The sequence below is a fragment of the Hominimerdicola alba genome (assembly GCF_900109655.1).
GTDB lineage: Bacteria > Bacillota > Clostridia > Oscillospirales > Ruminococcaceae > Hominimerdicola > Hominimerdicola alba_B.
The window spans coordinates 214,657-272,327 of record NZ_FOAT01000002.1 but is presented as its reverse complement, the minus strand read 5'-3'; the positions used below and the strand labels follow the sequence as shown (position 1 = coordinate 272,327).

Annotated in this window: 53 protein-coding genes, 2 tRNA genes and 3 pseudogenes (1 of these 58 running past the window's edge); 32 read left to right on the top strand and 26 right to left on the bottom strand. The window is 44.1% G+C overall.

The genetic code is table 11. The features are described from left to right. The 3 genes and pseudogenes from BMY75_RS03420 to BMY75_RS18700 all read right to left on the bottom strand — a co-directional run. Positions 1–383 carry the start of a hypothetical protein gene (locus tag BMY75_RS03420; RefSeq protein WP_074829714.1) on the bottom strand. It extends 490 nt beyond the left edge of the window, so the window shows 383 of its 873 coding nt (coding positions 1–383); its start codon is at positions 381–383; the stop codon falls past the left edge of the window. Between the two features lie 83 nt (positions 384–466). Further along, positions 467–967 (bottom strand): peptidylprolyl isomerase, encoded by a 501-nt coding sequence (locus BMY75_RS18705; protein ID WP_242940160.1) that lies wholly within the window; start codon positions 965–967, stop codon positions 467–469. Between the two features lie 117 nt (positions 968–1,084). After that, positions 1,085–1,492, bottom strand: a pseudogene (locus tag BMY75_RS18700) (peptidylprolyl isomerase); the annotation flags it as partial. Between the two features lie 463 nt (positions 1,493–1,955). Here BMY75_RS18700 and BMY75_RS03410 point away from each other — a divergent pair. The 5 genes from BMY75_RS03410 (at position 1,956) to BMY75_RS03390 (ending at position 8,181) form a co-directional block, all read left to right on the top strand. Further along, on the top strand, positions 1,956–4,616 hold the full coding sequence (locus tag BMY75_RS03410; protein WP_074829710.1) for a YfhO family protein: 2,661 nt from the start codon (positions 1,956–1,958) through the stop codon (positions 4,614–4,616). A 16-nt stretch (positions 4,617–4,632) separates the two neighbouring features. Next, positions 4,633–5,577 (top strand): LysR family transcriptional regulator, encoded by a 945-nt coding sequence (locus tag BMY75_RS03405; RefSeq protein WP_074829706.1) that lies wholly within the window; start codon positions 4,633–4,635, stop codon positions 5,575–5,577. Positions 5,578–5,675: 98 nt separating this feature from the next. Beyond that, positions 5,676–6,875 (top strand): trans-sulfuration enzyme family protein, encoded by a 1,200-nt coding sequence (locus BMY75_RS03400; RefSeq protein ID WP_074829701.1) that lies wholly within the window; start codon positions 5,676–5,678, stop codon positions 6,873–6,875. A 73-nt stretch (positions 6,876–6,948) separates the two neighbouring features. After that, complete coding sequence (locus BMY75_RS03395) at positions 6,949–7,455, top strand: kinase (RefSeq protein WP_170844238.1); 507 nt, start codon at positions 6,949–6,951, stop codon at positions 7,453–7,455. A 45-nt stretch (positions 7,456–7,500) separates the two neighbouring features. Continuing rightward, positions 7,501–8,181 carry a JAB domain-containing protein gene (locus BMY75_RS03390; protein WP_074829693.1) on the top strand — a complete coding sequence of 227 codons (681 nt, stop codon included), beginning with the start codon at positions 7,501–7,503 and terminating at the stop codon, positions 8,179–8,181. 517 nt (positions 8,182–8,698) lie between these two features. Here the strand turns inward: BMY75_RS03390 and spoVAC are convergent. Beyond that, positions 8,699–9,157 carry a stage V sporulation protein AC gene (gene spoVAC, locus BMY75_RS03385; protein ID WP_081350433.1) on the bottom strand — a complete coding sequence of 153 codons (459 nt, stop codon included), beginning with the start codon at positions 9,155–9,157 and terminating at the stop codon, positions 8,699–8,701. A gap of 1,630 nt (positions 9,158–10,787) precedes the next feature. Here spoVAC and BMY75_RS03380 point away from each other — a divergent pair. The 11 genes from BMY75_RS03380 to BMY75_RS03330 all read left to right on the top strand — a co-directional run bounded on the left by BMY75_RS03380 (position 10,788) and on the right by BMY75_RS03330 (position 19,143). Next, complete coding sequence (locus BMY75_RS03380) at positions 10,788–11,120, top strand: PadR family transcriptional regulator (protein WP_024858421.1); 333 nt, start codon at positions 10,788–10,790, stop codon at positions 11,118–11,120. Next, positions 11,107–11,982, top strand: coding sequence for a DUF1700 domain-containing protein (locus BMY75_RS03375; protein ID WP_074829689.1), 876 nt, complete (start codon positions 11,107–11,109; stop codon positions 11,980–11,982). The genes BMY75_RS03380 and BMY75_RS03375 overlap by 14 nt, the downstream gene beginning before the upstream one ends. Further along, positions 11,975–12,769: a DUF4097 family beta strand repeat-containing protein gene (locus tag BMY75_RS03370; RefSeq protein ID WP_074829686.1), complete on the top strand. Its 795-nt coding sequence runs from the start codon at positions 11,975–11,977 to the stop codon at positions 12,767–12,769. Before BMY75_RS03375 ends, BMY75_RS03370 begins: the two co-directional genes overlap by 8 nt. Before the next feature lie 53 nt (positions 12,770–12,822). Further along, positions 12,823–13,554 (top strand): CPBP family intramembrane glutamic endopeptidase, encoded by a 732-nt coding sequence (locus tag BMY75_RS03365; protein ID WP_074829684.1) that lies wholly within the window; start codon positions 12,823–12,825, stop codon positions 13,552–13,554. A gap of 57 nt (positions 13,555–13,611) precedes the next feature. Further along, positions 13,612–13,863 carry a hypothetical protein gene (locus BMY75_RS03360; RefSeq protein ID WP_074829681.1) on the top strand — a complete coding sequence of 84 codons (252 nt, stop codon included), beginning with the start codon at positions 13,612–13,614 and terminating at the stop codon, positions 13,861–13,863. 29 nt (positions 13,864–13,892) lie between these two features. Continuing rightward, positions 13,893–14,585 carry a flavodoxin family protein gene (locus tag BMY75_RS03355; protein WP_074829677.1) on the top strand — a complete coding sequence of 231 codons (693 nt, stop codon included), beginning with the start codon at positions 13,893–13,895 and terminating at the stop codon, positions 14,583–14,585. 106 nt (positions 14,586–14,691) lie between these two features. Beyond that, complete coding sequence (locus tag BMY75_RS03350; protein WP_074829674.1) at positions 14,692–14,982, top strand: PspC domain-containing protein; 291 nt, start codon at positions 14,692–14,694, stop codon at positions 14,980–14,982. 242 nt (positions 14,983–15,224) lie between these two features. Further along, positions 15,225–15,407, top strand: coding sequence for a PspC domain-containing protein (locus BMY75_RS03345; RefSeq protein WP_074829670.1), 183 nt, complete (start codon positions 15,225–15,227; stop codon positions 15,405–15,407). Positions 15,408–15,640: 233 nt separating this feature from the next. Next, positions 15,641–17,074 carry a LicD family protein gene (locus BMY75_RS03340; protein WP_074829668.1) on the top strand — a complete coding sequence of 478 codons (1,434 nt, stop codon included), beginning with the start codon at positions 15,641–15,643 and terminating at the stop codon, positions 17,072–17,074. Between the two features lie 25 nt (positions 17,075–17,099). Then, a complete protein-coding gene (locus BMY75_RS03335; protein WP_074829664.1) occupies positions 17,100–18,374 on the top strand; it encodes a CDP-glycerol glycerophosphotransferase family protein in 1,275 nt (424 codons plus the stop codon). Positions 18,375–18,390: 16 nt separating this feature from the next. Next, the gene (locus tag BMY75_RS03330; protein WP_024858431.1) at positions 18,391–19,143 is read left to right on the top strand and encodes an IspD/TarI family cytidylyltransferase; all 753 of its coding nucleotides are present in this window, start codon (positions 18,391–18,393) and stop codon (positions 19,141–19,143) included. Positions 19,144–19,382: 239 nt separating this feature from the next. On the opposite strand, the gene BMY75_RS03325 is transcribed toward BMY75_RS03330, so the two are convergent. The 3 genes from BMY75_RS03325 to BMY75_RS03315 are packed head-to-tail and all read right to left on the bottom strand — an operon-like array spanning position 19,383 to position 23,586. Next, entirely contained in the window at positions 19,383–20,594 is a 1,212-nt protein-coding gene (locus BMY75_RS03325; RefSeq protein WP_074829662.1) for a DHHW family protein, read from the bottom strand. Between the two features lie 2 nt (positions 20,595–20,596). Beyond that, positions 20,597–21,142, bottom strand: a complete 546-nt coding sequence (locus BMY75_RS03320; RefSeq protein ID WP_074829659.1) for an NUDIX domain-containing protein — start codon at positions 21,140–21,142, stop codon at positions 20,597–20,599. A 14-nt stretch (positions 21,143–21,156) separates the two neighbouring features. Further along, positions 21,157–23,586, bottom strand: coding sequence for a YfhO family protein (locus tag BMY75_RS03315; protein WP_074829654.1), 2,430 nt, complete (start codon positions 23,584–23,586; stop codon positions 21,157–21,159). A gap of 298 nt (positions 23,587–23,884) precedes the next feature. Between BMY75_RS03315 and BMY75_RS03310 the strand changes: the two genes are divergently transcribed. From BMY75_RS03310 to BMY75_RS03300, 3 genes are all read left to right on the top strand, one after another. Further along, positions 23,885–24,559 (top strand): hypothetical protein, encoded by a 675-nt coding sequence (locus tag BMY75_RS03310; RefSeq protein ID WP_207646255.1) that lies wholly within the window; start codon positions 23,885–23,887, stop codon positions 24,557–24,559. Positions 24,560–24,840: 281 nt separating this feature from the next. Continuing rightward, positions 24,841–25,416 carry a sigma-70 family RNA polymerase sigma factor gene (locus BMY75_RS03305; protein WP_074829647.1) on the top strand — a complete coding sequence of 192 codons (576 nt, stop codon included), beginning with the start codon at positions 24,841–24,843 and terminating at the stop codon, positions 25,414–25,416. 94 nt (positions 25,417–25,510) lie between these two features. After that, positions 25,511–25,792: a zinc-ribbon domain containing protein gene (locus BMY75_RS03300; protein ID WP_074829644.1), complete on the top strand. Its 282-nt coding sequence runs from the start codon at positions 25,511–25,513 to the stop codon at positions 25,790–25,792. A gap of 113 nt (positions 25,793–25,905) precedes the next feature. Here BMY75_RS03300 and alr read toward each other — a convergent pair whose 3' ends face one another. Both alr and mscL read right to left on the bottom strand, forming a co-directional pair. Further along, positions 25,906–27,027 carry an alanine racemase gene (gene alr, locus BMY75_RS03295; RefSeq protein WP_074829641.1) on the bottom strand — a complete coding sequence of 374 codons (1,122 nt, stop codon included), beginning with the start codon at positions 27,025–27,027 and terminating at the stop codon, positions 25,906–25,908. Positions 27,028–27,129: 102 nt separating this feature from the next. Further along, positions 27,130–27,606 (bottom strand): large conductance mechanosensitive channel protein MscL, encoded by a 477-nt coding sequence (gene mscL, locus BMY75_RS03290; RefSeq protein ID WP_074829638.1) that lies wholly within the window; start codon positions 27,604–27,606, stop codon positions 27,130–27,132. Between the two features lie 285 nt (positions 27,607–27,891). On the opposite strand from mscL, the gene BMY75_RS03285 reads away from it, so the two are divergent. The 6 genes from BMY75_RS03285 to tsaA all read left to right on the top strand — a co-directional run bounded on the left by BMY75_RS03285 (position 27,892) and on the right by tsaA (position 32,169). Beyond that, positions 27,892–27,963, top strand: a tRNA-Gln gene (locus BMY75_RS03285). Positions 27,964–27,969: 6 nt separating this feature from the next. Then, positions 27,970–28,042: transfer RNA gene (locus tag BMY75_RS03280), tRNA-Gln, on the top strand. Between the two features lie 519 nt (positions 28,043–28,561). After that, positions 28,562–29,377 carry a hypothetical protein gene (locus tag BMY75_RS03275; protein ID WP_242940152.1) on the top strand — a complete coding sequence of 272 codons (816 nt, stop codon included), beginning with the start codon at positions 28,562–28,564 and terminating at the stop codon, positions 29,375–29,377. Between the two features lie 117 nt (positions 29,378–29,494). Further along, positions 29,495–30,028 (top strand): hypothetical protein, encoded by a 534-nt coding sequence (locus tag BMY75_RS03270; protein ID WP_074829634.1) that lies wholly within the window; start codon positions 29,495–29,497, stop codon positions 30,026–30,028. Positions 30,029–30,401: 373 nt separating this feature from the next. Then, entirely contained in the window at positions 30,402–31,424 is a 1,023-nt protein-coding gene (gene aroF / locus BMY75_RS03265; RefSeq protein ID WP_074829630.1) for a 3-deoxy-7-phosphoheptulonate synthase, read from the top strand. 73 nt (positions 31,425–31,497) lie between these two features. Continuing rightward, positions 31,498–32,169 carry a tRNA (N6-threonylcarbamoyladenosine(37)-N6)-methyltransferase TrmO gene (gene tsaA, locus BMY75_RS03260; RefSeq protein WP_074829627.1) on the top strand — a complete coding sequence of 224 codons (672 nt, stop codon included), beginning with the start codon at positions 31,498–31,500 and terminating at the stop codon, positions 32,167–32,169. A gap of 144 nt (positions 32,170–32,313) precedes the next feature. On the opposite strand, the gene BMY75_RS03255 is transcribed toward tsaA, so the two are convergent. The 6 genes from BMY75_RS03255 to BMY75_RS03230 all read right to left on the bottom strand — a co-directional run bounded on the left by BMY75_RS03255 (position 32,314) and on the right by BMY75_RS03230 (position 41,631). Further along, entirely contained in the window at positions 32,314–34,500 is a 2,187-nt protein-coding gene (locus tag BMY75_RS03255; protein ID WP_074829624.1) for a stage V sporulation T C-terminal domain-containing protein, read from the bottom strand. A 303-nt stretch (positions 34,501–34,803) separates the two neighbouring features. Then, positions 34,804–35,019, bottom strand: a complete 216-nt coding sequence (locus BMY75_RS03250) for a hypothetical protein (RefSeq protein ID WP_074829620.1) — start codon at positions 35,017–35,019, stop codon at positions 34,804–34,806. Between the two features lie 273 nt (positions 35,020–35,292). Next, positions 35,293–35,868: a hypothetical protein gene (locus BMY75_RS03245; protein ID WP_074829618.1), complete on the bottom strand. Its 576-nt coding sequence runs from the start codon at positions 35,866–35,868 to the stop codon at positions 35,293–35,295. Positions 35,869–35,981: 113 nt separating this feature from the next. After that, positions 35,982–37,736 carry a relaxase/mobilization nuclease domain-containing protein gene (locus BMY75_RS03240; protein WP_074829615.1) on the bottom strand — a complete coding sequence of 585 codons (1,755 nt, stop codon included), beginning with the start codon at positions 37,734–37,736 and terminating at the stop codon, positions 35,982–35,984. Then, entirely contained in the window at positions 37,685–38,050 is a 366-nt protein-coding gene (locus BMY75_RS03235; RefSeq protein ID WP_074829610.1) for a plasmid mobilization protein, read from the bottom strand. Before BMY75_RS03235 ends, BMY75_RS03240 begins: the two co-directional genes overlap by 52 nt. A gap of 755 nt (positions 38,051–38,805) precedes the next feature. Then, positions 38,806–41,631 carry a lipase/acyltransferase domain-containing protein gene (locus BMY75_RS03230; protein ID WP_074829605.1) on the bottom strand — a complete coding sequence of 942 codons (2,826 nt, stop codon included), beginning with the start codon at positions 41,629–41,631 and terminating at the stop codon, positions 38,806–38,808. Between the two features lie 362 nt (positions 41,632–41,993). On the opposite strand from BMY75_RS03230, the gene BMY75_RS03225 reads away from it, so the two are divergent. Continuing rightward, entirely contained in the window at positions 41,994–42,257 is a 264-nt protein-coding gene (locus BMY75_RS03225; RefSeq protein ID WP_074829602.1) for a hypothetical protein, read from the top strand. Positions 42,258–42,494: 237 nt separating this feature from the next. Here the strand turns inward: BMY75_RS03225 and BMY75_RS03220 are convergent, their stop codons facing one another. The 6 genes and pseudogenes from BMY75_RS03220 to BMY75_RS17625 all read right to left on the bottom strand — a co-directional run. Then, complete coding sequence (locus BMY75_RS03220) at positions 42,495–43,460, bottom strand: CHAP domain-containing protein (protein ID WP_074829599.1); 966 nt, start codon at positions 43,458–43,460, stop codon at positions 42,495–42,497. A gap of 409 nt (positions 43,461–43,869) precedes the next feature. Continuing rightward, positions 43,870–44,466, bottom strand: coding sequence for a TetR/AcrR family transcriptional regulator (locus BMY75_RS03215; RefSeq protein ID WP_074829595.1), 597 nt, complete (start codon positions 44,464–44,466; stop codon positions 43,870–43,872). Between the two features lie 411 nt (positions 44,467–44,877). Further along, positions 44,878–46,080, bottom strand: coding sequence for a Fic family protein (locus BMY75_RS03210; protein WP_074829591.1), 1,203 nt, complete (start codon positions 46,078–46,080; stop codon positions 44,878–44,880). A 286-nt stretch (positions 46,081–46,366) separates the two neighbouring features. Continuing rightward, on the bottom strand, positions 46,367–46,864 hold the full coding sequence (locus BMY75_RS03205) for an RNA polymerase sigma factor (protein WP_074829589.1): 498 nt from the start codon (positions 46,862–46,864) through the stop codon (positions 46,367–46,369). Positions 46,865–46,986: 122 nt separating this feature from the next. Beyond that, positions 46,987–47,268 (bottom strand): DUF6431 domain-containing protein, encoded by a 282-nt coding sequence (locus tag BMY75_RS03200; protein WP_074829585.1) that lies wholly within the window; start codon positions 47,266–47,268, stop codon positions 46,987–46,989. A 513-nt stretch (positions 47,269–47,781) separates the two neighbouring features. After that, positions 47,782–47,880, bottom strand: a pseudogene (locus tag BMY75_RS17625) (AbrB/MazE/SpoVT family DNA-binding domain-containing protein); the annotation flags it as partial. A gap of 309 nt (positions 47,881–48,189) precedes the next feature. On the opposite strand from BMY75_RS17625, the gene BMY75_RS03190 reads away from it, so the two are divergent. The 4 genes from BMY75_RS03190 (at position 48,190) to BMY75_RS03175 (ending at position 52,262) form a co-directional block, all read left to right on the top strand. Further along, a complete protein-coding gene (locus BMY75_RS03190) occupies positions 48,190–48,741 on the top strand; it encodes an RNA polymerase sigma factor (protein ID WP_074829578.1) in 552 nt (183 codons plus the stop codon). Further along, a complete protein-coding gene (locus BMY75_RS03185; RefSeq protein ID WP_074829575.1) occupies positions 48,738–49,880 on the top strand; it encodes a hypothetical protein in 1,143 nt (380 codons plus the stop codon). Before BMY75_RS03190 ends, BMY75_RS03185 begins: the two co-directional genes overlap by 4 nt. 425 nt (positions 49,881–50,305) lie before the next feature. Next, entirely contained in the window at positions 50,306–50,611 is a 306-nt protein-coding gene (locus BMY75_RS03180; RefSeq protein ID WP_074829572.1) for a hypothetical protein, read from the top strand. A gap of 454 nt (positions 50,612–51,065) precedes the next feature. Then, complete coding sequence (locus BMY75_RS03175) at positions 51,066–52,262, top strand: hypothetical protein (protein ID WP_074829569.1); 1,197 nt, start codon at positions 51,066–51,068, stop codon at positions 52,260–52,262. A gap of 75 nt (positions 52,263–52,337) precedes the next feature. On the opposite strand, the gene BMY75_RS03170 is transcribed toward BMY75_RS03175, so the two are convergent. The 5 genes from BMY75_RS03170 to BMY75_RS03150 form a co-directional block, all read right to left on the bottom strand. Beyond that, positions 52,338–52,796: a low molecular weight protein-tyrosine-phosphatase gene (locus tag BMY75_RS03170; RefSeq protein WP_074829566.1), complete on the bottom strand. Its 459-nt coding sequence runs from the start codon at positions 52,794–52,796 to the stop codon at positions 52,338–52,340. Between the two features lie 150 nt (positions 52,797–52,946). Next, positions 52,947–54,155 (bottom strand): site-specific integrase, encoded by a 1,209-nt coding sequence (locus BMY75_RS03165; protein ID WP_074829563.1) that lies wholly within the window; start codon positions 54,153–54,155, stop codon positions 52,947–52,949. 80 nt (positions 54,156–54,235) lie between these two features. Next, entirely contained in the window at positions 54,236–54,475 is a 240-nt protein-coding gene (locus BMY75_RS03160; RefSeq protein WP_074829561.1) for an excisionase, read from the bottom strand. Positions 54,476–54,574: 99 nt separating this feature from the next. Continuing rightward, entirely contained in the window at positions 54,575–54,673 is a 99-nt protein-coding gene (locus BMY75_RS18775) for a CHC2 zinc finger domain-containing protein (RefSeq protein ID WP_431602513.1), read from the bottom strand. Positions 54,674–54,898: 225 nt separating this feature from the next. Further along, the gene (locus BMY75_RS03150) at positions 54,899–55,207 is read right to left on the bottom strand and encodes a CHC2 zinc finger domain-containing protein (RefSeq protein ID WP_074829557.1); all 309 of its coding nucleotides are present in this window, start codon (positions 55,205–55,207) and stop codon (positions 54,899–54,901) included. Positions 55,208–56,335: 1,128 nt separating this feature from the next. Here BMY75_RS03150 and BMY75_RS18695 point away from each other — a divergent pair. After that, positions 56,336–56,599: pseudogene (locus tag BMY75_RS18695) on the top strand (BspA family leucine-rich repeat surface protein); the annotation flags it as partial. Positions 56,600–56,662: 63 nt separating this feature from the next. Continuing rightward, positions 56,663–57,229: a BspA family leucine-rich repeat surface protein gene (locus BMY75_RS17435; protein WP_347499924.1), complete on the top strand. Its 567-nt coding sequence runs from the start codon at positions 56,663–56,665 to the stop codon at positions 57,227–57,229. Positions 57,230–57,671: the final 442 nt, after the last annotated feature.

Below are 57,671 nucleotides of genomic sequence, written 5' to 3'. Positions count from 1 at the left end.
TCCTTTTTCATCCAGTACCCGATATATCCCATCGGAAGACACAGAAGAGTCCATATGAACCAGTAGGGATAATACCCGAAAAGCTCCCACCCAAGGGGGCTGAATGGCACTTGTATCAGGTATACCAGCGGCTGACTTATCAGAAAGAACACAAAGCATTTAAGCGCCGAATCAAGATTTGACCTGCTGTTCATGATAATGAATATCCCAAAGAATATCCACACTTCAAAAGTTACTGCCATGGCATGGAACGAGGTGTGTTCCAGCACAGGCACTATGGCAAAGACCGCCGTCAGCGCCCCGGCGATAACAGCCATTATGATAAGTTTCAGCCAGCTGAGCTCAACTCCCCCGAACAGTTTCTTTACCGCATTTTTTATCATTGTTTCCACCTTTATCTTCTAATAAAAATGCCATAGCATCTCTGAATATTAATCCTGAGATGCTATGGCTGATCGGGTCAAGATCAGTATTTTACAGTGAACTGTACTCTGTCATTGCCGTTCTCATCGGGGTCTATCATCTCAGCCTTTACTATGGTGATAGGTGTGCCGGGAACAGAAAGCTCTGCATAACCGCCGTCAGTGTAGCCGCGGGATACAGTTGTGAAACCGTCAACGACGTCCATACCCTCGGTAACTTCACCGAATGCTGCATAGTTGCCGTCAAGGTAGCTGCAATCGGTATAGCAGATGAAGAACTGGCTGGAAGCGCTGTCAGGATCGTTTGATCTTGCCATGGAAACAGTACCGCGGACGTGCTTCAGATCGTTATCAACGCCGTTCTCGCTGAACTCGCCCTTGATGGTCTCTGAAGAACCGCCCATGCCTGTACCCTCGGGGTCACCGCCCTGTGCCATAAAGTCATCAACAACGCGGTGGAATGTCAGACCGTCATAGAAGCCCTCGCCTACCAGCTTTTTGAAGTTCTCGCAGGTGATAGGAGCCTTGTCTGCATGGAGTGTCATTGTGAATGTGCCTTCCTTGAATTCTCTCTCAGTAAAGTCAACAGTGAACTTTGCTCTGTTATGACCGTCAGCATCAGCGGATATCATCTTAGCCGATGTGATGGTTATGGGATTTACGGGAGAAGCAAGCTCATTGTTCTGGTTCATCGTTCTGTCGCAGTTGAGGAACCTGTCAACAACTTCCATGCCCTCAGATACCTCACCGAACGCCGCATAGTTGCCGTCAAGGAAATCGCAGTCTCTGTAGCAGATGAAGAACTGGCTGGAAGCACTGTCGTTCTCCTGTGATCTTGCCATGGATACTGTGCCTCTTACGTGCTTGAGGTCGTTCTCAACACCGTTGTTGCTGAACTCGCCCTTGATGTTCTCGCCGGAACCGCCTGCGCCTGTGCCCTCAGGGTCGCCACCCTGTGCCATGAAGTTTGCCACTACTCTGTGGAATGTTACACCGTCATAGAATCCGCTGTTTACCAGCTTTTCAAAATTCTCGCAGGTGATGGGCGCCTTGTCCTCACGCAGTGTGATAACGAAGCAGTTGCCCGAGAGATCCTCGTCACCCGAAGTAACAGCATCTCCGCCATTGTTCTGTGCCGCAGTATTCTTATCATCGGAAGCCTTTGAGTTATCTTCCTTTTCGTGTGCGTTTCCGCATGAAGCGAACGCACCGCAGGTCAGTGTCATAGCCACTGTCAGCGCCATAACTTTCAGCGCCTTGGTTATTCTGTTTCTTTTCAAGTTTTTTCAAATCCTTTCATTGATTACCGCCGCCGAGAGCGGCCACTATATTATTGTCGCTTCTCAATTATAGCACCTATCTTCTCAAAAATCAACCGAAAGCTGTATATTTCACCGAAATTTCATCATTCCACCTTACTGCGGTTGACTTTTCAAACCATCCGCATTATAATATATAGTATCTGCGCAAAGTGCTAAAGCCAAAAAGTGCTCAGAAATTTCAATACAAATCCATTACTAATAAGGGGTCACTATGGAAAAGACAAAAAAGCAAGAACTTCCTGCGGCGCTGCTGACGGTATTATCGGCACCGCTGCTTATCATGGCGGTCATATTATACGCCTATAAACTGGACGGCGCATTTCCTTTCGGCAAGGGAACGGTAGCATGGGGCGATATGATACAGCAGGTAGTCCCGCTGCTTATTGATTTCAAAGATATGCTTGCGGGCAAGGACGGAGTATTCCTGAACTTCAATAATGCCTCGGGCATGAATATGTGGGCGGTTATATTCTTCTTTCTTGCAAGCCCTTTCTCGTTCCTTGTGGTCTTCATAAAAAAGACGGATATGCTGTACTTTGCAAATATCCTCGTCATGCTGAAACTGATGGTCTGCGGCGGCACTGCTTCGCTCTACCTTTATAAGACCCGCAAAAAGCTCTACCCCGTGTGGATAGCCGCTCTTGGTACGCTTTACGGTCTCTGCGGCTACGGTCTGCTTTACTATCAGAACGTTATATGGCTGGATATGATGTACCTTTTCCCGCTGATGCTGCTGACTCTGGAGATGCTCTGCGAAAAAAAGCGCGTCCTGCCCTATACCCTTGTCCTCGCCGCCATGATGGTGGTAAACTACTATATCGGATATATGGTAGTAATATTCATCATGCTGTTTATTGGCATTGCCCTCTGCAATATCCGCCGCGAAAGTTCTGGCGGAGAGACCGCTGTTAGATTTGCAGTTGGCTCCGTAATGGCAGCCCTGCTGACAGCCGTTGTATGGCTGCCCAGCCTTTTACAGTATACCCAAAGCGGCAGAGTTAAGGAAGAGTTTTTCAGTTCGGTGAAAAACTGCGGATTTCTCACCACCTACGAGACCGTACTGCCAACCATTCTGTGCTCGGCATTCGTGCTGACAGCAGTATTTTTCTTCTCCTGCGACGGCAAGTCACGCAGCCGCAAGCTAAACAATTATCTCACACTCTCAATTCTCACCCTTATCCCGATAATCGTTGAGCCCATAAACCTCATGTGGCACACAGGCAGTTATATGTCATTCCCCTCACGATTCGGCTTCATCACCGTATTCATGCTGACTGTCTGCACTGCCATGTACCTTGAAGAACGCGATACCATCCCACGCGAGAACAAACTCACTGACCATATCGCAGTGATAATACCCGCGCTGGTGGCCACATACCTGTTCATTGACCTCATCACCGATTTTATCGAGAAAAACCGCGAGACCGCAGGCAAATATACACGTTCACTCTGGGGTGACAGAAACTCACTTCAGATATGCGTTGCAATGTTCCTGCTGATGTCAGCAATGTCCGTCCTGATGCTCCTGTTGTACCGCAGGGGTCTCCTCAGCACCAGAACACTTTCCATAATCTGTACCGCACTTATCCTCTGCGAATCATTCGCAAACACAAGGATATACCTCACCAACCCCGTGCTGAACGACCCCGAGCGTGCTGAAAATCAGAACAAGGTCTATGACCTCGCTGACAGGATAGATGACGATGAACTGTTCCGCGTAAAGACCGACGGAAAGCTGTTTTACGTCAACTTGGTGGGCACCCTCGGCTACGGTTCAATAAGTCACTATACTTCCCTGAACAGTCAGGATTATATGTTCATGATGAAGCGTATGGGCGTGTCTTCAAACTGGATGGACGTAGGCAGTTACGGCGGCACCGAGCTCACCGATATGCTCATGAGCATAAAGTATAAGATAGTACGCGGAGAAGCCGAAAATGCGGTTTATTCCAATGAGGAATACTCCATAACCGAAAACAGCGCGTTCCTCCCCTCGGGTATTATCCTTGGCGATATCTCCGCTATTGAGGGCGAACTCCCTGATATGTCCCGCAGCGAGATACAGCAGTTCATCTGCGATAACGTACTTACCGATAACGCAGTAAAAACCTATTCCTTTGATGGCACAGAAAACGGCAGTGGCTATACCGTAGCATGTGGCGAAACCCGCGAGCTCACTCTCGATATAAGCGGCAGACAGTCCATCTACTTCGATGCTTTCGACCGTCCCAAGGTAGCCCTCGGCAGTGAAATCGACGGCAGTTTCGATATCATGGTGAACGGCAGCATGATAAAGACAGGCTATCCCAGCGGCGAATTCAACGGCTTGCTGAAACTCGGCGAATTTGAAAATGAGACTGTAACCATCACAGCGAAAGTCAAAAAGGATACCGACCTGCGTTCCCTTGGTGTGACTGCCATAGATACCGATAAACTTTATTCCGCCGCCGAAGCCGCAAAGACAGTGGGCTTCACCCGCAAGGGCGGAAAGCTCACAGGCAGCATAAACGCCAATGCAGGACAGTACTGCCTGATAAATGTACCTTACACCGACGGACTCAGAGTACGCATCAACGGAAAGTCCACCCCATGTATAAGAGTGCTTGGCGACCTCACCGCAGTTGAGCTCACCGACGGCGAGAACGATATCACCGTCACCGCTATGCCAAAGGGCTTCATCGCGGGACTGATAATGAGCATAGCAGGCGCAGCCCTCTGCATACTTTGGCACTTCGTTATCAGCAAAAAGCTGAAAGTTCCCGAAAAGGCTTCAAAGGCGCTGATGTGGACTGTCATGGCAGCAAGTCTGGCTGTATTTATGGCAGTATATATAGTACCCGTGTTAGTTCACCTCACCGCAGAGGATAATTAAAGGAGGCGTAAAGGCAATGACCTTACAGCAGCTGAAATATGTAATAACCATCGTGAGCTGCGGCTCTCTCAGCGAAGCCGCAAAACAGCTGTATATCTCACAGCCCAGCCTTTCAAATGCTGTGAAGGAGCTTGAAAAAGAGCTTGGCATCGAGATATTCCGCCGCACCCCCCGCGGCATGACCCTCTCCTCCGAGGGCACCGAGTTCCTCAGCTATGCAAGACAGGTAGTCGAGCAGGCTGAGCTTCTTGAAGCCCACTATTCAGGGGGCAAAAAGATAAAAAGGATATGCTCCATATCCACCCAGCACTACGCCTTTGCCGTTGAAGCTTTCGTGATAATGCTCTCCGAACTGGATCACGAATCCTATGAATATACCCTCCGCGAGACCCGCACAGGCGAGATAATCGACGATGTCCGCGACCTCAACAGTGAAGTCGGAATACTGTTTATAAATGATTTCAACCGCAAAGTCATACTCAAACTGCTGAAAGAGAACAATCTGGTCTTCCACCCCCTATTCCGTGCCGACCCCCATGTGTTCATAAGCAAGGCACATCCCCTTGCCAAGGAAAAGCAGGTCACCTACGAACAGCTTGAAGACTACCCATTTGTATGCTTCGAGCAGGGTCAGCTGAATTCCTTCTATTTCTCCGAAGAGATATGCAGTACCCGCACATTCAAAAAGCAGATACACGTAAGCGACCGCGCAACGCTGTTCAATCTCTTAGGCGGACTCAACGGCTATACCATATCAAGCGGCGTGCTGGGAAGTGATATCAACAGCGGCACCATCACAGCCGTACCTCTCGTTACCGATGAAGATATGCTGTTGGGCTGGATAGAGAACAGCCGCACAGGACTTTCCAACGCCGCAAAACGCTATGTGGATACCCTGAAAAAGGTCATCGACAGCTATGGCTTCATCCTTCTCGACGAAAGCTCTGATATTCCGCAGTAAAAATTCACATTAAATTTACAAATTTCGTCGTCTGATATGATATAATAAACTTTGGTATTTTATTACGATAAAGCATTATTCTGAAAGGAAGTAAAATAATGAGTGACAAGAATCTTGAAGAAATGAGTTTTACCACCCGCGCTATCCATGTCGGCGCTGAGCCAGACCCCGCAAGCGGCGCTATCGAGCCCTCTATCTATATGGCAAACAGCTTCCTGCTGCCCTATGACCCTTCTACTATGAACTGGTCTGCATCAGAAGCTAATATATATACCAGAAACGGCGGCGTCAATCAGGGTATGCTGGAAAAGAAAGTCGCAAATCTCCACGGCGGTGAGGACTGCGTAGTTCTCGCAAGCGGTGTTGCGGCACTTTCCGCTCTGTTCTTCACCAAGCTCAAAAAGGGCGACCACGTAATATTCTCCACCGTTACATATATCGCTACATACCGTATCTTCAACGAACTCTGGTGCGAAAAGTGGGGCATCGAAACAAGCATAGTTGACTGTACCGATATCGAAAAGATAAAGGCTGCTATACGTCCCAATACCAAGCTTATCCACTTTGAGACCCCCGGCAATCCTACCTGCTGCATCTGCGATATCGAAGCTATCGTTAAGCTGGCTCATGAGAACAATATCCAGGTATCCGTGGATAATACATTCTCTTCGCCTTACAATACAAGACCTCTGGAATACGGCGTTGACTTCGTAGTTGAGAGCCTTACAAAGTACATCAACGGTCACGGCGATTCCATGGGCGGTGCTATCATCACCGACCACGAGACCTGCGAAGCTATCCGCTACCAGGCTCAGGTCAACATCGGCGGCTGCATCAGCCCTTTCAACGCATGGCTTATACAGAGAGGCGCTGCAACATTCCCTCTGCGTATGCAGGTGCATAACGACAACGCACTGGCAGTAGCAGAATGGCTTGAAAAACAGCCCTGCGTAAGCTTCGTAGCTTATCCCGGTCTGAAGAGCTTCAAGAACCACGAGCTGGCAGTAAAGCAAATGAAGAACGGCTTCGGCGGTGTACTCAGCTTCGGTCTCAAGGGCGAGCACGACCTCTACAACAGAGTTGTTACTCACCTGAATGTGTTCACATCAGCTGTATCCCTGGGCAACACAGGTAGCCTGATAGTATTCCTCGGCGAGGACGACGAGAGAATGTACCTCTACCCCGAGGAGTTCCACGGCGGATTCTACCGCGTGGCTATCGGTATCGAGGACAAGAACGACCTCATCAACGACCTCAGACAGGCATTCAAGGCTGAGGGTCTTGAAACTGTAGACTGATACATACATCAACATAATATCAAACGCGGCATTTCCTTTAAAGAAATGCCGCTGTTTTTAAAGGAGAAATATCATGCCCAAGCTCATAATCCTAAGAGGAAATTCAGGCAGCGGAAAGACCACAGTTGCCCAAAAGCTACAGCATATCATCGGCAGAAATACCATGCTGATACCACAGGACTACGTCCGCCGTGAGTTGCTCTACGCCCGCGACGGCGATGACAGTCCTGCCATTCCCCTGATGACATCCCTATTGGAATACGGTCACGGGCATTTTGAAACCACCATCATCGAGGGAATAACAAAATCTGATTGGTACAGCCCGCTTTTCAAACGGGCAAAAGAACTCTACAAAGATGAGGTGTACGCCTACTATTTTGATATCCCATTTGAGGAAACTCTCCGCCGACACGCCACCCGCGATAAGTGCGGAGATTTCGGCGAGAAAGAAATGCGGGAATGGTGGAACGATAAGGACTATCTGCCATATCTACCCGAAAAGACCATAACAGAGGATATGTCCGCCGAAGATATCGTTAATATGATACTTAACGATATCGGATATGAACAGCGATCATAATGCTACACCGAAACGAACCCAGATTATCAACAAAGGAGAATCGCTATGGTTGAAAACTCAGGGCACCGCGAACGTATGCGGCAACGATTCAGAAATAATACCGACCTCAGCAATTTCACCGAGCAGGAAGTTCTGGAAATGCTTCTGTTCAATGTCATTCCCCGCGCCGATACCCGTGAGACCGCACATGATCTGCTTAATAAATTCGGCAATCTGCACACCGTCCTCTCCGCCGATATAGATTCTCTTTGTCAAGTAAAAGGCGTGGGCATAAAATGCGCCGAACATCTTGTATTTCTGGGACAGGTCTTCCGCCGCGCCGAAAAAGAGAGCCTTATCACCGTTCAGGCAGACGATTTTGAATCTCTCAGCAGGTACCTCACAAATTTCTTCAAAGGCGACACCACAGAAAGACTCTGTGCTTTCAGTATCAATAAATCGGGAAAACTCACCGCTTGCACAGTCCTCTCCGTTGGTATCACCAATCAGATCGCCTTTGATATCGAAGATCTAAAAAAATTCCTGCACCAAAACAGCGCAGAAATGCTTCTGCTAGCCCATAACTGCCCTGACGGCTCTGCTGATCTCACCGAGGAAGATATCCTGCTCACCCGAAAGATACGCAATCTGCTGGAAGATGAGGTTTATCTTCTTGACCATGTTATAGTTGGTGCAGATGGTATGATCTCTATGCGGTCAATGGGCGGGTTCAGAGCGTTTGAGTGAGCCTAGCATCTGCGTGGAAACTGCCAATGAGTCAATCCGCGCGGTTTATACGAATGCGTCGGCATATGCCTCGAGCTAGCAGGCTTGCGGGAGGTTTGCACAGTCAGCAAAGCTGACTGTTAGAGGCAGAGCCTCTCGGTCAAGGCGCAAAAGCAACGCGGCAACAAAGTAATAAATAGCAAAGCAAACTTCCGCCCCAATATGGCGCGGCACGCGGTCGACGCAGTCACCGCTACAAAAATACGAGCGTGGACAAAACAACTGTCCACGCTCTTTTTACGTCCGTAAGTTATTGCCGCGCCGTCATCGGACAGCGATAGCGAATCCGATGACTCGCCTCATCAGGGGCGACAAACGTCACCACACAAACTCAAGAAACGAGGGGCGAATCGTCCATCGCAGTGCGGATATTGCTGAGCTCAAATGTTCCACGCGGAACATTTGTTTGAGATCAAAGCGAATACAAGTTCAGCAAATATCCGACTATCCCACCATCCCGATCACCATCAGCACCCACTCACTTGGAAAGATAATAAATCACCCCATAAGCAATACTAGCCAAAGTCCCGTAAAGTATCACAGGTCCGCAAATAATGAATATTTTCGCCCCTACACCCGTGATATAACCCTCAGTGCGAAACTCCAGAGCAGGTGCGCATACCGAGTTCGCAAACCCGGTTATCGGCACAAGAGTGCCCGCACCCGCGTGTTTTGCGATCTTTTCGTAATGCCCCAGACCAGTCAGCAAAGCCGAAATAAATATCAGCGTGATGGACACCGCCGTCGCACTCGCCTTTTCGCCCAGACCCCAAGCACCGTATCCCGCCGACAGCAACTGCCCCGCGACGCATATCAAGCCCCCTGTAATAAAGGCTTTCGGCACATTTTTGTACCACTTGCTGCCACGCTCTGCGGCGGCACACATCTCCTTGTAACGCTCCTTTGTGATGCCCGTTTTATCTGTAAAATCCTGCATGATATGACCTCCCGAAAATCATTAACGAAAATTCGCACAAACAGCCCTCGCAATTTTTGCCTGAATATGATTATATAAAAACAATATTTAGCTGCTCTGATTATTGTTACCGGGCAGCTTTTATTTATACAATTTTTCGCCCAGTTATTAATGAATCTTTACCATATGGAAATATTATCCAGTAGATTTTAAGCGTTGTTGCTAATTCGCCTCTTTATAAAACGTTTTTCTTGTGGTATTGTACAACGTGAGTTAAATGGTTTAAAAAATTTAATACCGCCCACTTCACAGTCTGATCCACCCGAAATCGCAATATTTGAATCACGCTAACCGAAAAGATCACACGAAAATTTTCGCTCATCGAATTTGCGAAATAGCCCGCGCATCAATTTATATACAAAAAATGTCTTCAATATCAACAGTCCATGTCAGTGCCCGCAGAATTTGTACTTAATTTTTTGCAATTATTAAGAAAATGCAACTTAATGCCATATATTTCCAATAGATTTTAAGCATAGTTGCTAAATCGCGTGTTTAGAAAACGTTTTTATTGTTACATTGTACAAATAACGTTAAATGATTTAATAAATCTTAAAATGCAAATTTGCACTCTTCAGAGTCGCTCTGTAATTATGTACAATTATTGTATAGCCTTCTTCTTAATTATTACGCGAAAGGGCTTAATTTATACAGATTCGTTCCTAACTATTAAGGAAATTTTACCTAAATCCAGTATTTTCCATTAGATTTTAAGCATTATTGCTAATTCATCTGTTAGAATAACGTTTTTGATAGCAGATTATACAATTCAAATTATGAACGACATTTCACAATTTCAAACTCAACTTAATTAACCGGTCTGCACTCATCGCCCACCAAATTTTGTGTATAAAAATTGTACAATTCCGTTCTAAACTATTGCGCAAAAGAGCTTAATTTATACAGATTTCTTCCTAATTATTAAGGGAATTTTGCCTAAATCCAGTATCTTCCAATAGATTTTAAGCATTGTTGCTAATTAAACGATTCACACGATGCTTTTATTGACATTATCCACAATTTAAATTATGAACACCATTTCACAATTTGATTCTCCGACTTAATTAACCGCTCGCACCCCGAATAACGGCTCTTTCTGCTCATGTACTCTCAACACTTTATATAGTAACCGTTCTTCCGAGGACTATTCACCTATTATATAGTCCCTCAACCTATATATAATAGAAAGCCCGCATCTGATCTCAGCTCAATCCACCCTTGCCACACTCCAATACTTCACCGGAAGTCCCGCCATTCTTCTGCTAAACCACCCCAAAACATCACACCGAGCCATCACCTTGTACAGAATGTTATATTTAACTGTGGTGTGCAGCTTAGTTATTGTTCAAATATACAAAGTCTTTTTATTCTCACAATATTATATTGACAAATGATATTATACGTCGTATAATATCATCAGAACAAAGATATTACAGAACTCAAAATACTGTAAGAGAAAAAATATTACACAGTATAAAATGCACTGCAGAGCAAAAGAGACGAGATGACATCAAACAAAAGACAAAAGAGAACGCCCAAAAGGCAAGGAGAATGACTTATGCACAGAGTTATCAAAGAAAGGAGCAGGAATATGGGATTTCCGGTCAACGCAGGACTGCTTGATGCAATGGTGCTTTCGGTGGTCCAGAACGACGATACCTACGGTTATGAGATAACACAGTTCCTCAGAAAAGCCGTTGATATCTCAGAATCAACCCTCTACCCCGTACTTAGAAGGCTCCAGAAAAACGACTATCTGGAGACCTACGACAAAGAGTTCATGGGAAGAAACCGAAGATATTACAGAGTCACCCCAAAGGGTAACGAGGCACTGGAAGAATATCGTCAGGAATGGCAGACACACAAAGAAAAGGTAGACAGTATATTGATGAACAAGGGGGCGGACGATAATGAACAGACTTGAATTTCTTACAAGCCTCAGATATAACCTTGAAAAAGGCGGGCTGCCCCGCGAGGATATCGAGGACGCGCTCAGCTATTATGAGGAGATATTCCTCGATGCAGGTTACGGCAGTGACGAACAGACAGCACAAACGCTGGGAGACCCGGAGACACTCGCTAAGGAGATACTCATAGAAAACGGTATCCACCCCGAAGGCGACGCTTCATTTGAAGTCGGTGCTGCAAAAAGAGCGCCCTTTGAAGACGTTCAGGACGTTGCTTTTGAAGAAGTGGGCAAGGAAAATACCGAGAAGAACGGCTCCTATAATTACGGCTACGGTTATACAGGCACCGAGAATACATCATCATACGCAAACAATTCTCAGTACGCTTCTTCACAGACATCGGGAATATTCTTCGATGCAGCTACAAAAGCAAATCAGGTACTGGGCGGAGCTATCAACGAAGCAAAAGATGCTTTCAACAGAAGCTTCAACGACCCCACGATGACAGAAGCACAGAGGACCACCCGCAATAATACTCTTCTCAAGATAATCCTCCTTATCGTGACCTTCCCACTGTGGATAGGCGTTGTTGCAGCTGTCGGCGGAGTACTCTTCGGATTGGTGGCAGCACTTTTCGGTATTGTTATCGCACTGGTGGCAGGCGGATTTTCAATGGTGATCTCAGGTATCGTAAACCTGTTTGGATACACTCCCGAAGGCATCATGATGATAGGCATCGGCATGATAATGCTCGGCATTTTCGGTCTTGTAGCAAGACCCGGCTTTGCAGGTATCAGAAGACTTGCAGGCGCTTGCGTAAACAGTATGCGCAGCATTTTCGGAAAGATATTCGGAAAAGGAGGACAGCGTTATGAATAATATAGATCTTGAAGAAAAGACATATACCACACACAGAAAGAGAGTTTTCCCCTTCTTCTCGGTAGGGCTGATAATAGTCGGCACAGCGATGCTTGTAGGCGGCGGTATATTCTATGATCAAGCTGAAGCTTCAGAACATAACATAGGCAAAGTGATTTCCGTTTCCGATAATTTTGAACTTGGCAAAGCAAGTTCTGTCAAGATAGATGCGGGCGCAGGCAAACTCGATATCCGCCCCAGTTCCGATGACCGAATCCACATTGAAGGCAATGTTCCCGAGGACTATGTCATTAAAGAAAACGACGGAATTCTTCTGGTTGATCTTACACAAAACTGGAACTTCCACTTCAACTTCAACGCCTTCGATATAGGCAGTTCCACCGTTGACGCAATTCTCTATCTCCCCGAGATCGAATACGAAGAACTGTATCTTGAAGTCGGCGCAGGTGAGATAACCGTAACAGATATCAAGTGCCGTGAAGCTTCCATTGATTCAGGCGCAGGTGAGATAACTGTCAACGGTCTGACCGCTAAAGGCTTAGTCAGAACAGATATAGGTGCAGGCGAGATCACTATCACCAAAGCAGTTACAGGCGGTCTTGATGTAGATATCGGCGCAGGTGAATTCACTTATACCGGCGAAGTCAACGGCGATATCGATGTTGACTGCGGCGCAGGCGACTGCAATATCGCCCTCACCAACGATCAGGATGAATTCTATAAGAAATACTCTGTAGATACAGATTCAGGTGTGGGCGATATCAAGGTCACCTTCAATAATAAATAAAGAAATCAGAAAACATAAACCAAACGTCAGCTAGAATAAACGGAGATAATGATATGAGCAATGAATTGAAAAGAGAGCGCGTCTGGAAAAGAGGACGCACAACAAGCTCGGCACGTTTGGCAAAACAGCGCGAAAACGATCTGATAAGCCTTACGCTGGGCTTTATGGGAAGTCTTGTGGGCGTGTGGATGGTGAGATACTTCACCGCTAATTTTATAAACGGTATGCCCATTGCACTTCGGGCAACACTGCTTTTCGTCCTTTACTGGGCGGCCGCAGTGATACCGATAATATTTATCCGTCAGGATAAAATGAGTGCCGCCGACCTGGGATTTGAAAAGAAAAGTCTGGCAAAGCAGATACTTATTGGCATAGGTCTTGGGCTTGGCACATCACTGGTGCTGACTGGCATACCCGTACTTGCAGGCTTCGGAGAATATGTGAACAACGGCAAAGACTATACCGAATCATGGCAGTTCATCTACGATTTCGCCTACTGCATACTTGCCGTGGGCGCCGCAGAGGAACTTGTGTTCCGCGGCTTCGTTTTCAGCAAACTGAAAAACCTTTTCGGCAAAGAGATATACGCCGTCATAGGTTCGTCCCTGCTGTTCGGGATATTCCATATCTTTACAGGCAATATCATACAGATGTTAATAACAGCAGTTATAGGCTTCATCTTCTGCCTGTACAGAACAAAGATAAAGGACTGCACGCTGCTATCGCTGATACTTTGCCACGGCATATATGACGCTATGATAACCGTATGGGCACTGCACGGATAAAAAAACAGAAAAACCGTCAACCCTCAATGTGAAGAAAAGAGAAAAGGAAACAACAAAATGAAAAGAACATTTAAAATAACAGGATCAATATTACTCGTTCTGATGATGCCGGTCATCATCGTAACAGCGATGATAGCAGGAGATACCGGCACAGACCTTTCAGAGAATGACAGCATCACCGCTGATATCGAAAGCGTGAACGACAACGAACACCCGCTGATATCCGTTTCGGGCTTCGGAACTTCATTACAGGCATCGGTATCACGCAGCCGACTGACCATAACCACACATATCCCCGCAGAAAAATAACTTTATTTAATGACCATAAGGGGTGCATCATGAAAACAGTCATCATACACGGACAAAGCCATAAAGGTTCTACCTACAATATAGCACATATGCTGGGCGAAAAAATAGGCGGCGAACTCACCGAGTTTTTCCTGCCTAGGGATTTCAGCGAATTCTGCACAGGCTGTACCCGCTGTTTTCTCGAACACGAAAGCAAATGCCCCCACTATTCCAAACTCGCACCCATAACCAAAGCCATTGATGAAGCCGATGTGGTGATACTGGCAAGCCCTGTATACGTCTACCACGCAACAGGCGCCATGAAAGCATTTCTAGACCACTACGGCTACCGCTGGATGGTACATTCCCCCGACGGCAGAATGTTCACCAAACAGGGCGTGTGCATATCCACCGCCGCAGGGGCAGGCATGGGGCGTACAAACAAGGATATGGGCGACAGCCTGTTCTTCTGGGGGATAGGTAAGATATACAAATACGGCGTTGGCGTAATGGCTACCGACTGGGACAGCGTATCCCCCAAAAAGCGCGCCGCCATCGCCCGAAAGACCACCACTATGGCAAATTCCATAAGATCACGTGCGGGTCATGTGACACCATCACTAAAAACAAAAGCCGTGTTCTTCGGTATGCATCTTCTCCAGAGAAAAGGCATAAACGAACGCGATAAAAAACACTGGCAGGAACAGGGCTGGACAGGAAGCAAACGCCCATGGAAGACCTGAACCGAAATTTAAAGACTATTTAATAATTTTAAAGGTATAATAAGTATACAGATAAATGACACAAAACGAAAAAACTATTTGCAGACGACCGAAAGGAGATAACATTATGAACGGAAAAAAGCTTTACAGAGTAAGAAACGATTCCATGATAGCAGGAATATGCACAGGTCTTGGTGCATATCTCGACCTTGACCCCAATATCATCAGGATAATATGCGTAGCAGGCTGCTGCATAGGCGGACTTCCCATAATACTGTATATACTGGCAGCCATATTCCTCCCCGAGGTACCCGATGCCGCTATGGCAAGGGGACAGGCACCGAGTCAGAACTACTCTCCCGTAGTTGATATCCCACCTGAGAATATCAATAATACAAATGATAAAGATATCATCTGACGGTATTGACAAACCGCGTAAACAATAGTATAATTTCAGTGAAATATAATATACTTATTCTCATGACACACCTGACTTAACATCGTTTAAAGGAATATAATGAGAGTTTGGCGGTTATCTTTCCCCCGCCGTTGGCGGGGGAAAGATAACGTCAGCATAATATATCCCTGTCGAACCGACATTTTAAGTGGTGCGGTAAAGAGATAATCAGAAAACATAATACACCGAAAGGAGTATCTACTATGGAAAAGAAACTTTACAGGATAAGAAACGGTTCCATGCTGGCTGGCGTATGCACAGGTATTGCAGCATATTTCAATGTTGATGTTAACATCGTAAGACTGGGCGCAGTTATCCTTGCGTGCATGGGCGGTGTAGGTATCATACCTTATATCGTGGCCGCTATAATCCTTCCCGAAGGCTAAAAAGATCACCTTTTACCATAATGCAGTATCGGACGTTCCTGCCCCGCGCAGAGAACGTCCGTGCTTTTTACATGAGGAATCAGCATAAATTTGTTCCGATTAAGCATGTATAGTTGTTAATATCGCTAAAACTTTGCTTTGCGGGACTTTACTCGCTTTACAACTCAGGTGAATGGTGCTATAATATATGGGTATATTTTAGGCAATACCGCCTTGATACTGGAGGTGCAGCTATGCTGTCCGAAAACGTGCTTAATGATTATACCGATGACTGGGTGCAGCGCTGTGCAAAATCAGACTGTATCCGCTTTGATATACTCCAACGCCGCGGCATAATGCTTTTCTGTGATGATAAACAGATAAAACAGACCTTTGAAAATATATTTGAAAAAAAGGACGTGTACTGCACGGATGTCCCTCTTTCGGGGAACGAAGAAGTGCTGTGCTGTCGCTTTTCTTTTTGTCGGGGAGTAGTTCCCAAAGGCGAATACTCTCCCCATATAATGATCACCGATATCCCCGAAGAAGCCGAAAAATACAGGGATACCTGTGCTGTCCTCTATACGGGCAGGATTTTCGGTGCAGGCTTTGAACACAGCCGCGCCCCGCGTGAAAACAGCGCAACTGTGATACACGATATCTTCGCTGCCGCACTGTTCATGGCATCACGGAAAAATCTCCGCAACGGTGTTTACTACTGCGGATTCGGCGGCTGTAATATCAAGGCAAAGTCCCTTGTCTCAGGCGGATATAACCCCCTGCTTACCTACGAGGACAGCCTGTTCATGCTGGAATACTCAAAAAAATACGAGGATAAGATCTTCTGTTTTGATAATACCTACGGCGGAAAACTCTCTCTCCTGCATGAATCGCTTTTCCTGTGCCTTGAAGAATTCGACAGGATATGCCGCAAAAACGGTATAAAATATTATCTGGGCGGAGGTACTCTCTTAGGTGCAGTACGCCATAGTGGTATGATACCCTGGGACGATGATATGGACGTTATGATGCTGAGAGATGACTACAAACGCTTCCTCGCAGTGGTGGAAAGCGAGATAAACAGCGATGAATTCTTCTTCCAGTCCTCAGAAACCGACAGCGAATACCACAGCATATTCACCAAGATAAGGCTTAACGGCACCGAGTTCAAAACAAGGTTCTCGTCCCGCTTCGGCAGTATGCATCAGGGTATTTTCATAGATATCTTCGTACACGATAAAACAGCGGATATAAAAGCTTTGCAAAAGCTTCATGTCTTCCTCACCCTTTTCGTGAGGTCAATGGTCTTCCATAAATGGGAGGGCACACCCATGCACTTCTACGGAAAACTGAAGCTGCTGTGCAGGCTGACTACCATGTTCATCAAGCATACCGATATCCGCACCCTTGAAAAAATACAGGAACGCACAGTCACATTTTTCGACAGATTCCCCACTCATAGTCTCTATGACGGCACAGGTGAGCATCTGCGCCACGGGGCATTCCCCGCAAAATGGCTGGGCAGACCTAAACATCTCCGATTCGGAGACCGCGAATATCCTGTACCGTCAAACTATGACAAGTATCTGGAATATTCCTACGGTGACTATATGAAGCTTATACCCGCCAGCCTGCGCAAAGTAGGTCATGACGTGGTCAGTGTAAATTTTGGAAAATACGGGGAATGACCCCGCACAAACGGAGGAAATTTGAATGAGTGAGTATAAAGTAAAAGGCAAGCTGGGTCAGATACAGCGCCGTGCCGCAGAAAAATCTTTCTTCAAGTTCACTTTCATGCGCGCAAGACAGAAGACCGACCTGCTAATATCCTATCTGATGAAAAAATATATATCCTACAGCACAAGGGATAAGGTGGAGAAGAATAAGATAGTGTTCATGCACTATAATAATGTATATGAATGCAACCCCAAGTATATCTGCGATGAGATAATCAGACAGGGTCTGAAATACGATATCGTGTTCGTTACCACCAAAAAGATAATGGACAGCCTGCCCCTGCCTTTCCCCCCCGAGGTAAGAGTAGTGAGAAGAAATTCTCTCGAACATCTCTACGAGATGGCTACCGCAAGGGTATGGGTTGATAACGCAGTAAACTTTCCCTGGAACTATGTTCCCAAAAAGGGCAACCAGATTTATATAAATACATGGCACGGTTCTATGGGTCTCAAAAAGATAGACCCCGATGCAGTATCCGATAACCACTGGAGAAAATGTGCCGAGACAGCGGGTCATATAACCAATTTCATGATATCCAATTCTTCCTTTGAAACAATGGTATACCGTACCACTTACTGGAAGAGCAAAAGGGTCAGGGTACTTGAATACGGTCACCCCAGAAACGATGTACTTTTCTGTTCCGATGAAGAAAAGAAAGCTATCAAGGCTAAGGTATGCGATTTCTTCGATATCGAGGAAGACTGCAACCTCATTCTCTACGCGCCCACTTTCCGTGATGCAAGAAACCTCGATTGCTACGATATCGACTATAACAGGATACTCAATGCCGCAACAAAACGCTTCGGCGGCAACTGGAAGATAATCAACAGATACCACTTCAAGGTGGCAAACAAGCTGGCAAATGTCAAGGCTGTAAGGAACAATCCCGATATACTCCAGGGCAACCTCTACCCCGATATCCAGGAACTTATGGCTGCCTGCGATATGGGTATCACCGATTACTCCAGCTGGATATGCGATTTCGTACTCACAGGCAGACCCGGCTTCATCTATGCCAACGACCTCAAATCATACGATAAGGAAAGAGGATTCTACTATCCCCTGGATTCCACACCTTTCCCCATCGCCGAGAACAATGACCAGATGGAAGCTAATATACTGGCATTTGATGATAAGAAATACGATGCTGACGTTAAGCAGTTCCTTGCCGACAGAGGAAGCAAGGAAGACGGCAAGGCAGCCGAGCGCGTAGTCGGACTTATCAAAAAGTATATGACCGAAAGCAAGTAACGGGAGGAATAATATAATGAACATAGCAGTAATTTTCGCAGGCGGAAGCGGAGTAAGAATGGGCGCAGGCATACCCAAGCAGTTCCTTGAGATAAACGGCAAGCCCATCATCGTCCACACACTGGAACTCTTCGAGAACCATAACGATATCGACAAGATATATATCGTAATGCTCAAAGACTATATCCCCTACATGAACAAGCTGGTGAAGAAATTCGCCATAAGCAAGGTGTGCGGCATAGTCGAGGGCGGCGAGACAGGTCAGGATTCTATCTATAACGGTCTGAAAAAAGCCCAGAGCGAGAACCCCGATGATTCCATCGTTCTTATCCACGACGGTGTACGTCCCTGGGTAAGCTACGATACCATCTGCAACAATATCGAGGGTGTAAAGCAGAACGGCAACGCCATCACCTGCACCCCCTGCTTTGAGACTATCCTCATGAGCACCACAGGCAAGACAGTAGAAACTGTCCCCTACCGTAAGGATACCTACGCAGCGCAGGCTCCTCAGAGCTTCTATCTTGGTGAGATAATCGCTGACCACGACAAGGTAAGAGCCACCGAGAACCGCTATGATAATCTTGTTGACTCCTGCACCCTTATCAAGAGCATAGGCAAGGAAGCCCACATGGTAGAGGGCAACCGTGGAAACATCAAGGTAACGACCCCCGAAGATGTCTATATGTACCGCGCACTTATCCAGTACCGCGAGAACGAGCAGGCATTCGGCATAGGTTCTACACCTGATATACTGAAGCAGAAATAATAGAAGCCATCTGCGTAAGGTGCAAAACCAAAATGCATAGCGAATAATAAGAGGACAGCGAACTCCCGACCAAATATGCGCGGCAATAACAAAAAATACGAGCGTGGACAATTGAACAGTCCACGCTCTTGATTTTTTATTGCCGCGCCATTTTGATAGTACGGATTTGTTCGCTTTTTTATTTATAGCACTCTTGCCGCGTGCTTTCTTCCTTGGCAATTTCCACTTATTTGCTTCTTCTATTCCAGATACCCGAAATTGCTATCAGTATTTACAAAGTCAATATTATATACGCATATCACTCGGTCGATATCATGACTTTTTACGTACTCGGATACTGTCTCTTCCTCGAAATGATAGTATCTCAGGTCGATCATGCTTATGTGATCAAACTGGTTACAAAGTTCGGGCAGAACAGCATTTGCGTAGCTGTCTTTCAGCAGGAGCACTTTTTCATCCGAGGGGGCGCTTGTTTCTATCTCGCAAAGAGCGAAATTACCGCCCATTATAGATGCGTATTTATCCTTAGTGGATTCGGGGGCTTTTACGAAAAGTCCCTGTTTGGTTGGTACGCCGTCAACTTCTGTACATTCCGCTGGTACAGCGTGGTCGCCGCCACGAGACACATACTTCACGGTAATATCGTTGCCCTCATATGTCACCTGTTCGATAGTATCGCTTTTTGCCCAGGAAGACGGTGCTTTTGAGTAGAGAGTACCGTAGAATCCCGTGAGTTCGCGGGTGTTTTTTTCAAAACTGTTTACTGCGGGCAGACCCATGGTCTGTCTCAGTACGGAATATCCCAGTTCTGCGCCAAGAGCAGTCCAGTGATGGTCGGTGCGGTAGTAACAATTCCCACCCTCAGATCTCAGTGCTTCCTCGGGGTAAGCCAAGGTTATGCGGTCTGAGAGTGTCTCGCGGATATGCTCGGCTGTGGCGTGCTGGTCTTCGCACTTATTCACCGATGGCAGCTTATCTTTCAGCACGCAGGAAGCGTTGGGCACCAGCAGGAATGTCACGGGGATATCGCTGTCAAGGCTTTCTGCGAATGAATTCAGGGACGAAATATTCATATCTACCCTTGCGGTATCCTCATGATAATCCTGTATATAGTAGCCATCCTCGGCGAGATACACGCCGTTGAGGAAACTTTTGCCAAGAACGGTATCTGCTGATGTCTTCAGGGTGACAAGCTCGTCTTTCAGGAAGATCTGGTCGGACATATAGTTTTCGATATCCTTGGTGAAGTCCCCTTTTTTCAGCCTTTCGGCGGTGAATTCTGGCACCTGCTGAAGAGAGCGGTTCTCCATCTCGGAGAATTTCCTGTCGGGGCTGATTATACCCGCTGAAGTCATACCAAAGACCAGTATCAGGAACACCGCCGCCGTTATGATATGACCGTTGTGGGGAAGAGTTTTGTTTTTAGCCTTTTTCTTAGTTTTCTTACTCATTATCAGACCTCACTGCCGTGGAGTTTCATATAAGCTTTAAGTACCGCCATCTGTGTTTTGGCATCAGGGAGCCGGTTCTCCATCACCATGCGGAAAGCTTCTTTCAGCGGTACTTTTTTGATATCGAGGAACTCGCCGTCGTCAAGGTGCTGTTCGCCGAAGTGGAGACCTCTCGCCAGGAACATATAGATTATCTCTGTATCATAAGCAACTGTGGGATAGATACAGCCCAGATATTCAAAGCTGTCAGCGGTGGCGCCAACTTCTTCTTTGAGCTCGCGCCTGCCGCATTCTTCGGGATCTTCCCCGAATTCCAGCTTGCCTGCGGGAACTTCTGTCAGAACTTTTCCGAAGGGATAGCGGAACTGCTCAACCATATAAAGCTGTTCGTTTTCATCGATGGCAGCCACACATACTCCGCCGGGGTGCTTTACGAACTCACGTACTCCCCTGCTGCCGTCTTCAAACTCTATCTCATCACGGAAAAGCTTGACAACAACGCCGTCAAATATCTGTTCCGAGGAAAGTTCTTTTTCCTTCTGATACATAAGTACCTCCCAAATCACTCAGCGCTAACTTCTGCTGTTTTCTTTTCTACCTTATCGTCCTTGTCGAAGAACTTGCGGTAAACGAGATATCCTGCAAGTGCCACGAAGCCGAATATTGTCAGGGCGATGCCCTTTTTCTGACCGTCTGCGGAATAGCTGAACACTATCTCGCTGTCGCCTGCGGGTACAAGTACCGCCATCATGCCGTAGTTTACTTTCTCTACCTTGACATCTTCGCCGTTTACCTTAGCAGACCAGCCCTTCTCGTAGGGTACGCTGAAATATACCAGCTTAGGCTCTTCCAGCTTTATCTTGCCTGTGAAACCGTTGGTATCGTGGCGGAAATAGTAGCAGCTCTCCGCTTTTCTTTCAGCGCAGTTATTGATATAGTTGTGGTATGTGAGTTCGTCATCAGTGAACTCGTAAGGCTTGATATAATCGGAATATACCGCAGCCTGATTGCCTTCAAGGACAAGGGCTTTGGTGAGCATTATAGTCTTTTCAAGCTTATTCTGATCCTTTATGGCTTCATCGTCGGTATAGTAATCAAAGGCAAAGCCCATGGGGATATAGTTCTCGTTCTCATAGATATTGAAACCGTTCATGGTATCGATATATTTGAAGCCCAGAAGCTTTGGAACGGTCTCGGACTTGGGATTCTCATTCTCACCGCTTCTCTGCTTATCGGTGAGTTCATCGAAGTAATATCTTACGGAATTCAGTGATCTGAGGGGGTAGTACTCTGGTTCCATACGGGTAGCAACGTCTCTCTGCTGACCGATCTCAGCATAGAAATCCATGATAGCGGGATCAACACAGCTGTGGAAGCATCTCATGGAAGAAAGATCCCAGAACATACACCAGTTATCAACACTGTCGGAAGTATCAATACGGTAGAAATCGCTGTCCTCGCCGCCGTATGCAAATTCGGAATCCAGCTTTGCGGTGTCGATATTCTTTCCGCCGTTTATGGCTCTTTCGATATAATCGGCATTATCGTTGCCCTGCTTTACACCGTACCATACTTCGGAGGAATTGCATACCACGCAGGCAACGGCTGTCATGCCCACTGCCACTGTTGTGAATCTCTTTCCGCGGGGGATAAAGTATATCAGCGCACATAGCGCAAATATCATACCAATGGTAACTCCTACCTGGATATAGTAGAGTTCGGGGTACTGTGCCAGCTGACCGTAAACTATCTCCTTGCCTTTGTACTTGGGGAGAAGTCCCACTGACAGGAAGCCTATGCCTGCGATAGCTGTGGGCAGGAATCCCTTTTTCAGCTGGTCGGGGTCTTCTTCCAGCACCTTTGCGGTCATAAGCGCGAATAACAGTATGGGGTGATAGTACCATCTTGCATAGTAAGATGAATTGAACAGCATGAAAGCGGAGTTGAGTATTGGCACGCAAGCCATGATGACGAAAACTATCACAGACCAGCCCAGCCAGTCGCGCTTTTTGCGGGTACGCATATAGGCGATTACACCGCACATTGAGAACAGGGGCAGATATCCTGCCAGTGATGCCCATCTTGCGCTGTCAACATCGAAGATGTTAACGCGGGCGGGCATATCTGAGAGTGTGAAAAATGCCTGGAATATTCTGGCGATACGTGCCTTATCGTTATAAAGGATAAAGTCAAGACCTACCATGCGCTCGTTTACACGGTAGTTGTTCATAACCATCAGTACCGAGGGCAGAAGTATGATGCAGGACATCGCAAGTCCGATAACGGCTTCAACACCGAGGTAGATGAACTTTTTGAAATCTATCTTGAAGTCCTTTTCGATACATCTGAGGAAGAAATATATGACCGTGAATACCACCGCGCTGACAAAGAAGAAGTAGCTGATAGTAGCGGTGATGGCTACCGCGATGGCGAATGCGCCCTTTTTGTTTTCCTGCACCAGAAGCTCAAAGGCCAGTAACAGCAGTGGGAAAAATGCAGTCGCATCGTGGAAGTGGTTGAAGAATATATTGTATGTCTGGAAGCCCGAAAAAGCGTAGAGCAGTCCGCCGATAACAGCGCAGTCCTTATTGGTGATGAATCTGCGGAGGTAGGCATAGGCACACATACCCGCAACGCCTGTTTTTATGGCGAGTAACCAGGGCATAAGATATACCGTCGCGCCCACGGGGAACAGGGTAGTCAACCAGAAAAACGGCGAGCCCAGCAGGTAGAACGAATAGGTGCTGACAAATCCCGAACCGAGGTCGGTGCCCCAGTCCCAGCCGAGGTTGCCCTCCTTGACCATCTGCTGTGCGTGCTTGTAGAACATCAGCTGCTGCGAGTTGAAATCGCCGTAGTACATAAATATGCCGTGATTGCGTATCATGGCAGGCAGGAAGCCTATCATCATGCCCACAAAGGCTAGTATGAAGAGCAGAAGATATTTTTCTCTCCCCTTGCCCTCGGGCGGACTTAGTTTGCTTTTGAACATCTGAGAATTTTCCTTTCCTTTATATATTTAATATAATTAACGTATCGCATACAGATTTTATTATATCACAACCGTGGTCTGTTTGCAATAGTTTTTTTACCAAAACTTAGGGGCGGAAAGGGGCGTATATAGGCAAAAAATGCACCCGTGCCATAATTGCCGAAATTTATTATGCGGCTGCTTTTTTTAAGTATATAATCACGAATCGTTTCGGGAATGATTGACATTGATAATAGGGCATGATATAATAAGTCAGTTTGTAAGATATATACAAATTATGCTGTACAAATTTGACATAATGAGCAGAAAGGAAATCAATATGAAACTCAGATATATGGCTGTTACACTTACAGCTCTCATGATGATGTGCGCATCAGCTTGCGCAAATTCGGAAAAGACTGACAAACCCGAAAAAGCAGAAAAGGCAGAAAGCACAGCATCTTCTACCGCCGAAATGCAAAGCACCGCAAGTACGGTATCCATGCCTGACCCTGTGCCTGTACCCGAGGGCGGGTGGACAGACGAAACCATCAAAGATGTTATTTACATCAACGGCAAAAATCTGGAACTGCCATGCACAGAAGATGATCTTGGTGATGGGTTTGAGATTGTGCCTGATGAAGAGTCTGACAAAAGATTAAAAGAAAAAGGCAGTACAACATATGAACTCAACTACTGCGGTTATAATGTCGGGCAAGTCGCTAAAGAGGAATCCAACAAGATTAGTTCCATTTATTTTGAAGCTTGTGAATCCGAAACCTCACATAATGTTAGGGAAGATTACCCTGATATCCCATTCAGTATCAATGGAGTAACTATAGGTACACCATTTTCTGATGTCAAAGAGATAATGGGTGAAGATTTCTCGGATAAAGGAGAGTCTGGTTTAATTAGTTTTCGTACTGAGCATTTCTGGATAGTTATGCATAATATAGATGATAAGATATCTACTATCAAAGTATTTTATCATTAAAAATATGTTCTCAACACTTGTACAGCAAGCGCGCATGACCCGCTAAAATCCAACAGCAAACCAAAAAGTCTGCCGAAAAAGCAGACTTTTTTTGATAATTGTCATTTTTTCTGTGGTGTATATTGCCAATATTTTTGTGTGAAATATGTACGTTGTTACAAAAAATTCAAAAACAAAAAATAATTTAATTCATTCTCTTGACTTATTGTGTAGAAAATGTTATGATATGTTTACGTTGGAATGTACCACAGTATAAGGCGGTTCGCAGGTGTATAGCAGTCATGTTTAAGGATTACGAAAAGTTTAGCGATGAAGAGCTTGCAAAGCTCTCGGGCAGTGACAAGGCTGCGCTGAGTGCGCTTTTATACAGGTATATGGGCACAGCCGAGCGTATCGCTGTGGGTCTTGCACCACGGGCAGGCCGTGAACAGATCATCAAAGATCTGGTGCAGGAGGGCATGATGTCGCTGCTGCGCGCGGTGAACAGCTATCGCCCTGACAGAGGGGCTGGGTTTGCTGCGTATGCGGGGGTCTGCATAAGGCACAGTATGCTTTCATATATTATGAAAGACAGCAGATACAGCGGCGAGGAAAGAATATCCACCGAGGAGATCGAAGAGGATATCAGCGGCAGTGACGAAGATATCCCCGAAAACGCTGTTATCGCCAAAGCCGAGCATGACGTGCTCTATGATCGCATAGCAGATGAGCTTTCCGAGCGCGAATGGCAGGTGCTGCAGCTTTTTCTGGCGGGACATTCTTACAGACAGATAGCTGACAAGCTAAGTATCAGCGAGAAATCTGTCAACAACACCATGCAGAGGGTCAGAAAAAAACTGCGTGGGATATTCAGATAACGCTGCGCTGCTCACGGTGAGCGGACACGATCGTGACGGTGCGAATCCGTCGGCAGCGGGACAATTACTATTTTTAAGATCGAGGTAAGAGAAAATGTACGAGGACAAGACATTAGTTTGCAAAGATTGCGGCAAAGAGTTCATCTTTACTGCCGGTGAGCAGGAGTTCTATGCTGAGAAAGGCTTCACCAATGAGCCCCAGAGATGCAAGGCTTGCAGAGATGCAAGAAAGCAGGCAGGCAGAGCTGAAAGACAGACCTACACAGCTGTATGTGCAGCTTGCGGCGGCGAGGCTACTATCCCCTTCAAGCCCCGTGAGGACAGACCTGTTTACTGCAGCGAGTGCTTTGCAAAGATGAAAGAGGAAAAGTTCTGATTTAACTGATAATGTTAATTTCGGGTCATTCCCGTGAAAGCGCTGCCGATGGGCGGCGCTTTTTTGTGCATAAAAAAGCCACCGTAGAGCAAGTCTTCTCGGTGGCTTAGTGTTTATCCGTTAACAGGGATACGCGGCACACGCGAAGTTATGTCGCAGGTGACTTCGTATCCGATAGTGCCTGTCAGGGCGGCGATGGTATCAGCATTTATCTCGGAGTTCATAAGTATAACTTCGTCACCGACTGTCACATCCGGGATATCCGTAACGTCGCACATGAACTGGTCCATGCAGACTCTGCCGCAGATACGGCATTTTTTGCCGCGGATAATGACTTCGCCCTTGTTTGACAGGGCTCTGGGATAGCCGTCGGCATATCCCGCAGTGACGGTAGCAAGCTTTATGCGCTTATCGCTGACGAAAGTTCTGCCGTAGCTGACCGCTGTGCCCTCGTCTATCCATTTCACCTGAGAGACCACAGCTTTCAGGGTCATGACAGGCTTGGGCTCAAAAGGTAAGGGCTTGGCAGGGTCGGGGTAAAGACCGTAGAGGATTATGCCCAGTCGCGCCAGGGTACTTCCCTCTCCGTAGCCGTAAGCGCCGCCTGCGGAATTTTTGATGTGAGCGTGTTTCAGGTGTACGCCTTTGGCTTCAAGAAGCTCTTTCACGCGGAAGAATCTCTCCGACTGCATACGGGTGTACTCCTCGTCAGAATCGTGTACGCCGTCAGCGGAAGAAAAGTGGGTGAATATGCCTTCGAGGGCGATATTTGGCAGTTTTGAGATCTCTGCCAGTTCATCTGCCTGTTCTTCAGCCGTACCGTGTACTCCTATGCGGGTCATGCCTGTGTCTACCGCACCATGCAACCGCACAGTTTCACTTGCGCCCGCACTGAGTGCCTGAGCGTAGGAAAGCTCGGTACAAGCCTGTATTATATCGTATGAAGCAAGCTCGTGGGCGAATTCGGGGGGAGTATAGCCGAGGATGAGGATATCGCCCTTAATGCCCATGTCTCTCAGGCGTATGCCCTCGATGATATTGGATACGGCGAAATACTTCACGCCGAAATTCTTTTGCAGATATGGCACTATAAGGTCGTCGCCGTGACCGTAGCATGAGGCTTTGACCACGCACATAAGCTCGGTATCCTCGGGGAGAAGTTTTTTATATTCGGTAAGATTATAGCCCACTGCCGAAAGATCTGTCTCAGCCCAGCAGCGCTTCAAAAAATTCATGTACAAGACTTCCTTTTTAAATGTGATATTATGATTATACTCCCTCACGGAGATTTTGTCAACAAAAAAGCTGCCCCTAAGGACAGCTTTTGAAAACAGAAATTATTCCTTGGCAGCGTCAGCCTTTGCAGCTTCGATCTTTGCGAGAGCTTCGGGAGTTGCACCTGCGGTCAGAAGATCGCGGATCTCTGTCAGCAGCTTCTCCTCAGCAGAAGGCTCAGCAGGAGCTTCCTCCTCTTCCTCTTTCTTCTTGCCTATCGTCAGAGCCTTGTTGACAGCCTTGAGCAGGATAAAGAGAATAAGCGCGATGATAAGGAAGTTCACAACAGAGGAAATAAATGCACCGTAGTTGAACTCAACACCGCGCACAGCCCATTTACCGGCTGAAACGATAACATTGCCGTTCTCGTCGGTCTTCGCGCCGCCTGTGATAAGTCCGATAAGGGGGTTGATGAAGTTGTCGGTCAGTGATGTCACGATAGTGCTGAAAGCACCACCGATAATGACACCGATCGCCATGTCCATAACATTGCCCTTGAGAGCGAACTCCTTGAATTCTGTCATAAATTTCTTAAACATACTTCTACACGTCCTTTCAAAAATTTTATCTGATATTATAATAGCACATCAAAGTCTTGAAGTCAAGTCGAAATCAGCTAAATATTTTTATATTTCAAAAGATTTTTCAGAAATAACGGCGAAAATGTCTGAGAAGATCTGCTCTCTTTATAATAGTATACGTGTTACGAAAAAGAAATTAGATTGTAAACAATTTGTGAAACCACTTGCAATTTTCGAAAAGGTGTGCTATAATAATTAAGCTGTCAGGGACAAGACAGCAAAGATGATCGAATATCGATATACTGGGGTATAGCCAAGCGGTAAGGCAACGGACTTTGACTCCGTCATTCGATGGTTCGAATCCATCTATCCCAACTATACTGGGGCGTCGCCAAGCGGTAAGGCAACGGACTCTGACTCCGTCACTCCGAAGGTTCGAATCCTTCCGCCCCAATTTAGTTCCCTCACTCAGACGGGTGAGGGAATTTTTATTGTAACTGTCTGTATTATTCATCAGTGCAGCTGGCATCAGAAGCAGAAAGTCAATTATTGCTATCGGGCAGGATCTAATATAAAGATTTGACCAAATTTTTTAGAAATTTATAGTGATTATACTAAAAAATATAAACCCAGATGGTAAATATTATTGTTAAATTGCTATTGACATATAATGCAAAGTGTGATATAATGTGGACAAATCCGAACAGGAGACGTTCTGTTTGGCTTATAATGCCGTTGTAAATACTATTGAAGCAGCTGCTGAAAAAACTTGTATGAGCCAAAGTTAATACAATGTTAACAAAATGTTCAACAATAGTATCTATATCTGTATTATAATTAAAAATACCGAGTTAATTATATAGCCATACTTTGTTCCCGCGGGACAGGCTTTGTTTCTGTGTGGCGGCTTTCATGGAATGGATATTGATTAAACAATAAAAAATTAAATTATTAATTTTGGGAGGAATTTTTTATGATGAACAAAAAGTTATTTGCAATTCTCGCATCTGCAGCTATGATGGCTAGCTTCGCACCTTCTGTATTCGCAGAGGCAAACGACGCTCCTGAGTCTGCTGCTCCTGCAACTGAGTCTGCTGTTGAGCCCACAGATTCTACCGCACCCGTATCTAACGCTAACATGACCCTGACAGTTTCTGCTCCTAAGAGCGCAGCTGCTGGCGAGAAGGTTGGCTACGATGTATACCTCACCAGCGACGTTCACGTTGAGAGCGTTCTGTTCAACTTCGTTGTTGAAGGCGCTGAGGTTGTTGATTTCGTATTTGATGGTGCTACTACTGCAGAGCTCGGTTTCTCTGATGTAGACTGGAATCCTACTGCTAGCCCTGAATTCGTAGAGCAGGGTGGCGCTGATAATCAGGTATATCTCTCTTCTATGGATTTCAACAATACTTCTATCCCTAACAATTCCAAGCTGGGTACTCTGTACGTTAAGGCTGGCAACGTTGGCGATACCATCAAGGTTAGCACTATCAACGGTTTAGGTAACTATGACTACGGTGAGGAAGTTGCTATCGGTGATACAGCTGCTTCTGATGTAACTGTTACTGAGGAGGCTCCTGAGTCTACTCCTGATTCTGCTACTAGCGAGTCTGCTTCTACCAGCGAGTCTGCTTCTACCAGCGAGTCTTCCAAGGCTACAACCAACACTTCTTCCAAGGCTACTAACGGCACAACTTCCAACACCAACACTGGTGCTGCTTCCACCGCTGCTGTAGCTCTGGCTGCATCTGCTGCTGCTCTGGTAGTTATCTCTAAGAAGAGAAAGTAATTTAAGCGACTACAAGTCAATTAAATAGCAATCATTACGGCAGAGTCTTATGGCTCTGCCGTTTTTTTGTTGACTTATGCGTAGAATTGGTGTATAATCGTATTGGGAGGTGCAAAGATGAGATACAGGATATTTTGCCTGCTGACGGCTATTGCAGTGATATTCACAGTGGCGGGCTGCGGCAGGGCTAATGATAAAAAAGATGAATCCCTATACGATCTGATAATCGAGGACAGCAGTTTCTCTGAGATTGTTGAGAAAACAAAAGATAGTCTTGCACAGGTCGAAAATTCAGCCGAAAGCGAGGAAACGGAAGAATCCTCTGCTGCTGTAACAGAAGCCGTAGTCAATGAAGAAAGCATCAGCGAGGACGGCGAATACACTGAGTACTGGTTCAGGACGAAGAAACAGCGTGACCAGCACTACGAAAAGCACGGCATCGATATGGGTTTTGCCAGTGCTGACGAATACCGCAAGGCGGCTTCGGACGTTGTGAACGACCCCACTGCCCTCCACAAGACCGAGAAAGAGGACGGCGACGATGTATACTATATTGAAGATACCAACGAATTTGTCATAGTTTCAAAGGACGGATATCTGCGGACGTACTTCAAACCCGACAAGGGAAAAGCCTATTATGACAGGCAATAATATTAACAAATTGTAAATATCCCTTTCCTGTTATTGACATTCTCAGGACAATGACGTATAATATGCATATGATTTTGAAAGTGAGCGTGCATCACGCTCACGATATTTACACGAAAGGTTGACCCGTAATGACTCTTATCACCATATTCGCAGTCTTTACATACTTCTTTAGCTTTAGCCGATTTTTTGGCGAGAAGCTTATTTGTCGTGGTATGAAAGCTATGCGGACGGGTGTACAGCAGTGTATGGGCTGACAATATATCCCTTTTAGGTCACAGACCGTGCTTTCGTATTACGAAGCACGGTTTTTTTGATGCAGTTTTTCAGACAATAAATTCAAGAAATTTCAAGTATTTTACAGGAGGAATCGAAAATGGTTATCGTATTAAAGGACAGCGCCAACAAAAAGCAGATCGAGGAGCTCATGGAGTGGCTGACCAAGTTCAATGTTAAGTCGAATCTGGTGGAGGGCGTACACTCGAAGATCATCGGACTTATCGGCGATACCACCGCTGTGGATATCGAATCGGTGCAGGCTAAGGAGATCGTCGAGGTAGTAAAGCGAGTTCAGGAGCCTTACAAGAACGCAAACAGGCGTTTCCACCCACTCGACACTGTGATAGATGTCCGCGGACGTAAACTGGGCGGTGATCGTTTGCAGGTCATCGCTGGTCCCTGCTCTGTGGAGACTGAGGAGCAGACCATCAAGACCGCTATCGCCGTTAAGGAAGCAGGCGCTACCATGCTGAGGGGCGGTGCTTTCAAGCCCAGAACTTCGCCTTATGCTTTCCAGGGTCTTGGCAAGGAGGGCATCGATATCCTGAAAAAAGCCCGCGCCGAGACAGGTCTGCCTATAGTTACTGAGATAATGGATGTCAGCGATATCGACCTTTTCGACGATGTTGATATCATTCAGGTGGGTGCCAGAAATTCCCAGAATTTCACTCTACTGAAAGCTCTGGGCAGGCTGAACAAGCCGATACTACTGAAAAGAGGACTTTCGGGAACTTTGCAGGAACTGCTGATGTCGGCTGAGTACATCATGAGCGAGGGCAACAGTCAGGTAATTCTCTGCGAGCGCGGCATACGCACCTATGAGACCGCCACCCGCAACACCCTCGATCTTGCAAGCGTACCTCTGCTGAAACAGAAGACACATCTGCCTGTTACTGTTGACCCAAGCCATGCGACAGGTATCGCTTCACTGGTAGAGCCCTGTTCTCTCGGCGCGGTGGCAATGGGCTGTCACGCACTGGAAATAGAGGTACACATCGACCCCGAACACGCATGGAGCGACGGTGCGCAGTCCTTGACCCCCGAAAAGTTCAAAGCGGTAATGGAAAAGATTCGCGCTATGGCTGAATTCTGCGGAAGACCTGTTGATGACTGCGAATAAGTCAGCGGATTGACGAAAATCCCGCGGTGTGGTATAATTAAGGTTAGAAAATCGGCTTACAGGAGGACTTCACATGGAGATAATCGCAAGGATACACACCGACCTGCCCACGAAATTCGGGTTGCCGCGGCAAAGCGGACTGGTTGAGGAACTGGAAGGTCTGGTAGTGTTTGAGCCGAAATACCGAGAACCCGAAGCACTTCGGGGGATAGAGGGATTCTCGCACCTGTGGCTGATATGGGAATTTTCCGAGGCAAAGCGTGACAGCTGGTCGCCTACGGTACGTCCGCCGAGATTGGGGGGAAACAAGCGAATGGGCGTATTTGCTACACGATCACCTTTCCGCCCGAACCCCATCGGACTTTCATGCGTGAAACTTCTCGGAGTTGAAAAAACAGCGGACAGCGGACTTGCCCTGAGGGTGGGCGGTGCTGATCTGATGGACGGCACGCCGATACTGGACATCAAGCCTTATCTCCCTCTTGCCGACTGCCGCCCCGAAGCCACAGGCGGATTTGCGGCTGAAAAGGCAGGGTATTCGGTGGAAGTGGACTTCCCCGCCGAGCTTCTGGAGAAAGTTCCCGAAGACAAGCGGACGGCGCTGAAAGCTCTGCTGGCGCAGGATCCTCGCCCTGCATATCAGGACGATCCCGAGAGGGTATACGGTTTCGGCTATGCGGGAATGGAAGTTCGGTTCAAGGTATCCGAGGGTCGGCTGGAAGTTGTGGAAGTTGAGAAAGCCTGAAAACTTCGATATAAAAATCACCCCGAAGCGGTTCAAAATCGCCTCGGGGGATTTTATTGTCAACAAAGCGCCATAGTATTTCCGACGAATAAAGCCGAGATACTATGGCGCGTTTTTTCAACATTGTTATGCCGATGATGTTGATTACTGTTCGATCTGTTTGCCAAGGAACATTGCGGCGGCTTTGCAAAGCATAGCTTGATCATCGGTGACATGGCTATTGTCCTTGCCACCGAGGAAAGCTACTGCACCTGTGATATCACCCCCTGAGATTATGGGCGCAACTGCCAGTGCATGGGTATTCACGCCCTCAACTGGATGAAATTCCTCCGAGCCGCTGCGGTACTCATATCCCCGTCGGGATTCCAGCATATCCTCCAGCGCCTGAGAAAGTCTGCGCTGGGAGTACTCATTTTTCGGCACCCCCGAAACTGCCACAACATGGTCTTTATCAAAGATGACAGCGGGCGCACCGCCCAATTTAGATATGACCTCAGCCGCCTGCAGCGCGCCATCGGAAAGCTCATTTATCGGGGAGTATTTTTTGAAGATGACCTCGCCGTCGGGGTTGGTATAGATCTCTAGGGGGTCAGCGTCACTGATAAGGTGGACATTAAGATCATCGCCCTTTCTATGGGGAATATGGGCGATTAGTGACGATATATCGGTTATCCTAATGTCACGCTTAAAATTTGCGTCTGCTCCCTCTATTACTACTTCGGGCATAAGCTCTTCGGGTATGCCGTTCCTGAGAAGTGAATCGATGTCGGATTTGAGTTTAATATCTATGTGATCGTTAAAAACATCTATCCTGTCAACGATGAAGTCAACATCGATCTTTGAGAGCTTTTCTTTGTTCAGTATCGAATCAAATACTTCCATGACCGTCCGTGCGGTGCGGTTCATATGGATTATTGAATTATGCTTTTCCGATGCTATCTCGATCTGGTTTCTTAAGCCTTCGATCTGCCTGGTAAGATCTCCCACCTGCTCCTGATATACTTCTTCGAGCATATCCTCCTGCTCGGGGTGTTTGGCTATATCCTTGGCGTGCTGACGAGTAAGGAATTTCAGTTCCAGCTTTGCGTCTTCCATTCTATCCATCAGAGCTTTCACCACATCTTTGCTGGAAGTAGTTTCCTCCTGCTCTCTGTCAATGGACTGCTGGAAGCCCAACAAAACATCTTCGGAAGTCTCTTTCATTTTGCGGATGAATGATTTTAGCATTTCGTCCAGCATATCAACTCTGGTGTGATGTGAGGTACAGCCCTTTCGCCCCATTCTGTGATAAGTTCCACAGGTATATGCCTGCGGGATATCGGGACGGCTCATGGCATACATCTGACTGCCGCAGTCACCGCAGAAGATATGTCCCGTGTAAACATTGTCATACTTTCTTACACCGTGATAGCCGTTATTGGAACGCTCCTTTATCTGCTCCTGTACTAGCACAAATGTGCGGTAATCGATGATAGCTTCGTGATTGTTCTCCATAACGATATGGTCTGTCTCCTGCAATTTAACATCATCACCGTTAATTTTCTTGCGGCGGTACTTGCGCTGACGAAGTGTGCCGATATAGAAATCGTTGGTAAGTATCGTACTGATAGTAATGATGCTCCAAACTTCCTTGGAACGAACAACATACTCCTCGCCCTCGGCTTCCTTGCGCATTTCCTCGACCTTTCTGGGAGTGGGTATCTTCTGCTCAGTAAGATAGTTGGCTATCTTCTTGTATCCCCAGCCTTTCAGATACAGATCATATATCTTTTTGACGATCTCAGCAGATGGCTCATCGACCTTGAACTTCATCGACTTGGTATTGGTCATAACATATCCATAGGGCACGGCACATATCCACTTGCCCTCTTTCTGGCGGTTGTTTATTACCGCCCTCACCTTTTTCGAGGTATCGGTTACTGGCATTTCATTCACGAGGAAGCGAAACTGTATTGCCATCCACTCATCCGAAGTCGGGAAGTCGATACCGTCACCTATAGAGATTATGCGTATTCCTGCATCGCGCATATCTTCCAGTTCGCAGAGTCCCCTGCTGGTACGTCTTGAAAATCTGGAAAAATCCTTGACGATCATGATGTCATATTCGTGGTCAAACAGCTTCTTACGAAGTATCTGATAATTCTCACGCTGCTCGAATGTATAGCCCGAACGGTCACGATCTGCATAGAAATCAAGCTGTGCCTTCGGAAACGTTCTGTTCACATAGTCGGTGATGAGTGCTTTCTGATTTTCAATAGAGGTGTTGTCCCTATCAATTTCCTCATCAACGGAAATTCGGCAGTAACCCGCTATTTTCAGCATCTCTTTCATAAGAAAAACTCCTTTCTTACAATGTTATTAGCATTAAATATGAATTGTTGTTCACTATTGTAACATACACAAAAGCATTTGTCAAGCCGGCTTAAAGCTCATCCCTTCATTTTTTGGGACTTATGCTTACAAAATCAGTTTAGCACTTTAAAGCGCGAATGTCAATATTTTCAGTGAAGATAATTCTTGCAACTTCGGAATATTTACTCTTCATTATAATTTTATTAATATTAATCCGGACTTTCATGGGTTTTACAGCAAAGAAGTCTGCCATATAAAGGCAGACTTCTTCGACTGAATTTGCTAACTGTAAATGGTTTTTAAATTCGTAAGCAGCAGATTTTCTGTTATTGGATAAGGATCCTCGCTCCCCGACAGAAAAAAAGCGACCCTGCACTTTTTCTTCTTCACCCTCGCAAGAAGCCTCTCCGTTAGTTCTTCACGATCATACATCTGCTGTTCTTCATTTGTGAGCCACACTTCGATGTAGCCACGCTCCTGTTTGTTGTATATCTCCAATAAAAAAGTCCCCCTTATGCTCTGTAAATATCTTTGCCTGCGCGGGTAAACTTATTCATTGTCAGTTTTTTGTTCTTCTCAAATGTTTCCTTTCATAATTGAGGACGAGGCTGACCTGATACACTTATGACGGTCATGTACTTGCGAACACAGCGTAAGGCGAAAACGTTGTGACGATCAGCTCGTCCATATACTAATTGCTTACTATAATACTATTATAATGGAATATTCAATTGTAAAGCTGTTTAGCACGGATATCATGCAGCAATAAATTTATGTTTCCGGATCCTCTGTTATAATATCCTCAGGCTTACTGTCAAGTTCCACTGGATCGGTCAGATACTCTTCAGTATCGTCCTCACTTACCGATGCCGCAGATCCCTCAGCGGTAAAATCTTCATTTTCGTTATCGTCCGAATCTTCTTCCTCAGCTTTCTTTGCTTTTTCAGCGTTGCTCTTAGCCTTGCTCAGATTGTTTACAAGCTTAACGTGCTTTCCACGCAGTTCTTCAAGACGAGCAGCTTCCTCGGCTTCAATTTCCTTTACACGCTGTTCTTCCCGAGCCATAAGCTCAAAAATAATATCCTCGTTGAATTTCGAATTCATTATTTTTCCAACAGCATCTTCCAGCTCATCTGGCGTGATGTTGACCCCTACGAACTGCACCATAGCCTTCCATAATGTATCCTTTAACACACCAATGCGTTGTTCCTCTCGCTTTTTAAGCACCGCAACCGCTTCATCATACTTCGCATGGATGTCGCTCATGCTGTAGTCGTCAAGCTCGATCTTCCAAGCGTTAAAATCGCGTCTGTTCTTCCATTCTTTAGTCGTTATCTTTCTTGGCATATAGTTTCCTTTCGTAATTCATAGTTGTAGTTTTGTTGTCGAATCGCTGTCCCAATGCTGAATTTGGAACAGCGGATATTAGTGCATATTGATCATCTCCTGTATTATGTAACTTACCGCCTGTTATTTTTCTTTGGCGGAGTTTTCTTATGCTCGGACGTTTTTCTTTCAGGCGGATAGATGTCTATACTGCGAATCACTTCTATAAGATCATCATAGTCCCGACTTCTGCGCAAGAATGATGCTCGCTTGGAAATATCCTTTACACTCGCTGCCGATGATCTCATTCTTACGGACAGCCTGCGAGCTTTTTCTATCGAATCGATCTTGTCAATACGTATGACTGCAAGCGCCTTTATGACTTTCTCCCTTTCGTAAGGTTCGACATTCATCAATCTCAGATTTTTGATCTTCTCCATCAGCTTTTTCTCCATTACTGTCATTGGACTGCTTATACCACTTTCAAGCTCTGACAAAATCTCCTTCCTCTGCTTGACTATCATATTGCTCCATTCTTCAGACGTTGTTCTGTCCTTGGCTTCACGAACAAGTTTAGAAATATGATCTACACCACTGTTGAGAAGATAGTATTCGTCAACTATCTCCTTGTACTTGCGAATCTCTCCCACAGCAGACGATAACTGATAGTTCAGTTCTGCAAGTTCGGATTTGTGCTGTTCAAGCTGTTCAGTAAGAACAAAAGAATCCTCTTTCTTCCGGAAACCGTGTTCTTTTATAACTGCAACAGAAACTTTGTCCTCGTCCTTTTTCGGAAAGGTCCTCTGCATAAAACTCATATCATCGAAATAACGGATAGACGCTTGTATCTCAGTTTCCAGTGTTCCGATCTTATCTTTCAGTTCCTGTATCTGTTGTAGAATAGAAGAATACTTTTTCTCGGTAGCAATCAGCTTGCTTTCGGCTTCGGTTATAGTTGTGATCTTTTCCTGCCCGAGTATTTCATACAGCCTCATATATTTTCCACAGGTACGATTGAGCGCAGACGTGTTCTTATATGCACCCGCCTTGATCTTGATACCGTTGGAGATATTATAGAACGAAGTAACAAAAACTTCAAAGGCTTTCTTCTTGTGTTCGGCGATACGCTTTTCAATCCGCTGGGAAGTATAGTTATCACCCAGCGTTTTCAGCCGAACATTCCTCTGCTGTCCCGGAGCTTTTACGCAAATGTATTTACCGTCCTTGAAAGTGAATCCATCTTGCTCCATGCGATTTCTGAGGTCATCAAAACTGTCGGCAACCGTTATCAGTTTGTCAATGCGCTCTCTTATCTGCTGTTTCCATGACGTTCCATGTTTTAGATTTTTCCATTCGTGATAACCGCTGATTATCGGCTGACGGACATAGTTCTCCCTGTCAAAAGGTTCGATACCGTACCTCTGGCAGATTTCATCGGAAAGCTTCTTTATCTTTTTCAGTGATGCCTTATCTGAACTGAAATGCCTGCCTTTCAGATCATAGACATTTATTTCGATATGATTGTGTATAGTCCCTGTATCGTCATGTGTTGCGATAACTGCCTGCACATCTTCGCCAAACATCTCACGAACTAAGTCCAGACCAATCTTCTGCGCGGTTTCAATACTGATATTATCCTTCGGGTCGAATGACTGGATATAGTGTATCAGCTTCACCCGCGCTTTTCCCTTTTTAGGCATCGGCTCATTGAACTTTCGATTGGAGTAGTATTCGTAAATCTGCTTCATGTCCTCGTAAGCATTGCGAGCATCGGGCATACAGTTCACCGACACGATATTCAGACCACCCTGCGTTTTCTTAGGGTCGCAGATATATCTCAGACTGCGGTTCGGCGTAGTGTGGATATTTTTCGTTTTAATAAAAGGCAAAGGCGTGCGTACTCCTCTCGCATTCGTTCGTAGTCCTCGGCATAGATGTTGTTGACAGCATTTGCTTTCCGAGCCAGCTGATTGATATTCGTACCTATCTTGGAAAGCTCACGGGTCAGTTCTGCAAAACCGAAAATCGCCTGCGGTGCATAATCGCAACTTAGTGCCATCTTCACTATGTACTTGGTAGTAGACAGATTCATGCTCGCGGCTTTCGATTTTACGATATCCCACTCATCGTCCTTGAACAAAACTTCCTTTCTCTGACCTTTGCGCTTGTACTTCTTTTTCGACTTTTGTACCTGATCTTTCAATAAGCATTCCTCCTTTGATCATCGAGGTTTGGGTACTCCCAACGAGCCGCTGTTCGCAGGCTGACGGAAGTCAGTATGCGCCGTCCGAACATAGTCGGGCGGAACAGCGTGATTTTGTACGTACAAAATCTATGGCTCGCTAGTAATAGCCATTATTTACCATCTAAACAAATTATCCATTATTTTACAGTTAGCCCGTATGGGCTGATAATATTACATTGGTATCCTCCCCTTGCTGCCGAAGGTACAAAATCATGAAAATGTACCTGTCGAGGCTGGTTCATAATAAGCAGATAAAGGTACAAAAACGGATTTTTGTTCCCGTGTTATTGATCTGATGTATCAGAAAACACATATCTTTTTACAAGTGCGCGCTTTTCTTGCTTAAAGATATAGTCATGTACTATCAAAAATCCGATCAGAAAAATCGCACCTTTGTTCCTATCCGCAAGTAATATAATACCAGAAAATTTGTTCGATGTCAATAGATGTGAAGCATACTCTCTATTTCACTTCATCTCACTTCTACTTTTATGAAATTTGAAGAAAAGCAGAGAAATTTAAAGATAAATGGAAGATTTCAAGAAATTTAGTTTGTGAAGCTTGTTAAGTGCAGAAAACCCGCACGTATGTTTGTGTAATTTGCCGAATCAACTTTTGTACTTTTTGAATTTGAAGCATTATCTGTTTTCCGATGCAGTATAAAATTTAGTTTAACAATGAAAACGGCTCCCCGATTAGGGAGCCGAATTTTGCTACTTAAGATCTTTACTTTTGACCGGCAGTTTGTCCTGACTTAACAACCTCGAGTCAATCATCATGATGACGCGGGCATCTTCGCTGTTTATGCCGCTGGTGCCGTTGTCGCAAACATCTGCTGCTTCAAGAGCCTGTTTGTTCAGGGGATATTTTTCAGGGCTTGAAACGTACCTGAGAATAGCTACTGCATCGTTGATATTTACAACGCCATCTAAGTTCACATCACCGTACAGTACATTCTTTTTTATAGGCTTGATAATGTTGATAGTTTCATCGGGTACAGTAACAGTTTCACCCTTTTGTGCAGTCCATGTCTCATCAACAACATCGTCACCGTCTTTGTCGATACACAGAACAGTTTCTTCACCGCTGTCAGCGTTGGTATTGATGAAAGTGCTGTCTGTGATGGGAACATCTTCAAAATAGCTCTCATCAAGGAGTTCATCCTCGCCCGAGTAGTGACGGACAGAAAAGTCCATTGTGCCAGTATCTGTACCTGTAATTTTAATATCCAAGTTTGTACCAGTCTTCATACAAATAAACTTTTCATCATTATTTTCACCGAAAATATACAAACTTCCGAACGAAGAAGTTAGTGAAAGATCATCTGCTGCTGAGCAGAGTCTGTCATCTCCTGTGCCTATTTCTACATCAACAGGACAATGTAGCTGTATTTCGGTAAATGAGTCGGGCTTTATGTAATGAGGTGCATCCGGTTTTTCATTATTGAGTATCTTACAAATGCAGTCTAATGGATCATTCTTTTTTATAAGGTCAACATGTTTTTCTTCAAACATATACTGATGATTCATCTTATATGTATTTATCATTCCAGCCATTTCTGCGGAGAAAGTGGGAACCGTTCCATCGCCAGATGTAGCATGAAAACCTACAATATCATATTTGTTTTTATCTTTGTATAAAGTAAAATCGCGAGGCGTACATATATTTTGGCCCATAATGAAATATGAGTTGTCATATGTAAGCAAAATATTGCAGTCTGATGTAGAATAGCTATTTGGCTTGTAGCTATGAATAGCTTGCTGTAACGAAAAAGCAAAGAATGAATTATCTTCTCCAAGTTCATCATCGATCATGCTACGGTATCCATCGGCATCAAGGGTATAATCGTTATCTAAGTCTTTTATATTTTCTCTGAATGACATGGGATATTTGGAGCAATATGTCAGTGAAGGTATCAATTCACAAACGCCCGGAAATCCAATCAACACGTTTCGCGATATACCTCCCATGCCGAGAAGTATATCTTCAAAAAATCCTATGATGCTCCCGTATTCTATTGCATCAAAAACATGCGGAGCCCCTTCATACGGAGTACCTACGGTTATTATTTTATCGACTTTGTCAAATTTGTCTTTACCCTGAGATGCAATATAAAGTGAAGTTACAAGACCACCCATTGAATGAGCAACAATATCGACCTTATCTGCTGATATATTATCAATGAATTCCTCAAGTTTTAATGCGCTTTCACGATTGCTTTTTCTCCAGTCATAATTGAAAACATACACTTCTCTGTCAGGGAATTCTTCGCATATTTTATTAACGAGGTTTTTCAGACTATCCCTTGGTCCCTTTTCTCTGTTATCCTCATCAAGAGCATTCTGATTTATCGGTTTTCCATTACCATTGTCATAATTTTTTACATATAAAGATTTGGTGATTTTCATACTATTGCCCAAATCAAATGAAAATATTTCACCCATTCCGGGCCATATGAGATCTTCTTTACCATTTTCATTTGAATAAAGCTGACTTCCCATTATTCCAGGAATTAGAACTATAGGATCTTTGTCTGATCCGGGAGTAGGATCTTCAGTAGTAGTGGTTGATGGATTCGGATTAGGATCGTATGGCGGGGGTGTAGGTGAAACTCTGTCATCGAATGCACGTCTTTCGTTTATAAGACGGATCAGCTTTTTCAGATTTTCAGGAGTATACTGGATATATTTTCCGCCTGATTCAGAGCATATACGGCTAAGGTTGGAATCATATTTATTTGGACGTAGATCGATGATATAATGAATGTAAGAAATATAATCTTTAGAATGATTTTCATAATAGTTATGTCCCCACATTTTTGTGCTATAAGTATCATAACTTTTTCTGTTAATCGGATTTATATCTAAGTAATAATAATCATCTTTCACGATTGAAATTATTGTTTCATTATGTCCACCAAAGGTATCACAATTGTATTTGGGAGAAGCATACCACCAACCCAAGGCAGTAGCAAGATTAACTCTATTATCATCAGACTTTGTAAATCCATATATTAATTTGCGAATCGCTGATGTATTTACCATTCTTTGACTAAAATAATGGAAATCTGTGTTTGAGATATACACCTTGGTAGACGGGTCAAAATCCTTAGTATTCTTCATATATTCGAAAGTTGTATCCAAAGAATTTGACATACTCACAATATCACCCAAAGAGTCATAGGTACCATGCTCTTTTCCATCATCATCTATATATCTGCGCTGAAAACTAATATTAACATCGCCTGAGTAAGCATTATAAGTTGCGATATTACTGTCATCTAATCCATTCCAGAGTTCTGTGACTATATCAGTAACTCTCGAATCATGATTTTCTCCGCTGTCAACAGGTGGAAAAGTAATAGCTAATGGTCCCGGCATGGAATAAATCGTATCACTAAATTTATCTTCAGTGCTTGTTGTCCCCTGCGAAGCCTTCGCAATAATAACATCATTGGCTGGTGCTGCACTGACCAATGATGAGACGGTTATTGCAGCGGAGAGCAAGGCAGCAATAACTTTGGTTGTTTTTAATCTCATAAAATTCCTCCAATAATTTAAAAATTTGTATTTGATCCGGTTCTTTCGCCGATGAAAAAGATGGAATATTTAACATCATAAATCTGTTATTGTGATTTCACAGAACTCAAGAACCGAAACACACAAAAATGATTATATCAAATCATATCCGTTAATATAAGGTGTTTTTGTAAAAATATTTGTTAAATTATTTTGGCTAATATATCTGCAATTAAGATGATAAGGCCTATAGTAGATATTAATCAGAAATCAAAGGTTTTATCATCATAAGGTAAGGTCTGAGGTCTGACAAATACATTTTTAATGAGTTTGTCATCTCCCCCGATGAGAATGACTATTGTCAGAAGATACGTATTTCAGGAATGGACTGCCAGATCAGAGGTGACAGCAAACTATTCATTGAACTTGCGGAAACGATACCCGACGAAAGAAGGGGCGTAGACGTTGAGGTTACTTTTAAGCTTGAAGATGGAGATGAGTTCACCGATACAGGAACGTTTTACTGTCATGAGATCGAAGAAACTAACGAAACAGAAGCGTTCACATCAGTAAGTTTCAGCAGATTCGCAGACCCATACAAGATAACCGAGATACAGATAAACGGCGGAACATTGTGGAGGATATAAAGACAACGGTACACCTGCGTAGGTGTACCGCGCAGTTTGTTTCAAAACCCCATTTGATAAAATATTTAAACCGCCGTCTGCAATAGCAGACGGCGGTTTTATATGCAAAACAAGTTATTAATTTCAGATCGTTCCGTTATGCTCATTAAGAGATCTTGTCTGCGCTTTCTTTTCAAATCAGCACGATAGCCCGCTGAAATAAACTATCTATTGTCTGATACGGTCAAACGCAGATTATCAGAAAGTTTTGAATTCTCTGGTAAATGAAGCTACTTTTCCGTTGGAAGTTGTAACGGTGATCTTGTAGCGATATGTTGTGTTTGCCTTGGAAGCTCTGTTGAACCAGATACGGTCATCGATAGAATGAAGATTATAACTTGCAGTATTCATAGTTCTTGTTGTTCTGTCAACATTGACATAACTGCCGTTTGATCTTTTTTCATCTATATCAACAACGACCTGCTTGATATTTTTTCCATTCAGCGCCTGTATAGTGCCGTATACACTAAATGTGCTGCCTGCCTTTTGCTTGATCGGATATGTTACGCTACTGAACTTTACATTAGCGTCACTATAATTGCCTACTCCGGAAGTGGGCTTCTGAGAATTGCTGCTGTCAGAATAATCAGGAGAACAATATCCCCATACCTGATTACACCAATAGTCTCTTCCGATGTGAGAATCCCACCAACCGGTGCCGCCAAGATTTCCCTCGATAGTATATATAGTTGCATTGATACCTGTACCTTCTACACGTACCACAAGTACGGTATGATCAGGACCATCGCTCCAATTGTTATTATTCTCGATCAGTGCGATATCTCCTACCTTGGGAGTATAGTTGGTGTCCTTAGACAGTGCAGGGCAAGACTTTCCCCCGTAACTCCAACTGGTAGTTCTCTTTGCGTGATACTTGCCGGCCTTTCTGTAATCCAGCAAAGTAGAAGTAGTCGAAGCGCTGCTGGAATAGTCTTTTCCGCCTGCTTCTGTTACGCACTTGTGCGCAAATAGAGCACACCACTGATCAGAGAAGCCCATGGATTTAGCATTTGCACCGGCATTAAGATATTTTTCTGCCACCTCAACAACTTTCTCTCTGGTTCCGTAAGTTGCAGCACTAGCAGGAAGCACTGCTACGTTTGAGATCATTGCTGTCACTACTGTCAGAGTTGCTATTGCCTTCTTGAAATTCATCTTTTTCATTATACTATTCCTCTTTCTTTTAATTATTCTTATTGGCTGTGTTCTTTACAGCCTTATCTTACCTTTACCCAAACTCTTAAATGTTCAGGCTCATCCATCATTGTTCTATGTGATAATCAATCCGTGCGCACGAAAAACTATCATCTATTAGGCTTTACGTGTAATACCTAATAGGTTGTACCCTAGAAGCTATTAGCTATTATATCTTAGCTAACGCATTTTGTCAATACATCAGCCTCTAATTCGTCGCATTAAACGTTATTCGTTCAAGAAATTAACTTAAAAGTCAGAAAACCTGCACAATACAACTTGTCTGATCAGCATATTTTGACGCGATATGTATTGAAATACATAAAAAATCCGCACCCGGAATAATTCCGAGTGCGGTAACTGCACATAAATATCAATATCAAAGCAGACAATGCCGTTCAATATACGAATCGACCAGCCGCTCAATAGTTGCCAGCGCTTCCTGTTTCTTTTCAGGCTGACGGTCGGACATATGGATAAGCAAAGTAGTCGGTGCTGTATACTCCATTGCAAAGATCTCAGGATCCCCACTTATCATGACGCCCTCTTCCATCAATCGCTGAAAGAGGTTGGTATATAGAGTGGTGATCTTAGTGAGATGATGTTCGGTAGTATGTTCTGCAAGATCTTCGTTTCTGAACTGTTCAAGTGACAGCACCCTGCGCATCTTTGTTATAACCTCGCTATTGAGCGTTAACATAACAGAATGCATGGTAAATTCTTTCAGTTCTTTTCCGGAGTGGACATTTTCAGCTTCACTTATCACCTTTTCCATTCCGGCATTGTACTCCTCATCTGTTTTCTCTCCAAGCGCACGGAAAAGATCGGCTTTTCCTTTCAGATACTTGTAGATAGACGGACCTTTGATGCCAACACGTGCTGCGATATCATCGATCGTTGTACCCTCATATCCTTTGACTGAGAAAAGATCCAGCGCAGCTGCCAGTATCCTTTCTCTTGTGTTTCCTTTCTGCATAGTTCTCTCCCTTCTTTAAATTTATAATTTAGCTAACGCCTAATCTATTGTAGCCATTATACTCCACCTTGCGCCAATTGTCAATAGGTTCGCGGCTGTTTTTATATATCGCACGAACAAGACTTTCTACGGATTGCAAAAAGGGGTAATTCGCACAAGAATTCACCGCTGAACCAATTCTGCTCAATACCAACAGGAGCATTCAGCTTATTCTGACACATGGACTTTTCGGTCATACTTTTGAGATATGAGCGAATTTAAGAAAAAACTCAGTGCAAGAAATAAATACAGCGGTATATAAGTTGATGTGTCACATTGCAGGAACAAGCAGATCAACTGAACACTCTGTCGTCAGCACACAAAAACACCGACATCTTATTCGATGCCGGTGTAAAATTTAAATCAATCCAATTAATTCATCCTATCCACCTGCTCCAAATCAAGCAGATAATATTTTCTGCCCTTCTGGCGGTTTTCTATGAGCAGCTGTTCGGGAATACTCTTTAACCTGCTCCTTACGGTATTCTCCGAGAGTCCCATATTCTTTATCAGTTCCTCTCGGCTAATGCCAATATTCGAGAAAAGTGCAGCCTGTATAAGCAGATCGTACAGATGAGATATATCCGTTTTTTCCGCATTGGGAAGCATAGCGATACACTGTTTGTAATAATCCCACCTTTGTTTTTTCTCTTCAAGGGTCTCCAGAAGCTGGTGCATGGATATCCTGATTATATCAAGAAACATCTCGGCAAAGGGAGTCAGTTCTCCCTTGTTGTGAGGATCGTTGCATATATCGAATGCTTTGTAATATCTCGAAATATTTTCCTTGATAGTATAAGAAAGTCTGAATCCTATCAGCGGAGTCAGCTGCCTTGAAAGCAGATAGCTGCTGATAAATCGGCTCATTCTTCCGTTGCCGTCGTAAAAAGGGTGGATATATCCAAACAGATAATGAAAAACAGCTATCCTGATAAAAATATCTATGCTGTCGTCACTCAGGAATGTAAGGCTTTGTTCAAATGCCTTTATTATCTCACTTTCGGGATATAGACCTTTATGGATGACCTTTTGAGATGCGGACTGCACCTCAACTCCCGATCTGCGGAAGAATTCCCCATCAGGAAGATTTTCGGGATCGGTTGTCTTGATCTCCTCGTAGAAAATATCATCATATACCTTTCGTATATCCCTGCAGGTGTCAAACTCAATAGTCTGACGGTTTTCAAGCATAACATATTTTGTCACCAAGCCTACGAACCTGTTTCGCTTATTGTGGGAAGAAAGATCCTGCAAGATCTCTCCGATCTCCTTTCGTGTGCTGTGAACGCCCTCTATATCATTGGTCAGAAGTATCTCATCTATCAGACATTTCGATGTGAATTGCGCTATTGCTGTATCGGGCAAAGAATGATATAATTCCGTCACTTCTTTATCCAGACGTTCAATAGCGATTATCTGCTTGTATATCTCGGGAGTCTGACAAATAAAAGCCCTGTTTTCCCCGATATTCACGGGCAAACGAATGGTGTTCTCATCATTGAAACGGTGCTCATATTCTTCCTTGTATTCATTTGTGCCCATGTGGAACAATGCCTTAAGTGTTTTTCTTGACATACTCTCATCTCCCTTTGATCATATTATGTCATACGCAAAATTGAATATTCATTGCGTCAGTCAACAAAGATTTGTACTAACAAAACGCAAAATTAGCTAATTTTGCGTTTTGTTATACCATTATAGCACCTCGGAACTCAAAAGTCAATATGATTTGAGTTTTGTTCTGCTTGTTAGCAAGAATTGTTCTATCACGATATTATTATACTGAAAAATGCCGTGCAGGTATGAGTGTCCTGCACGTTATATTTTTTTAGCGGATGTCGTCAATAATTGCTGTTCATTATTAATTGACCACCCTTATCTGATCGTAATGTGTTATTTTATTGCAAAAACAGTTTCCAGCTTGTTTTTCTGCCTTTTTTCTGTAATAATACTCGCGCTGTTTTGCTCGGTATTTCTTGATGTATTCCGACTCAGCTACGGATGCGATATTATATCCGCAGTAAGACGACTTTTGACGAAGTATCACGGGGTTAAAACTATAATAGTAACGGTATAAATTGATATACCTGTTCTTTAGTGCTGCCTTGAAATATGCCCTGAAGCCATCTAGCTCCTCAACTTTTCGTTTTACTCCGACAAGCTCCCACAGCAAGATATATCCTTCCTGTATCAGGTCATCCATATCATAACCGGGTAACCTTTTCCGATACATTTTCGCCGCATTTAGTATGATAGGTTTGACGTTAGCTGACAATTTCTCAAAAGCAGCCTTGTCACCGCTACCAGCCAGACGGATAAGATCCTTAGTGTCGTGATCTTCAAATTTGTTTGTGCTCATGAAAGTTCCTCCGTTTTCTTTATGATATCTTTATCATACATCAAAACAAAGAGGATCTGTTTGCATACAGGCGGGGAATTTTAAAAGCAGACAGCACCATACAATTGCTGTACAGTACTGTCTTAACCATTCTTCCAGCGGTATATAGTTGATGTGTCGCATTGCAGGAACAATTCAAATTTACTGTCCCCCAAGCGGACTTTGTCGATTATCCATTTGAGATACAGCTTGCCTTTTTCAAGGCAATCGGGACGCTCTATGTATCGCTCGCGGCAACAGGGACAGTAATATCTCTGCAGAAGCAGCACATGATCTCCGCCGTATTCATCGCGAAAAGTTCTGCTCTCGGTGCCGTCCCTTGCAAGCATAACTGAGGGGCAAAGTTCACAGAACGGAGTTTTCAAAGACCAATATTCGTTTTTTATATCGCGGATCGTATTTGAAATGATAGTCGTTGTTTTCGATTTTCAGGTATATTTTTCTCATTTTTACTCCGTAAGATGAAATGCAAAGCGGGTGATTTGCGGGAATTTTTTTATTTATTATATCAAACCGACGATGAAAAGTCAATCGGACAAGCTGAGTATACAAGTGGTATCCAACATGATTTTTTCACGCACGACTAAGTTTAATATATTTATATAACTTTCTTGATAACAATCAAATGTTTGATAAAAGTGACTTACAATATTATCAATAAAGGCTGCCGCGCAAGCCTCTGTTTTGCGCGATCTTTGGTTGAATATATTTTCATTTCGCAATATTTTTACATAGGATTTTCACCCCTTATTGACAATACTGCACCGTGAAATTTACAATATATGGTTATTCAGCGTTTGGTACGAATTTTCGATTCTTGCGCCTATATCGTCGATTGCGAGTTTTATGATGTAAAATTTACTCCACCCTGTCAGTGACGGGTCACCCTCACGTATCCTCATAGTTCGTCTTATCTCTTTTGGTATAACTACCCTGCCTAGGTCGTCTATGCGTCTTACTATTCCTGTTGCTTTCATTTTGTTCCTCCGTTCTTGGTTTTTGTGGGAATAGTTTGCGCAGATTTTGTATGTTTATGCGTTTATGGAAACTATGATGTAAGAAGAGTTGTAAATTCAAAGGCATCAATGATGGAGAAAAATGGAATATTATCACGCTTTTTGACACATGGACTTTTCAGTCGCGCTCTTGAAAGACGGATAAATTTAGGGTAAAATAATAGTTGCAAATTTAATTCTTTTTTTGAAACAGTGTAACGTTTGCAGATCTTTTTCTGACTGTTATGGTGAAAGGCTCATGAACCTTCAACATGAAAAGAGGTGAATAACATGGACGATAATGAATTGATAGAGCTGTATTTTGCGCGCAGCGAAAAAGCTATCTCGGGTACTGCCGATATGTATGATCTCAGACTTCGGAAGATCGCATACCGTTTGCTTTCAAATCACAGCGACACCGATGAATGTCTGAGTGATACATATTTCAAGGTCTGGAATGCGATCCCTCCGAACCGTCCCAAAAATCTGTTTGCGTTCTGTGCAACGGTATGCAGGCGAACTGCTATTAATATGATCGAAAAGCAGGCGGCTCAGAAGCGTTCTGCGACCGTGGTAGAGCTGACAAATGAAATGGAAGAATGTATACCCGCTTCGGATACGATAACAGAAAACGAAGATCATCTAACAGAGCTTGTAAATGAATTTCTTGAAACGCTGGATGAAGAAAAGCGTGTTGTGTTCGTAAGGAGATACTGCTATTACGAAAGCGCTGCCGAGATAGCTGAAAAATACGGTTTTACACAAAGCAAAGTCCGTGTAATGATGCACAGAACAAGAAAAAAATTCAAGAATTTTCTTGCAGGAAAGGATGTTGGATCATGAATGGTTTTGAACTTTTAAAAGCAGTCAGCAAGGCAGACTATAAATATCTTGAAGAGTCGGAAAACTATGTGCCGAAGAAAAAGAACTCATTCAAAAAGATCAGGCTGACTGTTATTGCGGCAGCAGCTGTGGTCGGTCTTTGCGGATTCACTTATACTTTTTACAAGTATAATTACGGCAACGCTTTCACTAACAGAGAGATCGAACCGGGTAAAACAATGTCGGGCGATATTCATGACCTTGAAAGTACGACTCAGCCTTTCGATGGTGTTGTGCTGGAAAACACTTTTACAGACATCGATATTACCATCGAGGGCATTGTCAGCGAAATAGGCAGCGATGATCTTATTCTGACAGCCAAAAAGAAAGATGGAACCCCCTTTGCTGAAAGCGATGAGGTACTGTTCAATGCGGCATTGGGAATGTGCATACCATACGACATGATCGAGAGTTTTAAAGGCAAGGAGATAAATGATGCTTCCGAACTCGCTTGGAGAGATGGTGATGTTCACTGTGCGCTAAATGATGACGGCACACTAAGCATCACTGTCACAAACACCTGGAAAATAAGCAATGATGATCATGATGTCATTCTCGGCTTCCGTGACATTGCCGCGTGGCGGTATACCGAAGAGAAAGATGAGCAGTATGTCAACTTTCTTAACAGCGTTATTGATGTGCATAATTCAGCTGATTTCGAGATAAAAAATGTCGAGGAATTCAATAAAAAATTCGACGCCTGCAAACAGATCTTACGTGGTATCTCAGATGATTATTATGAAGGAAACTTTGTAGTAAAGTGCCATATATCAGCCGATGAGTTTGTCATCTCCCCCGATGAGAATGACTATGGTCAGCAGATACGTATTTCAGGAATGGACTGCCAGATCAGAGGCGACAGCAAACTCTTCATTGAACTTGCGGAAACGATCCCCGACGAAAGAATGGGTGTAGACGTTGAGGTTACTTTTAAGCTTGAAGACGGAGATGAGTTCACCGATACAGGAAAGTTTTTCTGTAACGAGATCGAAGAAACTAACGAAACAGAAGCGTTCACATCAGTAAGTTTCAGCAGATTCGCAGATCCATACAAGATAACCGAGATTCAGATAAATGGTCGAACACTGTGGAAGAGGTAAAGACAGCGGTACACCTGTGTGGTGTACCGCTTTTTTGTTTCAACCCCCCATATGATAAAAAACAAGTTATTAATTTCAGATCGTTCCGTTATGCTCATTAAGAGATCTTGTCTGCGCTTTCTTTTTCTAATTAGCATGATGGTTAAAGTATCACGCGTGACACAAAAATGATAATTTGTGCTACCTGATATCTTCCTTTATCACGGGGATAAAACTATAATAGTGACGGTATATATGGATATAACTGTCTAAATAAAAGAAAGGTAAAAAGAAGAAATACGTGATCGAACCCATTAATTGTTTTTGTTAATTATATTGACAAAGAACCGCTTTTGTGCTATAATATTGCCAATATAGTTGGAATAATAAAATGTTCCCATATTTTTTTCGTAACAAACTCCAAAATTTAAATCAGGAGGTATTCTATGATAACGAAAAAGTTTAGAATGCTGGCTGCTTTTCTGACAGTTTCCGTATTTGCTGCCGGGACTTCTGTCATACCCTCTTCAGCTTACAATTTCGATGTTTCTAACCCTGCAAGAACAATAAATGTTCGTGTCAACAAGCCGTATATTCAGTATGATATCGTGAGCAATGAACTGAAAAATGCAAACGATATCCCTCTGGTAATAAGAGACAAGGACGGTAAACAGGTAGCAAGGTCAGGTATGGTCTACGATGTTTCGGCAAAGTCAACATTACGGATCTCTCAAGGATATCAGCAGCCGTAAAAGGCAAGAGACCCCTAACATAAAAATCTGCCATGATAAAAACAATAGTTACGCCCACATCGCAACTCACGATGTGGGCGTAACTATTAGGAATGTTGTTATCTTTTCCCCCGCCTGCGGCAGGGGAAAAGATAACCGCCATACGCACATTATATTCATCTGTTCGCTGTTAAGTCAGGTGTGTCGGCGGGATAACCATATTAATTTTTTCCAGGCTAAACTTACAAAATTTTTTTTGATCAAAAGACAAATCACACCCAAAAGACACATATTTACAGCGAATCATCTATCATATACCGGGAAACCACCAAAATTGATTAACCAACATCGAGCCGCCCCAAAAATCATATTTATTATTGACAAACGCCAAACATTTTGTTATAATATTATGTATAAAATTATTCTGCGTTCAGACACGCTATTACACTATTACTACATAAAGGAGCGATTATCTATGAAAAAATATGCTGCACTTGCACTTGCACTGGTAATGGGGCTGGGAATGGTTGCCTGCGGAGATACAGGCTCTTCGGATACCAAGGATACGACCACAAAGGCCGGAGATACTACAACAGCTGCTTCCAACGAGGATAAGCCCGACGATGCCGCTGCTGACGAAACAACTACCACGGAAGCTCCCGCTGAGCCGCTGAATGAAAATGTGGTGCACAAGGAGTTCAAAAACACTGTACTGAACATCACAGCGAACTTCGATGTTGCAAACATCGAGGGCTTTGAGACCACGGAAGCAACTCAGACAGAGGATGCTTACAGAGCTTCGGGAAGCTTCACTTATCCCGACCCCGAGTACTATGCAGCTGCTATAAGCGCAAGCTATAATGTACGTATCCTGAGCGCCAAGCACGCTGAAGCTATCGTAAACAAAGACCTAGATTATAAAAACTACGAAAAGGTAGATATCGGCTCTGCATACGACACCTATGAATGGGTCGAGGACGGCAGCTACGGCAAGCGCATAAATATAATATTTGTCGGCGGAGATTACCTCGACGGCAAGTATATACTTGAAGCACAATTTATACCTCAGCTGGAATCAGGCAAGCAGGAGGACGTTGATCTTATCGTTGATACCTTTGCAAAGAGTCTTAAACTCGAAGCTGACGACTCAGGTCTGAAGAGCGGCGACACTTTCCAGATAGGCACAGGCGAGGGCATAACCTGCAAGAACAAGGCTACCGTAGCAGGCAAAGATGTCGATATGGAGCAGAAAATATACATGAACTGCAACAGCATATCCGCACAGACATCGTTCGTTGCTGACGGTATCGGCTACGACTTCTACACCTACACTGTTGATGGTATGGATCATTTCGGCGTTACGGGCGGCGGTGAATACGCTGACTGCACATTTGCAGGCAAGCCCGGCAAGATAAAGATATCCAGCGGCGTAGGCAATATTACTGTTGACGCAGATATTCAGGTAGACGACAACCACTGCCTGCATATGTCCCTTGACTCTGACAGCGCATTGAGCGAGGGCGAGCTCGGAGATGCTGTAAAGCTCGGCGAAAAGATAGCTGATATGCTCAGCGAAGACAACAAGGAAGCAACACAGGAGCTGTTCGTGGGATATATCAACGATATCGCAGCAAGCCTGATCTTCCCCGAGGGCGGCATAGCTGAAAATTGATCCGGCGGAAAATAAATCTCAAATAATAATACAAGGCTGTCTCAGATGAGGCAGCCTTTTTGTCCGCATATTTGATCACAGTTCCTCAATCAGCTTAGCAAAAAGCCCCCTGCAGCCTTCTTCGATATCTGCATAGGCTTTGCCGAAATCGCGGCTGTACCACGGGTCGGAAACATCGTCCCCACGGTCTGCAAATGTGAGTAGTTTATATATTTTTCCGTCTTTATCGCCGCCGAAGATACGATTCATGTTCCGTATGTTTGCGGTATCCATGCCGATAAAGTAGTCGTATTTATCATAGTCCGACTTTTTCAGCTGAACAGCAGTCTTGCCCGCACAGCCGATACCGTGCGCCGCAAGTTCCGATCTTGCAGGTGGATATACAGGATTTCCAAGTTCCTCGGTGCTTGTTGCACTTGAAAGGATATAAAACTCATCGCTGTATCCTGCATCGGATACCAATTTTTTCATTATAAATTCAGCCATCGGCGATCGGCAGATATTGCCGTGGCACACGAAACAGATTTTTATCATATTTTTACTCTCCTCTGAAACGCCGTAAATACAGGCGTTTGCGACGTTTTGGGGTGCTTTTGTTGTAAAGACGATTTGTTCATATTATCTCAAATCTTCTCATGTTTTCTCATATTTTTGACTTCATCTGTGGTAAAATTGTGGTAAAACTCAGGCTGTTTTTATGCCTGCTACTCGCTTCATTTCACGCTCAGCGTCCTCGAATTTGATATGAGTATAGGTATTCAAAGTTACCCCTACATCGGCATGACCCATTATGTATTGCAGCATTTTCGGATTCATTCCCCGCTTTGCCATGTTGGTGCAGAAGGTATGACGGCAGACGTGTGGCGTTATCTTCGGCAAAGGACGCAGGCGAACGCTCGCGTACTTTTCCCTCATGTGCTGTATGATCTTTTCCCAGTGAAGGGCTACCCTTGGCATATCGTTTTTGTCGAGGAACAGGAACCCAACGCAGCCGCCTATCATCGGTTCTTTTTTGAGACGCTTCCTGCTGTTTATGATCCTTCCGAAGCAGTCAGCAACCTCTTCGGTCATCGGTATCGACCTGACACCGCACTGAGTTTTCGGCTTTTCAATGATGTACTTACCCTCGTGTGTGCGGATAAGCTGACGCTCGACATTCAGGCGCATATCATCAAAGTCAATGTCTGAAACTGTAAGCCCGCAAAACTCCGAGATACGAAGTCCCGTGTTGAACAGGATAAAAACAACGTCATAGTACTTGCTATAATAGCTGTCGCTTTTGATGAAATCGAGAAATTCCTCCATCTGCTTTTCAGTGAGCGCCTCACGGGGCTCGCTGTCATTTTCTATGACGGTGGAAAGCTCAAAGCCAAAAGGATTCTTGCGTATAAGGTCGTCGTCCTCAGCCATCTGAAACGCAGGTCGCAGCACACCTCTTATTGAATGTATAGAACTGTAACCCTTGCCGTCCTCTCTTTGCAGCTTTATCAGCCACAGCTTTGCGTCGGACAGCTTCACCTTGTCGATACGCATTTTCCCGAATGGGTCTCTCTTCAGAAGATTGATAACGGTCTTGTATCCCGTCCTCGTACTGTCTCTGACTCCCGTTTTAAGCGAAATATATCTCTCCGCAAGGCTCAGAACGGTATATTGTCCTCCGTCTGAACTGATCCGGTCGTACAGATCTCTTTCGACCTTCTTTTCCTTTTCCCTTAGTGACAGATCACGCCGCTTGCCTTTGGGATACGGATCAGACGCATCGAGTCTCCAGCTGTAGATATCCTTTCGCTTTCCCGAAGCGTCGGTGTAGGTGTAACGATATCTTCCGTCGGAGTTCTGACTTTCTCCGTATCTTAAATTTCTTTTCTTATGGTCTCTTCTTTTATTATTCATATAATCTCTCCTCTCAAAGAAAGAGACCCGAATTTGCACTTATATTATACCACAATTCCGAGTCGCTTTCAATACCCTTTTCAGATAACAGTCGAATTATCTAAAAAACTTTCAAACCTCTGTCTTTTGAACAGCAGGCGGTTTCCGTTCTGTATTATGAAATCCGCAGTGGGGTGTTCCTCAGCGATACGGCGCAGCTTGCCCTCGCCGATGTGGTAGTATTCGGCAGCTTCGGTAACTGTTAAGGTGTATCGCTTCCATACAGGTATGCTGTTTGTTGTGTTGGTAAATTCGGTATCAGTTTCGGTCGTTCTGTTCAAATTTTTTCCTCCGTAATTCTCTAAAGTTTTATAGCACTCGTGAAGATGGAATTGATTTTGGTATTCATTATTTTGTCAGTCCTTTCTGTGTCGATCAATTTAGTAGGTATGATCTCTGTGTTCCCCACAGCCGAAGCATTGGAAATGATCTTCATAAACTTTAAAACAGGGGGCGCGTTCGTTGTTAAACGGACAGATGGCAAATCTGATGCGGTTAAAATCAAGTCCGCAAAACGAACGAGGGCTATGAAATCCACCCTGTCTTTTATATTCTGAAAGATGTTCGACATATCAGCCTCCATTTTATTTTTTCTATGTGAAAGGAAAGATTCAAAGTGGCATACCGAGTAGATTCTTGGGCGGAGAATTTACCTGGGAGATCATTGTCCTTTCATAAGTAAGCACACTTGGAAGCCATTTTGTTTAATGCAAATTTTGTTTTTTCAAAAAGTTTGTAGTAAAACACAAAACAGGCAGATTAAAATTTAGTTGTATTATAATGATCTGTGCAGTCACTATATAGCCCAAAAGCATCCGAACAAAATCAGTATGGCTTCTGTGCTCCCTACAATCGAAGCTGCAAAAATGATCTTCATAAACTTTAAAACAGGGGGCGCGTTCGTTGTTAAACGGGCAGAGGGCAAATCCGCCGCGGTTCAGATAAAGACAGTAGAAACGAACGAGCTCTCTGAAGTTCAACCTGTCTTTTATATTCTGAAAGATATTCGACATATCAGCCTCCATTTCATTTTTTCTATGTGAAAGGAAAGATTCAAAGTGGCATACCGAGCAAATTCTTTGGCGGAGAATTTTATTGGAAAGTCATTGTCTTTCCATAAGTAAGCACACTTGGAAGCCATTTTCGAAAAGGGCAATTTGTATTTTTCAAAAAGTTTGTAGCAAAACACAAAACAGACATATTAAAACTGTGAAGTATTATAATATTCCGTGCTGATCGTAAATTCGCTCTCAATGTCTGAGCAAGCTTTTGTATTCGATAAGAACTTCTGTCGATTCCCGGCGTACCAGTTCAAAAGCTTCATTTTTGTTTCCTTCTTTTTCACGGGTGGTGCAAACTCGACGTGATCTAAGGAAAGACCAAAATCTGCGTTTATCTTTTTGCGGCTTCAATATTAGATGATCCAAATAGCTTCTGAACAAGATCGGTATGGTCTCTGCGTTACCCACTGTCTTTTATATCCTGAAAAATATTCGGCATATCAGCCTCCGTTTCATTTTTGTTACGTGAAAAAATAAGATTCAAGTTGGCATACCAAGCAAATTTTTTGGCGGAAAATCTGCACGGGAAACTTATGTTCATAAGTACCTACAAAAATCAGGTTTTTTTGAAGGCAAAATCGAAAAATAATTTTTTATTCTCTCTTTTGCATAAAATGCAATGCCCCTTTTTAGTGAAATAATAAAACCGAGTGTTGAAAAATATAAAGCACCTACAAAACTCTCAGAATTCTGTAGATGCTTTTTTGAAGGTATTCAAATTCGCCTGCATACGCAGCGGTCGATAAAAAATTTTTCAGCCCATTCGGGCTAATTCGTTTTTGAAAATCGTAATTGTTTCCTTTCTGTAAACGCAAACATAAGCAAGTATAGAAGATGCCGTATACCGAGGTCACAGCATCTTTCCAAATCGCAGTAACCCCTGCGATTTGGGTGTTAAGGGAACCCGTTGCCCTTAACAATAGACGTCAATCAAGGAAATCGCATTTCACCCAGCAAAAATTCAGGAGGAGAACTATTATGTAGAGCTAATATGAATGTGTAATTTTTAAGATAGCTTGATTATCCTTCTGAAATATACTATAATAATATTGAAGGGTGAATAATCCAAATGCCTGAATTATGCCGATTTGGTGGAATGGTTATTTATATGCTGTTACAAACATGCACAGCATGTTCAAGAATTGTTCAAACTTGACCTCACTTGATTTAAGCGGTTTTGATACGAGCAAAGTTACAGACATGTACGCTATGTTCTATGGTTGTTCCAGCCTTACTTCGCTTGATTTAAGTGGTTTTGATACAAGTAGAGTAATATTTATGGATGATATGTTCCGCGATTGTTCAAGTTTGACAGAACTTGATCTAAGTAGTTTTGATACAAGTAAAATTTATCCTGAAGTTTATAAATATCTTTGGCAAAATTCACTCGGTATAACTGGTTATAGTATGAATGGTATGTTCGCCGGTTGTTCAAATCTGACCTCACTTGATCTCAGCAGCTTTGATACAAGCAATATAACTGATTTTTCAGATATGTTCGCTGATTGTAATAAATTGAGGTTCCTTGCTCTTGGCGAGAATTTCAAAGCGATCCCGGAAGAAGCAGCTCTTGTCAATAAAGAAGGCTGGGTAACCGAAAATGATCCTGAAAAAGTAGTAAGCGGTGACGGTGAATATGCAATCATCAAAAACAACGGCAAGAACATCTACATTCGCTTCGACTACGATACAAAACTCACCTACCCCACAAACATCAAGGTCGAATACAGCGCAAAATATCACCAGGTAAGATTCAAATGGGACAAAGTTGAAGGTGCTGACAGATACGGCATAGCTGTATACCTTGCAGGCAAGTGGAGGATACAGACTCAGAACATCACCGATACAGTTTACACTTCTCCCAAAAATCTTACCCCCGGCAAGACCTACAAAGTCGCAATTGCAGCAAGAGTAAACGGCAAGTGGGATACTGCAAACGCTGTCAAAAATGCTGTTACTGTTACCATAAAGTGACATGCGGCATTGATACGTAAAAACTATTAAATACTTAAAGCCTTCGGAGATAAATATCATATCCCGAAGGCTTTTCTTATCTTCAAAAGCTGCTGACACTCTTTTACATAGAGTAATGCTCATGCGGATAAATGAGCATATTAACTATGAAAATTATTTTATAAAGTAACCGTCAAACTTTTCCGCACCCTAAAAATTAAGACCCTGCAAGGAATCAACATCCCTGCAGGGTCATATTTATTCATCGCCATTGAATTTGAGATTTTTATCTACATACCTGATCATGTCCTTGTATTCGATCTCAGCTTTCTTCAGTTTGATCGACATCAGAAAATGCAGGAATGCATTAGTCTTTTCGAGTCAATCCCAAATTCTGTGTAAACTACAAATAGTGTAATAAAAGAGTATATGATGAGACCGATTGTGAAAGCAGTCGGTCTTA

Coding starts and splice junctions, on each gene's coding strand:
- BMY75_RS18705 (WP_242940160.1), bottom strand. CDS start 967: ATGACACTCCATGCAGACAAGGCTCCTATCACCTGCGAGAACTTCAAA.
- BMY75_RS03410 (WP_074829710.1), top strand. CDS start 1,956: ATGGAAAAGACAAAAAAGCAAGAACTTCCTGCGGCGCTGCTGACGGTA.
- BMY75_RS03405 (WP_074829706.1), top strand. CDS start 4,633: ATGACCTTACAGCAGCTGAAATATGTAATAACCATCGTGAGCTGCGGC.
- BMY75_RS03400 (WP_074829701.1), top strand. CDS start 5,676: ATGAGTGACAAGAATCTTGAAGAAATGAGTTTTACCACCCGCGCTATC.
- BMY75_RS03395 (WP_170844238.1), top strand. CDS start 6,949: ATGCCCAAGCTCATAATCCTAAGAGGAAATTCAGGCAGCGGAAAGACC.
- BMY75_RS03390 (WP_074829693.1), top strand. CDS start 7,501: ATGGTTGAAAACTCAGGGCACCGCGAACGTATGCGGCAACGATTCAGA.
- spoVAC (WP_081350433.1), bottom strand. CDS start 9,157: ATGCAGGATTTTACAGATAAAACGGGCATCACAAAGGAGCGTTACAAG.
- BMY75_RS03380 (WP_024858421.1), top strand. CDS start 10,788: ATGGGATTTCCGGTCAACGCAGGACTGCTTGATGCAATGGTGCTTTCG.
- BMY75_RS03375 (WP_074829689.1), top strand. CDS start 11,107: ATGAACAGACTTGAATTTCTTACAAGCCTCAGATATAACCTTGAAAAA.
- BMY75_RS03370 (WP_074829686.1), top strand. CDS start 11,975: ATGAATAATATAGATCTTGAAGAAAAGACATATACCACACACAGAAAG.
- BMY75_RS03365 (WP_074829684.1), top strand. CDS start 12,823: ATGAGCAATGAATTGAAAAGAGAGCGCGTCTGGAAAAGAGGACGCACA.
- BMY75_RS03360 (WP_074829681.1), top strand. CDS start 13,612: ATGAAAAGAACATTTAAAATAACAGGATCAATATTACTCGTTCTGATG.
- BMY75_RS03355 (WP_074829677.1), top strand. CDS start 13,893: ATGAAAACAGTCATCATACACGGACAAAGCCATAAAGGTTCTACCTAC.
- BMY75_RS03350 (WP_074829674.1), top strand. CDS start 14,692: ATGAACGGAAAAAAGCTTTACAGAGTAAGAAACGATTCCATGATAGCA.
- BMY75_RS03345 (WP_074829670.1), top strand. CDS start 15,225: ATGGAAAAGAAACTTTACAGGATAAGAAACGGTTCCATGCTGGCTGGC.
- BMY75_RS03340 (WP_074829668.1), top strand. CDS start 15,641: ATGCTGTCCGAAAACGTGCTTAATGATTATACCGATGACTGGGTGCAG.
- BMY75_RS03335 (WP_074829664.1), top strand. CDS start 17,100: ATGAGTGAGTATAAAGTAAAAGGCAAGCTGGGTCAGATACAGCGCCGT.
- BMY75_RS03330 (WP_024858431.1), top strand. CDS start 18,391: ATGAACATAGCAGTAATTTTCGCAGGCGGAAGCGGAGTAAGAATGGGC.
- BMY75_RS03325 (WP_074829662.1), bottom strand. CDS start 20,594: ATGAGTAAGAAAACTAAGAAAAAGGCTAAAAACAAAACTCTTCCCCAC.
- BMY75_RS03320 (WP_074829659.1), bottom strand. CDS start 21,142: ATGTATCAGAAGGAAAAAGAACTTTCCTCGGAACAGATATTTGACGGC.
- BMY75_RS03315 (WP_074829654.1), bottom strand. CDS start 23,586: ATGTTCAAAAGCAAACTAAGTCCGCCCGAGGGCAAGGGGAGAGAAAAA.
- BMY75_RS03310 (WP_207646255.1), top strand. CDS start 23,885: ATGAGCAGAAAGGAAATCAATATGAAACTCAGATATATGGCTGTTACA.
- BMY75_RS03305 (WP_074829647.1), top strand. CDS start 24,841: ATGTTTAAGGATTACGAAAAGTTTAGCGATGAAGAGCTTGCAAAGCTC.
- BMY75_RS03300 (WP_074829644.1), top strand. CDS start 25,511: ATGTACGAGGACAAGACATTAGTTTGCAAAGATTGCGGCAAAGAGTTC.
- alr (WP_074829641.1), bottom strand. CDS start 27,027: ATGAATTTTTTGAAGCGCTGCTGGGCTGAGACAGATCTTTCGGCAGTG.
- mscL (WP_074829638.1), bottom strand. CDS start 27,606: ATGTTTAAGAAATTTATGACAGAATTCAAGGAGTTCGCTCTCAAGGGC.
- BMY75_RS03275 (WP_242940152.1), top strand. CDS start 28,562: ATGATGAACAAAAAGTTATTTGCAATTCTCGCATCTGCAGCTATGATG.
- BMY75_RS03270 (WP_074829634.1), top strand. CDS start 29,495: ATGAGATACAGGATATTTTGCCTGCTGACGGCTATTGCAGTGATATTC.
- aroF (WP_074829630.1), top strand. CDS start 30,402: ATGGTTATCGTATTAAAGGACAGCGCCAACAAAAAGCAGATCGAGGAG.
- tsaA (WP_074829627.1), top strand. CDS start 31,498: ATGGAGATAATCGCAAGGATACACACCGACCTGCCCACGAAATTCGGG.
- BMY75_RS03255 (WP_074829624.1), bottom strand. CDS start 34,500: ATGAAAGAGATGCTGAAAATAGCGGGTTACTGCCGAATTTCCGTTGAT.
- BMY75_RS03245 (WP_074829618.1), bottom strand. CDS start 35,868: ATGCCAAGAAAGATAACGACTAAAGAATGGAAGAACAGACGCGATTTT.
- BMY75_RS03230 (WP_074829605.1), bottom strand. CDS start 41,631: ATGAGATTAAAAACAACCAAAGTTATTGCTGCCTTGCTCTCCGCTGCA.
- BMY75_RS03225 (WP_074829602.1), top strand. CDS start 41,994: ATGGACTGCCAGATCAGAGGTGACAGCAAACTATTCATTGAACTTGCG.
- BMY75_RS03220 (WP_074829599.1), bottom strand. CDS start 43,460: ATGAAAAAGATGAATTTCAAGAAGGCAATAGCAACTCTGACAGTAGTG.
- BMY75_RS03215 (WP_074829595.1), bottom strand. CDS start 44,466: ATGCAGAAAGGAAACACAAGAGAAAGGATACTGGCAGCTGCGCTGGAT.
- BMY75_RS03210 (WP_074829591.1), bottom strand. CDS start 46,080: ATGTCAAGAAAAACACTTAAGGCATTGTTCCACATGGGCACAAATGAA.
- BMY75_RS03205 (WP_074829589.1), bottom strand. CDS start 46,864: ATGAGCACAAACAAATTTGAAGATCACGACACTAAGGATCTTATCCGT.
- BMY75_RS03190 (WP_074829578.1), top strand. CDS start 48,190: ATGGACGATAATGAATTGATAGAGCTGTATTTTGCGCGCAGCGAAAAA.
- BMY75_RS03185 (WP_074829575.1), top strand. CDS start 48,738: ATGAATGGTTTTGAACTTTTAAAAGCAGTCAGCAAGGCAGACTATAAA.
- BMY75_RS03180 (WP_074829572.1), top strand. CDS start 50,306: ATGATAACGAAAAAGTTTAGAATGCTGGCTGCTTTTCTGACAGTTTCC.
- BMY75_RS03175 (WP_074829569.1), top strand. CDS start 51,066: ATGAAAAAATATGCTGCACTTGCACTTGCACTGGTAATGGGGCTGGGA.
- BMY75_RS03170 (WP_074829566.1), bottom strand. CDS start 52,796: ATGATAAAAATCTGTTTCGTGTGCCACGGCAATATCTGCCGATCGCCG.
- BMY75_RS03165 (WP_074829563.1), bottom strand. CDS start 54,155: ATGAATAATAAAAGAAGAGACCATAAGAAAAGAAATTTAAGATACGGA.
- BMY75_RS03150 (WP_074829557.1), bottom strand. CDS start 55,207: ATGTCGAATATCTTTCAGAATATAAAAGACAGGTTGAACTTCAGAGAG.
- BMY75_RS17435 (WP_347499924.1), top strand. CDS start 56,663: ATGAATGGTATGTTCGCCGGTTGTTCAAATCTGACCTCACTTGATCTC.